The sequence below is a fragment of the Bradyrhizobium nanningense genome, from assembly GCF_004114535.1.
In the GTDB taxonomy this organism is placed as follows: Bacteria; Pseudomonadota; Alphaproteobacteria; order Rhizobiales; family Xanthobacteraceae; genus Bradyrhizobium; species Bradyrhizobium nanningense.
This window is the reverse complement of the sequence record NZ_LBJC01000018.1, coordinates 1-57,671: the sequence shown is the minus strand read 5'-3', so window position 1 is coordinate 57,671 and position 57,671 is coordinate 1. Positions and strand designations below refer to the sequence as shown.

The following is a 57,671-nucleotide window of genomic DNA, read 5'->3' as shown; positions in this document are numbered from 1 at the left end:
CCCGACCATCTGCCGCAGCGAAGATCGCGCGCCGTCGCAGGCGATGACGTATTGCGCGTGCAGGCGGTAGGCGCCCTCCGGCGTCTCGATCGTCAGCGCCACGCCGTCGTTGCGCTGCTCCAGCGCCGTCACCTTGTTGCGCCAGCGCAGGTCGACCTCGGGCAGATCCTGGATGCGATCGACCAGATAGGCCTCGGCGTAATATTGCTGCAGGTTGATGAAGGCCGGCCGCTTGTGGCCGTCTTCAGGCAAGAGATTGAACTGATAGAGCTGCGAGTCGCCGTGGAAGATGCGACCGACGCTCCACACCACACCCTTGGCGACCATGCGGTCACCGACGCCGAGCCGGTCCCAATATTCCAGCGAGCGCTTCGAGAAGCAGATCGCGCGGGAGCCCTCGCCGATGCGGTCGGCGTCATCCAGAAGGACGACGCGCTGGCCGCGTTGGGCGAGATCGATCGCAAGCGACAGCCCGACCGGGCCGGCCCCGACAACCACGACCGGATGCTCGGCCGGGCTTTGGCCGGCGCGATCCTGATCGGGATGGCGGCGATAGCCGAACTGGGTCTTGGCCTGATGCGTCTTGACCTGAAGTGTGGTGGCCTGCGCCATACTCGAACCTCGGCTCTGGTCAGGAGAGCACTGATCTGCTAGATAGTCTCACGTGCAACTATTTTGGACCGGAGCCGGCCGGCCGTCAACTGGAATTCGGAGCGCTCCCCGTGGCAAGGACATCCAGCGACATCGCACTGAAGACGCGCGAGGCCGATGAGGCCTCAGTGCGGCGAAAGGCCAGGCTCGATCTGTTCAAGTTCGTGCCGTTTCGCCTCAACCGGCTCGCAGCCGAAGTCAGTTCGGCGCTCTCGATCGAATATCAGGACCGGCACGGTCTCGACATCCCGGCTTGGCGCGTGATCGCCACGCTCGGGTTCCGCAACGATGCCTGCAGTGCGCAATACATCGCGCAATGCACCCGCACGCACAAATCCACCATCAGCCGCGCAGTGACCACGCTGCTCAACGAGGATCTGATCGAGCGGGTCGAGAACCAGGCCGACCGCCGCGAATTCCGCCTGCAACTGACGACGAAGGGCCGCGCGCTCTACGAGAAGCTGTTTCCGCAATTGCTACGGCGCGAGGACGAGATCCTCGCCTGTCTCTCCGCGCAGGAGCGCAAGCAGCTGTCCACCCTGCTCGGCAAGATCGAGCAGAGCCTCGACCTGATCCAGACCAGCAAAGAGGCCGACGCGAAGCAGGCGTATTAGGGCGCGCACCTCTAAAGCGGACATCGACGAAGCACAGGCCAAGCTCCGCGAAGGGCCAATAGGAGACATACTCCTTGAAGTTTCCACCCAATTTGATCTCTACTTACGGGAATCTTTGGGGGGACGTCGTGTCGGCGCCGCAATATTCCCGTCGCAAGGCTGTGTCATCGCTGGCTGCTACAGTCGCTTGTGCGTTTGCCGGTCCCATTCCCGCAACCGCAGAACCAGTTTCCCCCGGCGAGACGCAAGACTGCGCCGGTCCGATTTTCTCAACAACAGGTCCAAACGCCGAGCTTTACGGCGCCAAAGATGGTTATCCTCTTCCCGACATTGCGGAGGCGCGGAGGCAAGGCGACCCTTGGGAGCCAAAATATCGTGTCGGCGCATTCACTCATATCGATCACATCTATCCAACGCGGCTCGTCAGGCAAGCTGTGACGCCCTGGAAGTTCAAGTGCTCGAGGGCAGACGTTTACTACAATTTTCAGGGAAGCAAGTTTTCGCCCCTCGACTACATGTCGCGCAATCCAGCCACTGGCCTGCTGATCGCCAAGGACGACCAGATTATCTTCGAGGGCTATCAGTACGCGCGAACTGATCAAGATCGGTTCGTATCCCAGTCGATGGTCAAGACGATAACCGGACTGTTGATCGGGATCGCCATCTCGGAGGGGGCGATTAAGTCGGTCGATGATATCCCCGAAAGTTATGTACCGGGTTTTATGGGTAGCGAGTACGGCAGGACGCCAATTCGCGATCTGCTGCACATGTCCTCAGGCGTCGATTTCGGTGAAACAAGAGACGGAGGGCGTGACCTCAATCGCCTGTGGAACGGCATGGGGATCGCGTTCCCGGACTCAAAGTTGGGCACGGTCAAGAGCATTGTGCAATTCAATCAGCGTGTCGCCCCGGCGGGAACGAGATTTTACTACGCGAGCATAGAAGCCGACGTGCTCGCCATGGTGCTTCACGGTGCTGTCAACAAGTCGGCGTCTGACTATCTGCGCGAGAAAGTGTGGGAACCGATCGGCGCGGAAGCGGATGCCAATTGGCTGGTAGACGCAGAGGGATTCGAACTGGGGCACTTTGGCTTCAATGCCGTTCTGCGCGATTACGCCCGGCTAGGGCGTTTGCTGGCGCATGATGGCGCATGGGATGGCAAGCAGATCGTTCCGACGCAATGGATGATCGATGCGACCACCGTTCGAGCTTCGGATGACTATCTGCGACCGGTCGTGGCGACGAAGAGATTTGGCTACGGTTATCTCTTGTGGCTGTTTCCCGGTGAGAGGCGGCAGTTCGCGTTGTTAGGATTCAAGGGCCAGTATATTTGCGTTGATCCGACCTCTAAGATCGTCATGGTGCACACTGCAATTGAGGACCCGGTACATCGAGGCGAACCATGGGCTCTATGGTCTGCACTGGTCGATCAGCTAGGCTGATAATAGCTCGGGACAAGCTCGACATCGACCACTTTGGGTCAAAAGCTGCCGTCAGGCAGGCTGCCGCGGTTGGTCCGCTATGGGCCACATGCGGGCGCCGCGGCCACGTTGGTCCGTTCGCACCCCGCAAGCCGACGTCAGGGTGTAGAAACAGAGAAGCAGCTAACGGCCATTCGCGACATTCTAGCGGTGCGCCGACGAGTTCCGGTCTACCCCGATAGGCAAGACATAACTCATTCGTGAACCGCCACAGGGCGACCGCTGTCCTTGCGAGTGAACACAAGGGACGGCAAGGGCGACCAACCCTACAGCGGGAAGACTTGCCACAGCGCCTGCCTCCGGCTGCATGTCAGGACGTTCGAGGCAGCATTCCCGTTCCGGGAGGCGCGATATGCTGCAGTTGAAAGACAAGGTCGGACGGTTCGCGACGACAGGGCGCAGCTGCCAGAACTGGAAAAAGGATCAGGAGCTGGTCATTTCGCTGCTCAACAAGATCGCCATTTCCGACGGCGGCGCCGAGAACACGCTCAAACCACAGATGGTCGTGACCGGTCATGCCAGCGACGGCCTTTACAACTCGATTCTGTACTTCCAAAAGAAGAACTTTCCCGGCACGCCCGACGGCTATGTTCGGCCTGCCGGCCCGACATTCAATCGGCTCGTTGAACTGTCGACGAAGGCGGCGGCCAAGCCCGCCCCGCCAAAGGGCCAGTGGGACGCAATCGCGACTCCTTCGGTCGATGCTGCACTTCGCAAAGGCCTCATCGACGATTCAAAGCTGGACTACGCAGAAGTCGTTGACATCATCCGGGCTACCGTCGCAGACGGCATGGTCACCGCATTCGAGCTGGACGACCTGACCACCATTGCGAACACCTCCAGAACGCTCTCCCCCACCTCGAAAAAGCTCATCACGCTCTTCATCGGAGAAGAATACAAGGAGAAGCGGGGAATCGGACCGTACGATCTCAATTCCGACCAGAAAAAACTAGCCGCGGAAATGGTCTGCGATTTCCTGAAAAATACGAGGACGACGTTCTTTCCGAAGCTCGACCCACACCGGGTCGGCATAGGTATTCTCAGGCGCATTGCGAAGCCGAGCCTCATCAATCAAGATCAGGGAAGTCTGTGCGGGCCATCCGCCCTGATGTTCGGCTACGCGTCCGACAAGCCAGGGTCTTACGCGCGCTTCGCGATCGATCTCTATCAGAAGGGGCAGGCGAACCTTGGCCGCCTGCTGATCAAGCCGGGAAAGGATGTGAGGAACTTCACGCCACCCTGGTCGCTGGACCACGTCGACTGGCTGACATGCGCCTCCATACGCGATTCGGAGAATTGGTTCCTCGATTTCGACGACACAGGCAAGATCAGCGATCTTGCGGGTGTCACCCTGCCGAGCGAAATGGAGCAATGGTTTCGCAAGGCAGGATACCGGGACGTGCGCGAGAATACCAACATTTCGCGATTCAACAAAGACATCGACGATGTAAACGAAGCCAACCGGCTGCTCGACAGCGGATATCGCGTATGTCTTTTCATAAGCGCCAATATGATCGACTATGACGACCAGTCCGATAAAGGCTCCGCACTTACGATGCACTGGGTCGTGCTGCGCGAGAAGATACAAGTGATGAACGGGTACGTGAAGGCGAAGGTCTTCTCGTATGGCGATGGAGACTATTTAATACCGCATCCGCAGGAAAAGACCGGTGCCGTCAAGCCCCTCGCCGTTGGGGACTTTCTTATGAATTTCTATGGGTACGTTGCTGCCAAGGGGTGACCGGGGCCAGAAGCGCCGGAGGCATGACGATGCTGGTCACGCACGAGATGGCCTCCTCCGCCGATGTCTCGACCCGCGTCGGCTTCATGAATGCCGGCATCATGGCCGAGGATCGGCACGCCCGGGGAAACCATCCGCCAGCCGCGCAGCGACCGCCTGAAGGTTCAAAATTTCGCGTTGACGGTCCGAACTGGAACAGGAGAACCGGACATGGCCGCTTTCCAAGAGGTTTTCCGCCGCTCCGGGATCGATGAGCGCCGCAGCCCGCCAGGCATGGTGGTGCCGTTCGGCGGCTCCAACATCGTGGCGCTGATCGATCCCGGAAGAAAACTCAAAGTCGATCCCAGCGCCCATGCCCTCGGGATCAAGGAGATCGATGGCGCCGATACTCTTAGACGCGTCATGCAGGCCAGAGACACCTTCTCCGCACCCGACATCGATCCGCAGCTCAGGGCGGCGTCACTTCCCGCCACCTTCAATGGCGATGCACGGTTTTTCGAAATCAATGGCCGGATCAAGCCGATTGGCTTTCCCGGTCTGGAGGTGGTGGCCCGGTCGGCCGGCCGGAAGATCGAAGCCAAGCTCCATGTCGTCGTGCTGCCGGAGATCAAGATCAAGGTGGCGTTCCGCAACGTCATGATTCCGGGGAGTGGCGGCGCTCCGACGTTTCACGCCAAGAAACCCTGCAGCGAGCAAGATGAACTGCTGACGATGAACAATATATGGAAGCCGCAGGCCAACATCCGCTTCGAGCGGGTGCCAAGCGACTGGCTCTTCATCGACGACACACAGGCCGCCGTCAAACAGGAGCTCGCCAGCGCGACCGGCATGAAGGATGCGAGTCTTGCGACCTTTCCCGATGTGGTCGATGTCGAAAAACTGAAGAGCTTCTTCGCCAAACACAAAGTTCAGGGCGCCCACCTAACCATTTTCTGTGTCGATAAGCTTCGGTCCAATGGCTCCTTCCCCAATGGCTCGTTTGCTCGATCGCTGGACCTTGCCTTTATCAGCTCGCAACGCGGGCCTAACACGTCTGCCCATGAAGCCGGGCATTTTCTCGGCTCCTACTCGAAGAGCGCGACCAAACCTTGGGACAGCAACGGCCACACACTGGAGACCGATCCGAAGACCGGAAAGGAAAACAGGGCGGAAGACATCAAGATGCTGATGCGCGACGGAGGCGCCGGGTGGAAAATTCCGTTTAATCTCGTCAAGGAGTTCCGCGACTTCCCCGGCTAGCATCCGAAGATCGGACAGAGGCTGGAAATCACTCCAGACGTTGAATGCACCTTGGGTCTAAAGCAGCGGCTGGGGCGAGTAAGTCAGGTCTACTGCCAATGGTAGACATCCAAATCGGCCCAACTTTATTCAGCTAAGGGCCAGATTCGGACTAGACTTATTGATCACTTCGTCAGCGCGCGGCAGCAACGATTCACGGCGCGTCTGCTGTTCCGACAAGACGAGCCTCAAACGCCCTTAGCGTGATGCTCAGTCCATTTGCGCCAATGGGTCGGCTGAATGTCGATGCGCGTTCTGTTGGAAACATCGACCAAGTCGGCCCCGAGTCTGCGGCACGGGTACGGTAGCGGAACAATGATTTCATCGTAGTCTATCACACAGACTTCGAGGTCTTGTCCGTCAGGTGGCGGCATTGAGACAGGCAACCATGCAGAATCTGAAGGAATATGAGTCACGATTGGCACTCCCATACAAGCAACGCGACAACCCGTGACGTATCACCCAGACAGTGAAATTGCTTTGACGCTAGACGCTCTTTGGCTGGCGATCTCGGTGCTCAGGGCTTCGCGGCGGTGTTGACCGATGCGTTCGAAGTTCCGGTTGTTACAGGTGGCGAATTCATCATTTCAAGGCTTGTTTTCACAAGACTTGTTCTCATCACTGCCCACGCCAAGCACATCGATGCGAACAGGCATATGATGGCGAATAAACCCGTGTAGCCTGGATCTTTGCGACGGATCCCAGTCGTCGTTTCATACATATGCATAATCCTCACTCCCTGAAGAGTTTTGAGGATTCAGCCGAATATCATCGCGCGCTGCCGCTGATGTAGTGCTCCAACTGCTCGATCACGAATTCCCGATCACTGATGATGCTCTTGACCAGGTCACCAATCGAAACGATGCCGAGCAGCGCGCCATTTTCGGTCACCGGCAGATGACGCAGGCGCTTCGTGGTCATGAGCGCCATGCATTCCTCGATTGATTGGTCGGGCCCAACGCATACGACGGTGCGTTCCATGATGTCGTCGACTCGCGTCTGTGGCGACGCACGCCCCTTCAAGAACACGTTGCGAGCGTAGTGGCGTTCCGTGACGATGCCGACTATTTTGCTGCCGTCCAGCACGACCAACGAGCCGACGTCTTTGTCGGCCATCATCCTAATTGCGTCGTAGACTTTGTCGCCGGGACGGACAGACCATACCCGATGGCCCTTATCTCCTAGGATATCACGGACAGTCGTCATAGTCGCACCCGAGATGGCGTAAAACATCGCATGAAATCCGCTCGCAATTATTGACAGAGATCAAAGCGATCTCATCATGGGACGCCTCTTTGGGAAGCTAACCTTACCTCTGCCGCCGACGATCGGGATGTTGTGCACCGCAGTGATTCTGGTAGCCCGACTTCCGCAAGGGGTCGAAAGCGGCGGTCGGGGCGACGACGGTCCCCCGTCGGCTCGCCCTTCGAAAGCCGGCATCTGGGATTTATAAGCACGCGCCCGAGTTGACCGGAGAGGTGCGCAGGCGCCGTCTTGCAGTCGAAGCTTCGCGTCTCCGCAAGAACCATGAAGGCCCTGGTGCGACATCCCGGCCTTCATCCTTCGAGACGCGCGCAAGAGCGCGCTCCTCAGCATGAGGGTCCGCTTACGCTATTTCGCGAACGACCGTGATGGCGGCAGATGCAGCGCGAAGGCGTCGACCTTGTCGCTGGCACGCGGATAGATCTCCGTCACGATCGGATCGTGGCCGGGGATGAATCGGTCAGGATGACCGGCGAGGCGCTCGATCGTCTCCCAACCTGCCGCCATGTCGCCGATATTGTAGACGATCGGGAACGGGCTCCGGCGCTGCAGATTGGCGTAGTAATGCGCGGCATCGGACGCCAGCACCACCGGGCCACGCGCGGTTTCGACCTTGACCACCTGCAAGCCGTCGGAATGGCCGCCGACACGGTGCACGGTGACGCCGGGCGCGATCTCGCCGTCGCCCGAATAGAAATTGACGCGCTCGCCATAGACATGGCGCACCATCTGCGTGACGTGTTCGACCGAGAACGGATGACGCAACAGGCCGTTGCACATGCAGCGCCCCGTGGCGTAGGCCATCTCGCGCTCCTGGAGATGGAAGCGCGCATTCGGGAAACGATCGAGATTGCCGGCATGGTCGTAATGCAGATGCGTCACGACGACGTCGCGAATGGCGGGCGCCGCGACGCCAAAACGCTCCAGCGCATCGACCGGATTGAGCGTCAGCTTGCGTGCCCGCGCGCTGGCCTCCTCGGCATTGAAGCCGGTGTCGACCAGAATGTCGCGGCCGCCCCCGCGAATCAGCCAGACGAAATAGTCGAGGTCCTGCGCCGCGCTGTCATGCGGATCGGGAGCCAGGAAGTTCATGCTGGGAGTGCGCGGCGACATCGTCGCATAGCGCAGGGCGTAGATCTCGTAGGCGTTTCCCATGGTTTTTGCTTTGCTTTTCTAAGTAGACCTTCCGGGACGATCCTATGCAACAAGCCATTGTCCGCCGCAAAGGTCAAACAGCGCGCGGCGCGGCAGAGGCGGCGCTTCAATGTGAGACTCATCACATTTTCGTCGCCGTATTTGCCCTAACGTACCGCGGATAGGATCGAGCCGGATCGCGTCGAGCACAGCCATGACAACCTGCTTATTCCCCTTGCGGCGCGTCCAGGCGTTGCGGTCAATCGTCGCGATAACGCCGTATCTCCAAGCGGTTGACGCCCCCCGTCCCCGGTTTGATAATGCGGGACGCGTAAGTTAAGGTCGCCGCGGCGCAAGCTGGAACGGCGCCTTTTTGGCTGGACCGCGCTGATTATGAAAATTCGCTTCTTTCTTCTTCTGCCCTTGCTCGTCTCGCTCGTCCCGACTGCCCCCTCGCTTGCGGCCGGTGACCGGTTTGCGCTGGTCATCGGCAATGCCAAATATCCGGATGCGGATGCCCCGCTGAAGGAACCGATCAACGATGCGCGTGACGTTGCCGACGAGCTCAAGCGCGACGGCTTTGCGGTCGAGATCGGCGAGAACCTGACCGGCGACGGCATGCGCCGCGCCTTCGACAAGCTCTACGGCAAGATCAAGCCGGGATCGGTGGCGCTGGTGTTCTTCAGCGGCTTCGGCATCCAGTCGGCGCGCCAGAGCTACATGCTGCCGATCGATGCGCAGATCTGGACGGAATCCGACGTGCGCCGCGACGGTTTCAGCCTCGAGACCGTCCTCGGCGAGCTCAACACCCGCGGCGCCGGCGTCAAGATCGCACTGATCGACGCGAGCAGGCGCAATCCGTTCGAGCGCCGGTTCCGCAGCTTCTCGGCCGGCCTGACTCCGGTCATCGCGCCGAACGGCACCTTGGTGATGTATTCAGCGGCGCTGGCCTCGGTGGTCTCGGACGCCGGCGGCGATCATAGCCTGTTCGTCCAGGAGCTTCTGAAGGAAATCCGCGTCCCCGACCTGATGGCCGAGGAGACGCTGAACCGCACCAAGATGGGCGTGACAAGGGCTTCGCGCGGCGAGCAGGTGCCGTGGATATCCTCTTCATTGGCCGAAGATTTCTCGTTCAGCCCGGGAGCCGGCGGATCGCGTCCGGCACCGGCGACGTCGCCTGCGCCTCCCGCGCCGCCGCCGGTCGTCGCCAACAACCCGCCGCCGGCACCGCCCGCGCCACCGACACCGCCTCCGCCGCCGAAGCCGGCCGACACCGCCGCGGCACCCGCGCCTGCGCCTCCGCCCGCACCCGCGCCGGCCCCCACGCCGAAGCCGCAGGTCGAGGCTGCATTGCCGCCACCGCCCGCGCCGGTGAAACCGATCGATACCGCGCCGGCGCCGAGCACGGACAGCGGGCCGAGTGCAGCGGCCCTGGCCGACGATCCCACGATCAAGAGCCTGACCTCCAAGATTGCGGCCAATCCGGATGACGTGAATGCGCTGTACCGGCGCGGCCAGGTCTATGCCAGCAAGGGCGCCTACAACCTCGCCATCAAGGATTTCGACGACACGCTCCGGATCAACGCCAAGGATGTCGAGGCGCTGAACAACCGTTGCTGGACCCGCACCGTGGTCGGCGACCTCCAGGGCGCATTGAAGGATTGCAACGAGGCGCTGCGGCTGCGGCCGAACTTCGTCGACGCGCTGGACAGCCGCGGGCTCGTCAACCTCAAGTCGGGCGCGGTCAAGAACGCCATCGCCGATTTCGATGCGGCCCTGAAGATCAACCCGCGCCTGACCTCCTCGCTCTACGGACGCGGCCTCGCCAAGCAGCGCAACGGCTCCACCCAGGAAGGCGCGCTCGATATCGCCAACGCCAAGGCGATGGATCCGAACATCGTTCAGGAATTCGCAAGCTACGGAGTGCGCTAGTATTTTTTGGGTTGAGGCGGTCGAAGCCTCGAACCTTGAACAGCCCAAGGAAGACTAATGGGCGGATGCCGCAACAGGTCTTTTCCGAGGCCCGTTGCTGGAATTTGGAAGCGCGCGAGCTGACTGCGCAGGAGGGACTGGCTATGAGATTGGCTGCAAAGGGACTGACCGCGATCCTGTCCATCATCACTCTTGGCGCCGTCCTGTCGCTGCCGGCCTCGCCCGCATTCGCCGGCGACGACGGCAACAGCAAGAACGTCACCGAGGACGACATCGTCCGCGCACTGGCACCGGCGCCGAAGAAGCCTCTGACCCGCGGCCTCTCGATCGCCCCGCAGGCCGATCCCGCGCCGAACGCGACGGAGACCAAGCTGATCCAGTCGGTGCGCGGCCGCTCGACGCGTTCGCTGTCGTCGACCGAGCGCGAGGAGATCGCGTCAGTCGCCAAGGACAAGCCGAACATCGATCTCGAAATCACGTTCGACTACAATTCCGCCAATATCAGCGCCAGGTCGATGCCATCCGTGCAGGCGCTCGGTCGGGCGCTGACCAGCCCCGACCTGAAGGGCTCCACCTTCGTGGTTGCCGGTCATACCGACGCCGCCGGCGGCGAAGCCTACAATCAGGACCTGTCGGAACGTCGCGCGGACGCGATCAAGCGCTACCTCGTCGACAAGTACAGCATCTCCGCGACCGACCTCGTCACCGTCGGTTACGGCAAGAGCAAGCTGAAGAATCCGAGCCAGCCGATGGCGGAGGTCAACCGCCGCGTGCAGGTCGTCAATATGGAAAACAAGACCACCGCAGCGAAGTGAGCACGACGTAATCCTTTGAAATGACCAGTCGTGATGTGGTGTAAAGTCTCGCTCCTAAAGCGCGTCCCGCAGCCTTGCGGGACGCCGCTTTGTTTCAGGGAAACGCGTTTCATGGGCCTCGCGCGGATGGCCGTGAGCCAGGCCAGGATGATCCGGCGATGAATCTCTCCGAATATCTCAAGCCTGCCGGAACCGTGCTGTTCGTGGTCGCACTTGGCGTCGGCTATTATCTGTTCGAGCATCGCAAGCGCCCCGAGCCGAAGGAGACGCAAAGCGAGGCGCTCGTCATCGTGACGAAGTCGACCAATGCCTGCTTCTCCGACCTCGTGCGCGTGACGGGCTTCTTCGTGCCGCGTCGCGAGGCCGTGGTCATCGCCGACCAGGAAGGCTCCAAGGTCACCGACCTCCTGGTCGCCGAGGGCGCGGTCGTCGCCGACAACCAGGAGCTGGCGCGCCTGACCGCGCCGCCGCAGATCCCGGGCCAGCCGCAGCGACCGGGCCCGCAAGGTCCGATTTCGCTGAAGGCACCTGCGCCGGGCCTCGTCACCGAAGTCCGCACCATCGTCGGCGCGCCGGCCTCGCCGCAGGCCGGTCCGATGTTCCGCATCGCGGTCAACAACGAGATCGAGCTCGATGCTCAGGTCCCGGCGGTGCACATGCCCAAGCTCAATTCCGGCGCCACCGTGCGCATCAGCCGCGATGACGCGCCCGATTTGATCGGCCGGGTCCGGCTGGTTGCGCCCGAGATCGACCGCGCCACGCAGCTCGGCCGCGTCCGCATCAGCGTCACCAACAATCCCTCGCTGAAGGTCGGCGTGTTCGCGCGCGCCTCGATCGACGCCAAGCGAAGCTGCGGCGTCTCGATCCCCAAGACCGCGATCGACCATCTCACCATTCAGGTCGTCAAGGGCAACACGATCGAGACGCGTAAGGTGCGGGTCGGACTGTCGTCCGACAGCGCGACGGAAATCCTGGAAGGGCTCGAGGTCGGCGAAATCGTCGTCGCCGATGCCGGCTCTTCGCTCCATGACGGCGACCAGATCAAGACCATGTTCGCCGATGAACTCGATCGCACGCGGGTACGCTGATGGCTCTCAATATCTCTGCTTGGTCGATCCGTCATCCGCTGCCGTCGGTCGTCTTCTCGATCATTCTGCTGATCCTCGGCTGGGTCTCCTTCACCAAGCTCGCAGTGACCCGGCTGCCGTCGGCCGACATTCCCGTGATCTCGGTCGTGGTCTCGCAATTCGGCGCGGCACCCGCCGAGCTCGAATCCCAGGTCACCAAGACGGTCGAGGACGCCGTCTCCGGCGTCGAGGGCGTGCGGCACATCACCTCCTCAATCACCGACGGCGTGTCGGTCACCACGATCCAGTTTGCGCTGGAGACCAACACCGACCGCGCCCTGAACGACGTCAAGGACGCGGTGACGCGCGTGCGCTCCAACCTGCCGCAGAACGTCACCGAGCCGCTGATCCAGCGCGTCGACGTGATCGGCCTGCCGATCGTCACCTATGCCGCGATCTCGCCCGGCAAGACGCCGGAGCAGCTCTCCTATTTCGTCGACGACGTGGTCAAGCGCGCGCTGCAAGGCGTGCGCGGCGTTGCCCAGGTCGAACGCATCGGCGGTGTCGAGCGCGAGATCCTGGTCTCGCTCGACCCGGACCGTTTGCAGGCCATGGGCCTGACCGCCGTCAATGTCAGCCAGAGCCTGCGCGGCACCAATGTCGACGTCGCCGGCGGCCGCGCCGAGATCGGCAAGAACGACCAGGCGATCCGCACGCTCGCGGGCGCCAAGACGCTGGGCGACCTTGCCGGCACCATGATCCCGCTGTTCGGCGGCGGCGAGGTCCGGCTCGACGATCTCGGCACCGTCACCGACACCATCGCCGACCGCCGCACCTTCGCCCGTTTCAACGGCGAGCCGATCGTCGCGCTCGGCATCAAGCGCTCCAAGGGCGCCAGCGACGTGAAGGTGGCCGAGGCCGTCCAGAAGCGCATCGACGCGCTCAAGGCCGCCTATCCCGACGTCGACCTGAAGGTGATCGACACCTCGGTCGAATACACCAACGGCAATTACCACGCGGCGATCTCGACCCTGTTCGAGGGCGCCATCCTCGCCGTCGTCATCGTGCTGCTGTTCCTGCGGGACCTGCGCGCCACCATCATTGCCGCGATCTCACTGCCGCTGTCGATTTTCCCGGCGTTCTGGGCGATGGATCTGCTCGGCTTCTCGCTCAACCTCGTCAGCTTCCTCGCCATCACGCTGTCGACGGGTATCTTGGTCGACGACGCCATCGTCGAGATCGAGAACATCGTTCGGCACATGAACATGGGCAAATCGCCCTATCGCGCCGCGCTCGAGGCCGCCGACGAGATCGGCCTCGCGGTGATCGCGATCTCGCTGACCATCATCGCGATCTTCGCACCCGCGAGCTTCATGTCGGGCATCGCCGGACAGTTCTTCAAGCAATTCGGCATCACCGTTTCGGTGCAGGTGTTCTTCTCGCTGCTCGCCGCACGCTTCGTCACGCCGGTGCTCGCCGCCTACTTCCTCAAGCACGGCCATCACGAGGAGCCGCCGCCCGGACGCATCTTGCGGTCCTATCACGGCATCGTAGCCTGGTCGGTGAAGCACTATTTCATCACGGTGCTGATCGGCTTCGGCATCTTCGCCGCCTCGATCTGGAGCATCACGCTGCTGCCGCAGGGATTCCTGCCGGCGCAGGACAGCGCGCGCTCGCTGCTCGCCCTCGAGCTGCCGCCGGGCACCCAGCTCGCCTACACTGAAAAGGTCACCGAGGACATCGTTGCGCGCCTGCGCAAACGACCCGAGGTGAAGAGCATCTTCGTCGACGGCGGGCGCGTCCCGCCGGGCACGCAGGAAGTGCGGCGCGCGTCCCTGATCATCAATTACACGCCCAAGAATGCCCGCGACATCACCCAGCGCGAGCTCGAGTTCTCGATCAGCCAGGAACTGGAGAACATTCCCGACATTCGCTTCTGGTTCCTCGACGAGAACGGCCTGCGCGCGATCTCGCTGGTCGTGACCGGCGTCGACGCCAACATCGTCAACAATTTCGCGAGTGAGCTCGCGACGCAGATGAAGCGGATTCCGACCATCTCCAACGTGATCTCGGAAACCACGCTGGAGCGGCCCGAGCTGCGCGTCGAACCGCGCGCGGATCTCGCCGCGCGGCTCGGCGTCTCGACCGAAAGCCTGTCGCAGACCATCCGCGTCGCCACCATCGGCGATGTCGGACCCGCGCTCGCCAAATTCGACGTCGGCGACCGATTGGTGCCGATCCGCGTGCAGCTCGAGGATGCCGCCCGCGGCAATCTGAAGACGCTGGAACAATTGCGCGTGCCGCTCGGCGAGCACGGCGAGAAGGGCGGCGTGCCGCTCTCGGTCATCGCCGACGTCAAGCTCGACCAGGGTCCGACCAGCATCAACCGCTACGACCGCGAGCGGCAGGCGACCGTCGCCGCCGACCTCGTCGGTTCGGCCGCGCTGGGCGATGCCACCAAGAAGATCTACGACCTGCCGGTGATGAAGAGCCGGCCGAAGGGCGTGAAGGTGTCGCCCTCCGGCGACGCCGAGAGCTTGAACGAACTGTCCGACGGCTTCGCCACCGCGATCACGGCCGGCCTGATGATGGTCTACGCCGTGCTGGTGCTGCTGTTCGGCACCTTCCTGCAGCCGATCACCATCCTGTTCTCGCTGCCGCTCTCGATCGGCGGCGCCATCGCGGCCCTGCTCCTCACCGGCAAGCAGCTCACCACACCGGTGTGGATCGGCATCTTGATGCTGATGGGCATCGTCACCAAGAACGCGATCATGCTGGTGGAGTTCGCGATCGAAGCCATTCACGCCGGCAAGCCGCGCGACGAGGCCATGATCGACGCCGGCATGAAGCGCGCCCGCCCGATCGTGATGACCACGATCGCGATGGCCGCGGGCATGATGCCGAGCGCGCTCGCGGTCGGCGCCGGCGGCGAGTTCCGCTCGCCGATGGCGCTCGCGGTGATCGGCGGCCTGATCTTCTCGACCATCCTGTCGCTGGTGTTCGTGCCCGCGATGTTCATGGTGATGGACGATTTCGGCGCCCTGATCTGGCGCTTCGCCAAGCGACTGATCGTGCACAGCGAGGACGCCGAGGTCGCCCGCCATCGTGGAGCTGCGCCGGCGGAAGCGGGACCAGCGCCGAAGACCATCGTGCATCCGGCGGCGGAGTAATCGCGATGCCAGAAGCGCCGGACGTGCCTGCACGATACGCCGCCCATGAGCCTGACATCGCGGAAGACGTTCTTCGCTACGAGGTACGGAGCTAGCGACTTCACTCGTTCCGCGCGATCGCCGTCAGCCTGGTCATGTTCCGCAGCAGGATGCGGCCGCGCTGCAGATCGAGGATCGCCTCCTTGCGCCAGGCCTGGAGCTGACGGTTGACGCTTTCGCGGGCGGCGCCGACGAACACGCCGAGCTGCTCTTGCGAGATATGCACCTCGGAGCCGAAATCGGCGGCGAGTGCGCAGAGCCGCCGCGCCAGCCGCACCGGCAGCGGCTGCAGCACGGATTCTTCCATCCGCTCGCTCTGCCAGCGGATGCGCTGGCACAGCAGCGCGATGATCTTGATCGCGACCTTCGGCTCGCGTTCGAGGAAGCTGAGAAAATCTTCGCGCCGCAGCACGAACAATTCGCTGGCCTCGCCCGCGGTCGCATCCGCGGTGCGATTCTGGCCGTCCAGCACCGCGACCTCGCCGAACAGGTCGCCCGGGCCCATGAAGTTCAGCGTCAGCCGGCTGCCGTCGGAGGCGCCGGTCTCGATGCGGACCTGGCCGCGGCGCACGCCGAACAGCGCGTCCCCGGGATCACCTTTTTGGAACAGCAACTCGCCATTCCCCAGATGTTGGGTGTGACAGAGATTGGACAGTCGCTGGAGCTCGTCTGCACCGAGATCCGCGAACATTGCGTTCATCTTCAGAATGACCGCAAATTCGGCCTGCTTGCTCATTTCAATGTCCTTGTGAACATCCTGGTCGTCGTCTTGTCAGTTGTCTCGGCAAATCGCTTGGAACCATCACCGTCAGGATCGCGTAAAACCGCGTCGGAGAAGTGTGTCATAAGTCACATAACTTTGCAGCACCCCCTGACTATTTTTACCCGCTTGGAGCCGCTTCCTGTCCGGGGATAAACTCGGGCGTGAAGGGCGGGCAGCCGGCGGGATGCGACGCCGATTGTCCGCCGTTGGAAAGTCGACATGAGAGCAGTGAAATTCGCCGGCGTGGCTTTGGCCGCCGTCATCATCCTGATCGCAACCCTGCTGGTGGTCGGGATCCCATCCGGTTTCCTGACCACGACGATCGCCTCGCGCGTCGAGAGCGCGACCGGCTACCGGCTGTCGATCGACGGCACCACGAAGATCAGCCTGTGGCCGACGCTGAACGTCACCCTGAACGATCTCACGCTCGCCGACCCCCGAGATCGCAGCGGCATCACGCGCCTGACGGTCGACAGCGTGCAAGCCGACATGTCGCTCTCCAGCCTGTGGTCGGGCCGCCCCGAGATCAGCGAGCTCATCGTCACCCACCCCGTGCTCTACCAGCCGCTGCTGCGCGAGCGCCTGCCGAATGCGGGAGCCTCGAAGCCGCTCCCGCTCGATACGGGCGGCGCGTCCATCGACCGCGTCAAGGTCACCGACGGCGAAGTCGCATTCTCCCGCATGCGTGATCGTGTCGAGGGCCGCATCAGCGCCATCAACGCCGACGCGATGGTTGGCCGCGACCGCAAGGTCGATGTCACCGGCACCGCGCGCGTCGGCGACCACCCGACCAAGTTCGACATCAAGGCGACCGCGCCGGCGCCGCCGGCCGACCGGCCGACGATCCCGGTGGATTTCGCCATCGACATGCCCGACGTCCTCAAGTCGCAACTCACCGGTCATGCCGAGATGCGGCTGAGCGGCGACGTCGTGATGATCAACGGCGTCAACGGCAAGCTCGGCGACGGCGCGTTCAACGGCTGGGCCTCGGTCGACATCGCGAGCAAGCCACTGGTCAAGGTCGATCTCGACTTCCAGCGACTGGCGATCCCGCTGGCGAAATCGCCGCAGGATGCACCCGGGCAGCCCTGGAGCAATGCGCCGATCGACGTCTCCGGGCTCAATTATGTCGATGCGCAGTTGCGGATCTCCGCGAACGAGGCGGTGATCGGCGATGCGCGCATCACGCCGCTGGCGCTCGATGCAAAGCTCGCGGGCGGCGTGCTGAAGGCCGGCACCGCCAATCTCGGTGCCTATGGCGGCCAGGTCTCGGGCGAGGTGATCCTGGATGCGACCACCGGCGCACCGAGCTTTGCCATGCACTCCGATCTCGTCGGCGTGCGGGCGCTGCCGATGCTTCAGAGCCTTGCCGAATTCGACCGCATCGACGGCAGGCTGCAGGCCAAGCTCGCTCTGCGCAGCGCCGGCACCAGCCAGCGCGCACTGATGGCGAACATGCAGGGCACGGCCTTCGTCAATTTCCAGGACGGCGCCATCCGCGGCATCAACGTCGCGCAGATGATCCGCTCGCTGACGACGGGCACGCTGTCCGGCTGGCAGGACAACCAGAGTGCCGGTCAGGAGCAAAGCACGGACCTGTCGCAGCTCTCGGCCTCGTTCCGCATCGACAAGGGTCAGGCCGTGACGACCGATCTCAATCTGATCGGGCCGCTGGTGCGCGTCACCGGCGCCGGCACCATCGCGCTCGACACCAAGATGATGGGTTTTCGCGTCGAGCCGAAGCTGGTGATGACGACCGAAGGTCAGGGCCGCGCCAATGAACCGGTCGGCTTCGGCATTCCCGTGATGATCCAGGGCTCCTGGTCGCAGCCGCGGATCTACCCTGATATGGCCGGCATGCTGGACAATCCGGACGCCGCCTATGCCAGGCTGCGCGAGATGGGCAAGGGCCTGTTCGGTCCTGACGGCGCCGGGCTCGGCAATATTCTGGGCAGCCTTGGCAGTAATCTTGGTCTCGGCGGAGCCAATGCGCCGGGCAGCGGCAATGCGGCCGGCAACGCCAATCCGCAAGCCCCGCAGCCGGGCCAGAACAATCTGCTCGGCGGCCCGCTGGGGGAGGCGATCGGCAATTTGATTCAGCAGGGCTTGTCCAGTGGCGCGGGAAGCAGCACTGGCACCGCGCCAGGCAGTGGCCGCAGCCGCAGCCTGCCGGCACCATCCTCCACACCGGCACCGCAGGCTTCGCCCGCGGCCCCGGCTCTGGACGACCCGCCGGCCGCCCAGCAGGACAGTCAGCCCATGAACGACGTGCTGCGGCAACTGTTTAACCGGTGATTGGCGGGCTGGACTCCACGGCAATCCCTTAACCCAGCCTCCCTGCCCCCGGCTTCCTCCGAACGGATGAGGCCTGCGGCAATTCACCATGCTTCGATCCGCCCCGGCATCCACAGGGGGTAACCACGCCGGCCGGTCCCTGGCCGCGCGGCGATCCTTTGGCCCAAATTGTGATAGAACGGCCCCGCATGGGCTGACGGCCCGTAGCGCCGGCGTCGATGGCGGCGCGAGAGGATCGGGATGGCAGGAGCGGACGACAAGACACGGTTTCTGCGCGAGGGCCTGTTCGCCAAATACGTCGTCTCCCTCGTCGGCCTCGTCGTGTTCGTGCTCGCCGTCAACGGCGCGATGGAGACCTGGATCTCCTACCGCGCCACAAGGACGCAGCTGACCGACGGCCTGGAGGACAAGGCGCAAAGCGCCGCCCGACACATCGAGCAGTCGATCTCGGAGCTCGATCGCCAGATCAGCTGGGTGACGCGGGCGAGCCAGGACACTCTCGAGAAGCGCCGTGCCGATTATGCGTCGCTGCTGCACCAGGTCGCGGTCGTCAACCAGCTGTTCCAGCTCAACGGCGACGGCCGCGAGGTGCTGCGGGTCTCGCGCCAGTCGACCACGACCGGCAGCAATGCCGACCTCTCCCGCGACGCACGCTTCACCGAGACCGTCGCCCGCGGCATCAGCTATGCGCCGGCCTGGTTCGCCGACGGCACGCCCTTGATGTCGATCTCGGTGGCGCATTCCGGCTTCAATGCCGGCGTCACCGTGGCCGAGATCGATCTCAGCTTTCTCTCCGACTTCCTGTCCGACACCCAGGTCGGCAAAGCGGCGTTTGCCTATGTGGTCGATCCGCGCGGCCGCGTGCTGGCGACGTCGTCGAAGGGGCCCGAGGTCGGCAAGGATTTGTCGAAGCTGCCGCAGGTTGCGGCCGCGATCGCGCCCGGCCACGAGACCGATAGTTCGGGCACCGACTTCAACGGCCATTCGGTGATGAGCGCCGCGAGCACGGTGCCGAAGCTCGGCTGGAGCGTGCTGTTCGAACAGCCGGCCGCGCAGGCCCTGATGCCGATCCGCGACCAGCTGGTGCGTATCGCGCTGCTGATCGGCATGGGCCTGATGGTCGCGATCCTCGCCGGCACGCTGCTCGCCCGCCGCATGATCATCCCGATCACGGCGCTGCGCGACGGCGCGCACAAGCTCGGCGAGGGCGATTTCAGCCATCGCATCGACGTCCACACCTCGGACGAGCTGGAAGACCTCGCCAGTCAGTTCAACCGCATGGCCGATCAGATCCAGGAGACCTATTCGAATCTGGAGACCAAAGTCGAGGAGCGCACCCGCGATCTGGCGCAGTCGATCAACGAGCTGAAGGTGCTGGAGGAAGTCGGCCGCGCGCTCGCCGCCTCGCTCGATCTCAACGCCGTGCTGCCGACCATCGCCGCGCGCGCGATCGAGATCACCCATGCCGATGCGGTGCTGATCTACGGCTTCGACGCCGGACGGCGCCGCTTCAACCTGGTCGAGGCCGGCGGCATCGGCAAATCCGCCGACGGCGCCCATGTCACCATCGACGAAGGCGAGAACATCCTGAGCGATGCCGCCAAGAGCTGCGAGCCGATCGCGTTTGCCGATCTCGATCAGGCCGCCGAGCAGCCGCTGCGCGAGGCCGCCCTCGCGGCCGGCTTCCACTCGGTGCTGGTGGTGCCGCTGGTCGATCAGCAGGGCACGCTCGGCTCGCTGGTGGTGCTGCGCCGCGCCGGTGGCGAGTTCGCTCCCAGCATCATCGGCCTGATGCGCACCTTCGCCAACCAGGCGGTGCTGGCGATGCGCAATGCGCGCCTGTTCACCGAGGTCGATCACAAGGGCCGCGAGCTGGAGGCCGCGAACGAGACCGTGCGCGCCCAGGCCGACAAGCTGCGGATGCAGACCGAGCAGCTCAAGGACTGGAACAAGTCGCTGGAGGAGCGGGTCAAGACCCAGCTCGGCGAGATCGAGCGCATCCGCAAGCTCGAGCGCTTCCTGGCACCGCAGGTCGCACAGCTGATCGCCTCCTCCGACAGCTCCGAAGGACTGCTCACCAGCCAGCGCCGCGAGGTGACGGTGGTGTTCTGCGACCTGCGCGGCTTCACCGCGTTCACGGAAGCGACCGAGCCGGAAGAAGCGATGAACGTGCTGCGCGAATATCACAAAGCGCTCGGCGAGCTGATCTTCAAATACGAGGGCACGCTCGACAAATATGCCGGCGACGGCGTGATGATCCTGTTCAACGCGCCGATCCAGTTCGAGGACCACACCAGGCGCGCCGTGAAGATGGCGGTGGAGATGCGCGACACCATCGGCCCCTTGACCGAGCGCTGGCGCAACCGCGGGCATAGTCTGGGGTTCGGCATCGGCATCGCGCTCGGCTATGCCACGCTCGGCCAGGTCGGCTTCGAGCAGCGGCTGGAATATGCCGCGATCGGCAGCGTCACCAATCTCGCCTCGCGCCTGTGCGGCGAGGCCAAGCCCAACCAGATCGTGGTCAGCCGCCGCGTCTATGGCATGGTCGAGCCATGGGTGGAAGCGCAGCCGCTCGACGATCTCCAGCTCAAGGGTTTCAATCATCCCGTGCTGGCGATGGAGATCTTGAGCTGGCGCGAGGAGGTGGAGAACGTGGTGGATGCCACGGCGGTGCGGATGCGCAGGTGAGCGGCCCAGCAAAAAACTGAAAAACAACCCCATGCACAGTAGACGGGGTCTGCAGGATCAATGAGTTGCAAGGGGGAGCGTCCGGTCCACCATGCCCGCGACCACGGTTGTGTCAAGGAGATGAAGTAAGACTGGGCGTGCGGGTGATCACGCCCCCCGCTTCGGCCCGATCGCCTCGAACCCCGCCTTCTGCTCGTCGCTCAAGTCCGCCTCGAAATCGTCGAGCGCGTCAGCGACGCCGTTCACGGCGGCAAGCATCGTCTGCAGCCGCGCCTTTGCGGCGGTGAGGCGCGCTTGTGGCGTCGCGGCGGCCTCTGCGGGGCAGGCGCTGAGCGTCTGCATGGTGCGCAAGGTGGTGTCCTCAAGCACTTCGAAGCGGGCGCGGGCGACCTCGTCGAGGCGGAGCGTCGTGGCGATGTCGCCCGCGGGCCATTGCTGCTGCACCAGCTGCTCGTATTGACGCTGCAGCTTTTCGTCATAGCGGGGATCGCTGTCGGCGCTGCAGGCGGCGGCCGCCTGCGCGTCCTTGCTCGAATCCTTGCGCTGCATCGAGGCGAGCGCGGCGCGGCGCTCATTGGCGAGGGCATTGAGCCGGGCCTTCTGATCGTCGTCGAGCAGGCTCGTGAACTTCGAAAGCGGCGGCGCGACCGCGTCGATGGCCTTGATCATGGCCTCAACGCGCTCGCGCATCAGGCCGAGGCGCTCGGCGGCCGTGGTGGGCGCCTGCGCCGGGCAGACCGCGCGAATGGTGTCGCGCGCACTGGTCCAGGCGGATGCGAGCTCGTCGAGCGCTGCACGCTGCAATCCGTTGGGTGCGACGGCCGCGTTGATGCGGTCGACGGGCAGGCCGCCGGTGTCGCTGGCCTCGCAGAGGCTCTCCGCGGTCGGGACGCGTCGTCCGCGGCGGCCTTGCGTTGCCGTGTAGGCCGCGAGCTCGGTCGCCGCATAGGGCGCGAAGATCGCGGCATAGATATCGCCATAACCATAGAGCGAGAGGCTGGTCGCATCGCCGAAGATCACGGCATTGGTGAGATCGTCATGCGCGAACGGCCAGAACACCGGGCCGACCCAGCCATAGCTGCCGTCGGGATGACGCCACCAGCCTTGCGGACGGCGGCCGCCCTGCCAGCCCGAAAGCGCAGCTTGCGCCGTGAGCGCCGCGCGTAGGACGTAAGGATTGGCAGGCTGGCCGCGCTCGGCGCCGCGCGGGTCTTGACGAGGATCTTGCGACCTCAAGGCAGCGGAGCGGTAGTGGCCGCCCCGCACCGCCATGCGGGAATGGCGCAGGCGCGACATGCCGATCACGTGGCCGACGGCGAAACGCGCAACGCCAAGCGGACCGCCGCGCAATCCGAATTGGGCCTCGGCTCTCCCAGGCAGCAGCACGGCCGCAATCAGCAGGGTCGCGCCGGTCAGCGCCAGTCCCATGCGTCCCGACATGACCGCCGACTTGACCAATTCGGCCTCCTCCCAAGCGCGCACTGCGTCGCAGGAACATGACGCGCGAGGGAACCAATTGTTCCCGGGGGACACAGGGCAAAGCGTCGCGGACGAACTCGTAAGAGATCGTCCTGCGCAGGCGGGGAAAGGGAGCGGAAAGACCGCCCCCTCACTCCGCTTTTTGCGGCATCACAAAAGTCTGGCCGGGATAGATCAGATTGGGATTGTGGATCTTGTTGCGGTTGGCGTTGAAGATGACGGCGTAGCGGGCGCCGTCGCCGTAGGCGAGCCGGCTGAGCGCCCACAGGCTGTCGCCGCGGGAGATCACCCGGCTGCCGCCGGCTTCCGCCGGTGCGGCGTGAAGCGCGTCGGCCGGCGAGGCCGATGCAATGGTCGTGGCGGCGGGTGCCCGCGCCATGACCTTGGGTTTCCGGGCGGCTTGCCTGTCGGGCACCGACGCCAGACGCGGCGAGGCCGACGGCAGGGCGGCCACGACGTCCGATTTGACATCGACCTTCTCGGCCTGCTTCGGCTCCGGCCTGGTCTCCTGCTTTGCGACCGGGGCCGGGCGCGCGGGCGGCGGCGGCGTCTCGGCGATGGTCACCGGCATGGTCCGGTTGGACTGAGTGACCGTGCCGTCCGGCGCCTTCGCCCGCAGCGTCAATTCATAGGAGCCGGCGGGAAGCTGCGGCGGGGTCATCACGAACTGGCCCGAGGCGTCCGCAATCACCGTATCGAGCGGCTTGCCGTCGCGCAGCAGCTCGACCTTGGCACCCGGCGCGGCCTGGCCCGCGATCACCGCCGCCTCGCCGTGATCGCCGACGCGGGCCACGTCGAAACGGGGGCCGGTGTCCGCGACTGCCGGCGGCGGCTTGACCGGCGCGAGCTCGGGCAGCGCCGCGGCCTGCTTCTGGGTCTCGGCCAGCGTGGCTGCCTTGGGCTCGGGCTTGGGCTCGGGCGCCGGGACCACCGCCGGCGCCGGTTCAGGCGCAGGCGTCGGCGGCGCGCCGGCGGCCAGCTTTGGCTGGTCCGGTTTCGGCTCTTCGGGTTTCGGCTCGGGCTTGAGGTCGGCCTTGAGGTCGGCCTTGGCCTCGACTTTGGCCTCCGGCTTGGCGGCGATTGCGGTCTTGGTTCCGTCCGGCAGCAGGCGGCGCAGCTCGGTCGGGCCGATCACCAGCGCCGTACCGACCAGCGCCAGCAGGCAAAGAGCAATGAAGGCCTTGGATGCGGTGATCATCGGAAAAAACCTTGGATGGCAAATCAACCGAGGCCGGCAAGGTGCGCCGATTTGGCTGCGGCAGCAAGTCGGTCGAAGGGATGATCGCCGATCGTTCCAAGGCACCGCGGATGAACCGGCGCCGCCCCTTCGGCGTCAAATCAGCGAGGCCGCGCCGCGGCGATATTTTTGGATTTCCGATGACCCCATCTTTTCGCACTGCCCAATGGCTGGCGCTTGCCCTGACGCTCGCCGCTTCCCCCGCACTGGCGGCCTCCGGCCCGCCGCCGGGCTTCGTCCTCACCGACAACGCCGACCTCGCCTTCACCTCGCCCGACGGCGCCACCAAGCTCGAGCAGTACATGAAGGACAGCGAAGATCTTTTCGGCGTCAAATGGCAGGTCTGGGCGCGACGCGGCGACCAGATGACGGAGCTGAAGCCGGAACAAGGCTATGGCGCCGGCTTCCGCTTCACCAGCGACTCGCAATGGCTGGTGCGGATGCAGAAGACCGGCTCGGGCGAGCAGGATCTGTTTCTCTATCATTTCGAGAACGGCGCCTTCGTGAACGCGACGAAGAAGTCGCTCAGCGACCTCGCCTGGGCCTATTTCCACAGCCGCCCCGACACTGGGAACATGAAGCTCGACTACCACATCTCGGCCAATCTGATGCAAGGCACCGAGGATGCCTATCGCTGGCTCGGCGTCGACTGGCCCGACAACCGCTATCTCCTGATCTCGCTGTCGGGCGAAATGGACAAGCATCCGAAGAATGTCGCGGCGAAGGGTCTCGCCAACTGGCAGTGCCGCTACGACCTCAAGACCGGGACCTTCGACGTGCCCAAGATGTTCGCCAAGGGCAACGCGGAAGCGCTAAAATGGGAGATCAGGCGGTGAGATTTCACTGCCTGCACGAGATCGTCATGCCCGGGCTTGTCCCGGGCATCCACGTTCTTTGCAGCGCGGAGAGAGACGTGGTTGGCCGGGACAAGCCCGGCCATGACGTTGAGGAAGCGTCAGTCCGCCTAACGACTTCGGTTGGGAAACCAATCTCCTTATTCCGTTCCGATTCATCTTTCCCTAACCTTCACTGGTAACCGGGTCTTGTCGGTTTTGCCGCATCTTGCATCCCAGGGAGGGCTGGATGGGCGCATCGATCCGATGGACCGCGCGACACCGCGCGTTGCTCCGCCGTTGGCGCGGGGCGCCGTTGACGTGGCTGATCGTCGGCGGCTTCGTGCTGATGGCCGCGACGGCCGTCGGCACCGCGCTCACCGTCGACCGCTTCCGGCAGAATGCGATCGAGAGCGGCCGCGACAGCCTTGAAAACTCCGTGCGCCTGCTGGCCCGGCATTTCGACCGCGAGTTCGAGGATTTTGCGGTGCTCCAGAAGAGCATCATCGCCGAGCTCGAGAGCCGCGGCATCGAATCCGCCGAGATGTTCCGCAGTGAGATGGGCACGCTGGCCGAGCACGAGGTGCTGCGCGCGAAAGCCAGCGGCTGGACCGACGTCGCCGGCGCCAATGTGTTCGATTCCAGGGGCATGCTGATCAACTCGTCGCGGCAATGGCCGGTCGCCGACATCTCGATCGCCGACCGCGGCTATTTCAACCGCCTCGAGAACGATCCGGCCGCGCAGGAGGAGGTGGAGGTCGTGCCCGGCCGGCTCGGCAACGGACCGGCGATCGTGTTCGCGCGGCGCGTCTCCGGCCCGCACGGCGAATTCCTCGGGCTGGTCTCGCGCGCGATCGCGCCCGAGCAGCTCGAATCCTTCTTCGCCTCGAGCGGGCTCGGCGAGGAATCCTCGATCGCCATGCACCACCAGAACGGACAATTGCTCGCGCGCATTCCGCGTGTCGATGCGATGATCGGGCAGAACTTTCGCAAGGGCACGCCGGAGCAGATGGCGGTGTTCGAGCGCAGCTTCGTCTCCACGCAGCTCGCAAGCCCGATCGACGGCAAGGACCGCATCGTGGCCTCGCGCCTGCTCGCCGGCGAGCCGCTGGTCGTGGTCGCGACCAAGTCGCTGGACGCGACGCTCGCGACCTGGCGCACGCAAACGAAATTCTTCGTCACCATCGCCGTGCTGTCGATCAGCCTCCTGGTGCTCACGCTGTTCCTGATCTTCCGCCAGGTGACGCACCGGCTCTCGCTCGAGAAGCAGCGGCTCGACACCGCGATGAACACGATGACGCAAGGGCTCTTGATGTTCGACCAGGACGAGCGGCTGATCGTCTGCAACCGGCGCTACATCGAGATGTACGGCCTGTCCGCTGATGTGGTGAAGCCCGGCGCCTCGTTCCGCGACGTGATCCAGCATCGCCATGATACCGGCTCGTTCCATGGCGACGTGGCATCCTATTGCGAGGACATCCTGAGCAATGTCGGGCGTACCCAGACCGCCATCGTGGAGACCGCGGACGGCCGTCTGATCGAGGTCAAGAACCAGCCAGCCGCCGCCGGTGGCTGGCTCGCGACCCACGAGGATGTCACTGCCCGCATCCGCGCCGACGAGCGCATCGCCCATATGGCGCATTACGACGCCTTGACCGACCTGCCCAACCGCGTCTTGATGCGCGGGCATCTGGAGCGGCGCATTGCCGCGCTCAGCGAGGACAAGCCGTTCGCCATCCTTTATATCGACGTCGACGAGTTCAAGGGCGTCAACGATTCACACGGACACGAGGTCGGCGACGAGCTGCTCCGCCAGGTCGCCAACCGCCTGCGCGCCTGCGTCAGCGGCAACGACATGGTCGCACGGCTGGGCGGCGACGAATTCGCCATCATCAAGGCCGGCACCAGCGACCAAGCCGAGCTGACGGCGCTGGCAGAGAACATCCTCAAGGCGTTGCGCGCGCCGGTGGATTGCAAGGGCCAGGAGATCCCGACCGACGCCAGCATCGGCATCGCGATCGCGCCCGACCACGGCGACAATCTCGACGACCTGCTCAAGCGCGCCGATCTTGCGATGTATGCAGCGAAGTCGGAGGGACGCCGCACCTGGCGTGTTTTCGCGCCCGAATACGACGCCAAGGCGAAGCAGCGCCGGCAGCTCGAGCTCGATCTGCGCCAGGCGCTCTTCCGCGGCGAGTTCGAGGTGCACTACCAGCCGCTGGTCGATCTCGCCGCCAATGTCGTGACCGGCTGCGAGGCGCTGTTGCGCTGGCGCCATCCGGAGCGCGGCATGATTTCGCCGGCGGACTTCATTCCGGTGGCGGAAGACACCGGGCTGATCGGCGAGATCGGTGAATGGGTCTTGAGGCAGGCCTGCGTTGAGGCCGCCTCCTGGCCCGGCCAGATTCACATCGCAGTCAACGTCTCGCCGGTGCAGTTCCGCTCGCGGACGCTGGCGCTGAAGGTCGCCGCGGCCCTCGCCGAATCAGGCCTCGCGCCCGGACGGCTCGAGCTCGAGATCACCGAGACCGTCCTGATCCGGGACGACGAGGAGGCGCTGACGATCCTGCAGCAGCTGCGCGAGCTCGGGGTGCGCATCGCCCTCGACGATTTCGGCACCGGCTATTCGTCGCTGAGCTATCTGCACCGCTTCCCATTCGACAAGATCAAGATCGACCGCAGCTTCATCAGCGACATCGGCGAACCCGAGGATTCCTCGCCGATCGTGCAGGCCGTGGTGCACATGGCCGCCGCCCGCCACATGGCGACGACCGCCGAAGGCGTCGAGACCGAGGCTCAGCGCGAAGTGTTGCGCCAGCTCGGCTGCAGCCAGATGCAGGGCTGGCTGTTCAGCCCGGCGGTACCGGCGGCGAAGCTGAAGCAGCTCTTGGCGGCGCAGGCGGCGGCTTGACGCGCTGGTCGGCAGGACTTGCGTCAGCGAGGTCCGAACGTCCCTCGCGAGCAGCGCTCTTCTGCCCGGCCGCGATGCAGTGATCCGGAGCGGCGGGCAGGACGAGGCCCGGAAACGGAGGCGAATCCAGACCGGACCTCGGACCGCGAACTTCACCGGTGAGGCGAAGCCGCGATCGGGCAGACAACGCTCCGACAGATGTGGCGGTTCACATCGACCGTCTGGCGGCCTGCACTTCGACGAACTCCGCATCGGGGTGGCTGACAATGGTGGCGACCCAGATGCCGCTGATGATCAGCGACCAGGCGGTGTCCCAATAGATCCAAAACACGAGCCAGCCTCCAATTGCGGCGCGACCTGCGAACTATTTTAATTTGGTCGGCGGCGGCGCATGATCGGTTTGGCCGGTGTGGCGCTTTGCCACGACGTCCTCATCGCGCTCGCCGTCGCGCGGACGCGGCGGCGACTTGGGGAGGCCGGCCTGACCGCCATGCTTGCCCCCCATGTCGGGCTTGCCTTCGAGATCGTTTTCGCGGGGCATGCCGGTTCAATGCGCTGGCGCGGCTTTGGTTCGCATCGCGCCGGCCAATTTCGGGCTGTGAACGAGTTCATAGGATTGCCGCGGTTTGCAGCGCACGATCGGGAGTGCCCGAACTTTCATCACGCAGGCGGATTCGACCAGATGCGGAAACGGCTCATTGCCTGGACCATCCTGACATCCGCGCTGGTTGCAGTCGGCGTCTGGACCGTGCTCGGACCGCCGGCGCATCCGTCCGGCACGCATCTGCCCTCGCGCACGGCGGCGGTGCGGTAGCCGTCTGCGGCGACCGATACGATTTCGGCATCGATCAATCTCAATTCGAATTTGGTGCGGCGATGCGCGGCCCGCTATCCTCATGGGCAAAACGACAATGCCGCGACGCGGCCTTCAGGAGGAGCCCATGTTGAGTTCGACCCGGTGCATCGCATCCAGGACGCCACGCGCTGCGATCGTCACCACCCTGTTCGCTGTCCTCACTCTCGTTTCTGGAGTCCAAGCCGGCATGGCCGAAACCTTCGCCTATGTCGGCAACGCCGACAGCAACGACATCAGCGTGTTCAAGATGACCGAGAGCGGCGAGATGATTCCGGTGCAGACGGCCGCCTTCAAGGGCGTCGACAAGCCCGGCTCCTCGACGCCGCTCGCGATCACGCCCGACCATCGCGTGCTGATCGCCGGTGTCCGCTCGCAGCCATACCTCGCCGTAAGCTTTGCGATCGATCCCCGGAACGGTCAGCTCAGCCCGATCGGCAACGGACCGCTGGCCGACAGCATGGCCAACATCGCCGTCGACCGCAGCGGCAAGTTCCTGTTCAGCGCCTCCTATGGCGGCAACAAGGTCGCGCTGAATCCATTGAACGCCAACGGCGTCGCCGGCGAACCGAAGCAAGTGATCCCGACCGGGCTGAACGCGCACGCTTTCCTGCCCTCGCCCGACAACCGCTTCGTGTTCGCGACCAATCTCGGCTCCGACCAGGTGCTGGCCTTCGCGTTCGATGCCACGACCGGCACGTTGACGCCGAGCGATCTGCCGGCCCACAAGGTGCCGGAGAAATCGGGGCCGCGGCACTTCGTGTTCCACCCGGGCGGCAAGTTCGTCTATCTCCTGCACGAGCTGAATGGCGACGTCGCGGCATTCACCTTTGAAGCCAAGAGCGGCGCATGGGACGAGATCCAGCGCACCACCGCGCTGCCCGAGGGCTTTTCCGGCAAACCGTGGGCCGCCGACATCCACATCACCCCGGACGGCCGCTTCCTCTACGCCTCCGAGCGCACCACCAGCACGCTCACCGCCTACAAGATCGACGGATCAAGCGGCAAGCTGACCACGATCGGCAGCGTGCCGACCGAGAAGCAGCCGCGCGGCTTCCACATCGATCTCTCCGGCCGCTACCTCGCCGCGGTCGGCGAGCTCTCCGACAGCATGACGATCTATGCGATCGACCAGAGCAGCGGCGCGCTGGCCAAGCTGAAATCCTACCCCACCGGCAAGAAGCCGAACTGGGTGGAGTTCCTGACCCTGCCGTGAGGAGGCGCCCCCAACGACCTACGTAAACATCCGTAATTTCGGAAGGCGCACCTTGTCGTCATATGATCGGTCATGGACCGCCAGATCGTCTTCAAATGCCCGCAGACCGGCATGAACGTGCAGCATCGGCTCGGCGACGAGCCGACCGACCGCACGCATGAGTCGGTGTCCTGTCCGGCCTGCACGCGGCTGCATTTGATCGACCGGGCCAGCGGCAAGCTGCTGGGCGAGCGTCGCGGCTGACGGGTCGTTTACGCCCGCACCGCGACCTGAGCCGTAACGTCCTCGACGTGGTGCAGCAGGTAAACCAGATGGCCCGCCGCGTCGTGGATCGGCGAGTTGATCGGCTGCCAATGGCGCTCGACGAAGACCCCGCCGGGATCCCGGATGTCGTAGCGCTGGATCGCCATGGCGTGCGCCTGCCCCGTTTCGCTGACGATCCTCAGGCTGCCGTAGAGATTGCTGACGCCATCGGCGAGCGGATCGTTGGGATTGTCAGGGAATATCTCGAACAGCGACCGGCCGACGATGTCGGCCCGGCCGGTCAAGGTCGCCGCGGCATAGGCGTCGTTGATGTCGACGATGACGAGGCCCGGCCCCGGGTCCAGCAGCATATAAGGATGCGGCGAGGCATCGAATTCGCCCTGGAATTGCCGCCGGATCGTGCCGGCGTCACCGTGCTGCCGCCGGCGCTGTTCAAACGGCGTCGTGTCGGCGCCTGAGGCCGCGGAGTTCAGCAGCGCCAATTCGCGCTTCGCCGATGCCAATAGTCCCCGCACGGTGTTCTGGACCGTCGGATCGGTCGCTTCCTGGAGCAGCCGCTCGAAATGAACGATATTTTGCTCGCAAACGAACCGTTGCATCCCACCTCTCGACCATGCGTCGTGCGGCGGCAAGACCGCGTCACCCTATCCTAGTTCCTTACAGGCGGCCCTGTCCTGTGAGAAGACCGTGAGTGTGGCACTTTGGGAGTAGCCCCGGCCGCGGGGGCACCGCCCATAAGAGGCGAACCTGTTCTCCAATCCCGCGACTAATCAAAGACTTGCCGCGGCGGCCCGCGGCGGCATGGCCTGCTTTTTTGAGCCATGCTGCCGTAGTCCGCACAGCTGCCATCTGCTATCGATTGGAAGCATAGAATCCGTGGAATTTCCGATGCGTCGTTTGCCCCGTACCGTTGTTCGAAACCTGTGTCCCGCAGCCGTCGCCGGCGCGCTGGTCCTCGGTCAATATCCGGCCAGGGCCGCCGATGACGGGGCGCCCAAGGGGCCGGCGGTCACGGTGCTGAAAGTCGCAAAATCCTGCTTCTCCAACATCGTCGAGGCCACCGGCACGATCGTCGCGCGGGAGGAAACCTCGGTGCGGCCCGAGCGTCCGGGCCTGAAGGTCACGGACGTGCTGGCGGAAGCCGGCGACACCACCACCGCCGGCCAGGTGCTGGCGCGGCTGGCGCTGCCCGAGAGCGGCACGCTGCAGGTCACCGCGCCCGTGGCGGGCGTGATCGCGACGTCGACCGCCCAGATCGGCAATTTCGCCTCGGCCAAGGGCGAGGCGCTGTTCACGATCGTGGCGCGCAGCGAATACGATCTCGTTGGCCTCGTGGCGACCACCGATGTGCGCAAGCTCGCCGTCAATCAGCCGGCGATGGTGCGGATCGCAGGTAGCGGCGACATCGACGGCAAGGTGCGCCGCATCGGCCCGACCGTCGAGCCCAACATCCAGCAGGGCATGGTCTATATCGGCATCTCCTCGCAGAAGCGGCTGCTGCTGAAGGCGAGCGGGCGTGCGTTGATCAAGACCGGGCAGAGCTGCAACGTCGCGGTGCCGCTAACGGCCGTGCAATATTCCTCGGCCGGCACCGTGGTGCAGGTGATCCGCCGCAACCGCGTCGAGACCAAGCGTGTCGAAGTCGGCTTGATGTCGGGCGGCAATATCGAGGTCCGTGAGGGCCTCAACGAAGGCGATGTCGTCGTCGCCCGCGCCGGCGCGCTGTTGCGTGAAGGCGACCCGGTGCGCCCGGTGATGGCCGCGGAAGCGGCGAAGTAAGCAGCACGATCGTGCGTCACGCACGCATGCCGTAGGGTGGATTAGCCGAAGGCGTAATCCACCGCTTTGCTTTCCGCGATAAGAATAGAAGATGAGAATAGAAGTGGTGGATTACGCCGAGCGATTGCGCTCCGCGCAATCGCAGGGCTAATCCACCCTACGACAGCGAAAAATCTAGCCGCCGGCTTCGCCGAAATGAACGTCTTCGAGCAGCGAGGAGGAGACCGTCGGGACCTGGTCGCCTTCGCTGGCGCGGGAGATGGCCAGGCGGGTCTTGTTGAAAGCGCTTTCGGCGCTGCTCTGCCCATTGAGGTTGTTCAGCAACTCGCCGACCAGCACGCTGTGCTCGCCCTTGCCGTCATCGACGACCTTGCCGGGCGAGGCCGAGGTCAGGATCAGCGCGTTGTCCGACGCGCTGATCGGCGCGAGACCGTGGCTGTAGGAGCGGAAGCGGCGCTCGTAGGGGTTCCGACGGGAGGCGTCGACGACGACGAGCTTGGCCTTGGCGCCCTGCTCCTTCATCATGTCGAGCACGCCCTCGATCGACACGCCTTGGCGGCGGACGTCCTTTTCCTTCCAGATCACGGCATCGACCGGCAGCATGTAGCTCTCGCGGCCGGCCTGCACGCCGTAGCCGCCGAAGAACAGCATGACGACGGTGTCGCGCTTGATCCGGGACTTCAGGCGATTCACGGCGCGGACCATGTCGTCGCGGGTCGCGTCTTCCACCATGTCGACGTCAAAGCCGTTCTTGCGCAGGGACGAGGACAGCGCGCGGGCGTCGTTGATCGACTGCGTCAGCGGCGCGCTGGCGTCGGGATAATGTCCATTGCCGATAACGAGCGCGAGGCGCGAGGACTGGCCGATCGAGCCGGTGATCTGGTCGGTCGAGACGGCCTTGGCGGCATCGATCGCACGCATGTTGAGAGCAGCATGGGCGCCGATCACCAGCGAGACCGTGCCGATTAAGGCCGCGGCCACCGCGATGGTGCGTCGGGAAAGGTCGAGCTGCTTTACATTCATCTCGGTTCGTTTCCTGTGCCAAAGACCAGCCAAGCGCGCACACACTGTTTGAGTAGCGCGATAGCGTCTTTAGGTTTGAGGGATTGGCCGGGGATGTGCCCCCGAATTGCGCGCAATTTGCGGCGCCGCACCAAACAAACCTTTAAACCGGATATAGGGTGCCCGGCAATAGATTGCCCAAAATTTGAGCTAAGTATCTGACGATGTTCGTTAATTCTCCCGCCTCGATTTGTGCGTTTTTAGCTCCCCGGGCCGTCTGCAAGCCTCAATCATGCAGCCTTCGTGCCGGCTTTTTCCGTGACCTCCATCACATTTGTATTTCCTGCGAATCCGGGTAGCTTTTTCAACGACTTGCAGGGGGTGGCGCGTGGCTGGGAGCGCGCTGGCCGGCCCCCGGCCAAACCCCGCCAAAGTCCCCGCGACCAGGTATTTCATGAGCATTCAATATTTTGCCGGCGCCGCCTGCCGGGCGCTGCTGGCGCCGAAGGACGGCCCCTCGCTTTACGATGTGTGCGATCCCGTATTGTCCGGCCGGGCCAGCGGCGATCCGCATCTGGCCAAGTTCTACAAGACCGCGCTCGGCAATCCCGCGCTGCGGGTGCTGCTGCGGCGGGCCGGGCTGCCCGAGCTGCGCGACGAGGCCAGGCTGACGGCGCTGCGCGAGGCGCTGGTTCGCGCCCGCGACGAGGCCGAACCCGACTGGACGGCGGTCGGCCAGCCGGTCGCCGATCTCGTCGACAGCATCGCGCTCGACCACCCCAAGCCGCCCCCGGCGATGTTCACCCGCTCGGCGCCGCCGCAGGCGCAGATCGACGGCGCAATCCGCGACTGCGCGCAGCATCTGCTCGGGTCCTACCGCAAGAACGGCTTTCTGCCGACCTATGCCGCCTTCAACTTGATCGGCGATCCCGATTTCCGCGGCCGCGAGCTGATCATGGCGCTCACGGGCCTCAACGCCCGCGGCTACAAGAATTCCTCGCTGCTGTTCAACCTCGCCCGCGTCTTCATCGCGCGCTCGCCAGCCCGGGCCGTCGTCAATCCGCCCTGGCGAGGGATCGCCGAGCCGATGTGGGAGCCGGTGCAGATCCGGCACCGCTCGGCCTATTACGACGCGTTCTTCATCGAAGCGCTGCTGAGCTACGGCGAGACCGGCCTCGCATCGCAGGCCGACAAGGTCGCCGCAGAGCGTGCCATCGCCGACATGGTGAATTTCTGCGTCAACATCAGCCGCGAAGAGGTCGAGGGGATCGACGGCGCGCGCTTCAACGTCGTCACTGCGCTGGCGCCCGCGCCGCATCCGCGCTTCTCGCGCTACTTCGCGCAGATCAAGCAGGATCTCGGCTTTGGAATCTACGTGCCGGATTGCGACACCACGGCCTGCTCGATCTCGGCAGCGACGCAGGCCGGCTGCCTCGATCCGATCATCGACCAGCCGCTGCTCGACTTCTATTCAGGCTACCAGGTGCGCGCCGGAATCAACGCGCCGCGCGTGACCGTGCCGCTCAACGACAATATCGACTACGAGGGCGGGGTCGCGACCTGGATCGACAACCTCAAAGGCGAGCGTCCCTACGGCAACGATCTCGATCCGACGCTCAATCTCGACATTCTCGAGGTGAGCTTTCGCAACCTCGCGCGCTGGAAAATCTTGGAGACACCGTCGCGGCTCGCCACGGTGCATCGCATCATCGGCTTCCAGAAGCGGCTGGCCGCGAGCGGCGCCTTCGCCAATCCGCGCTCGCACATCTATTACCTGCCGGAACTCTACAGCGCCTATTTTGGCCGCTGCTATGCGGCCTTCCTGGCGCTGCCGCTGGCGGCGCAGGCCGCGATCGATCCCGCTGGCGATTTCGACTTCATCCGCCATCGCGTGCTGTCCTACGTCAAGGGCGAGCTGATGGCCGCGGAGATGAACGTGTTCGACGCGGCGCTGGCGCTGATCGCGCTCGGCCATCTCGGTGCCGACCCGCGCGCCTTCACACCGGCACTGAACGTGATCCTCAGTGCCGTCGGCGAAGGCGGCCGCCGCGGCCCGTTCCGCGCCTATGAGTGGAACAAGATGAAGACGCCGACGCGGATTTTGGTGGGCGGGCCGGAGGTGACCTCGGCGTTCGTGCTGATGGGACTTGCGGTGGCGAAGCGGGTGATGGCGCGGGGGTGAGATGGTCTCGGTGCTCCGGACGCAGCGCAGCGGCCCCGGCGATGCGAAGCATCGTCCGGTGCGGTGCGCTGCAGAGCCGGGGCCCATGCCTCCCCGAAATGTGTCTGTCAATTTCTGGGTCCCGGCTCTGCGGAGCGGCGTTGCACGCCGCACCGCGTCCGGGACACGAGGCGAGAGACCGTCGACCGATGACAGGAAGTTGAAAGCCCATCCGTCAGGCACAAGCTGGCCGACAGGCCAAAACCCGACCACAATTGCAGCGTCTATCGAGATTCAACACACGCGGACCGGCATGTTGCGAAAGATCCTCATTGCGCTGTCTCTCCTTGCATTGCCTTCGCTGGCCCAGGCCGCCGACATCACCGGCACGGCGAAGGTCCGCGCCGGCGATACCGTCGTGATCGGCAATACGCGGATCCGGCTCGGTGGCATCGACGCGCCTGCGATCGACCAGCTCTGCCTCAATACCAAGACCGAGCGCTGGACCTGCGGCGTCGCGGCGCGCGACGAGCTCGCCAAATACGCTGACGGCAAGAATTGGGTCTGCCATACGAGATCGATCGACCGGCGCGGCCGCACCGTGGCGCGCTGCGAGGTCGGCGGCGAGGACATCCAGAAATGGCTGGTGCGCAGCGGCTGGGCGCTGGCCTACACCCGCATGTCCCACGATTACGAAGCCGACGAAAAGGCCGCGCGTGAGGCAAAAGCCGGGATGTGGCAGGGGGCCTTCATCGCGCCCTGGGACTGGCGCGTCCGCAACAAGAAGACCGCCATCCTGGGCGCGACCAAGCCACCCGACGGGGCGCATGCAGTGCTGCTCGCCTCGGCCTCGGGACCGGTCGCCCCCTCCCCGGATTGCACCATCAAGGGCAACGTCAACAGCGCCGGCGAGTGCATCTTTCACCAGCCGACCAGCCGCTGGTACACCCAGATCAAGATGAAGATCAGCAAGGGCACCCGCTGGTTCTGCTCGGTCGAGGAGGCGGAAGCCGCCGGCTGCCGCGAGACGAAGCGATAACCAGACCTGCGTTTTACGTCCTTTTCTCAAACCCAAGCCGCGCGTAAAACGTGATTCAGCGACCCACCATCCTGTTCTCAAGCAACAAGGACTGACAGCAATGACCGTTCGCGCGGGCCGGGAGTTTCTGGCCATCCCCGGGCCCACCACGATGCCCGACGAGGTGCTGCGGGCGATGCATCGTCCGGCGATCGACATCTACTCCAAAGAGATGCTCGATCTGACCGAGAGCCTGCTCGGCGACATCTCGAAGCTGTTTGCGACCAAGGGCAAGTCCTACATCTACATCGCCAACGGTCACGGCGCCTGGGAAGCGGCGCTCAGCAACGTATTGTCGCGCGGCGACAAGGTGCTGGTGCTGGAGAGCGGCCGTTTCGCGATCGGCTGGGGCAATGCGGCAGCGCTGATGGGCGCCGAGGTCGAGGTGCTCAAGGGCGACTGGCGCCGCGCGGTGCGGCCGCACGAGGTCGAGGAACGCCTGCGCCGCGACAAGGAGCACACCATCAAGGCGGTCGTCGTGGTCCAGGTCGACACGGCCTCAGGCGTGCAGAACGACATCGAGGCGATTGGCAAGGCGATCAAGGCGAGCGGCCATCCGGCGCTGTACATGGTCGACACCGTGGCCTCGCTCGGCTGCATGCCGTTCGAGATGGACAAATGGGGCATCGATGTTGCGATGTCCGGCTCACAAAAGGGCCTGATGACGCCGCCGGGCCTCGGCTTCGTCGCCGCCAATGCGCGCGCGCTCGAGGTGCACAAGAAGGCCAATATGTCGACGCCCTATTGGAGCTGGAGCGAGCGCGAGGGCACCGAGAATTATCGCAAATATGCCGGCACCGCCCCGGTGCATCTGTTGTTCGCTTTGCGCAAGGCGATCGACATGCTGCACGAGGAAGGGCTGGAGAACGCCTTCCGCCGTCACAGCCTGCTCGGCGAAGCCGCGCGCCGCGCGGTTGCCGCATGGTCGGAAGGCCAGGTGCTCGGCTTCAACGTGGCGGAGGCCAGCGAGCGCTCCAACACCGTGACCACGGTGACCATGAACAACGGGCATGATCCGGCCGTGCTGCAACGCTATTGCAAGGACAAGTGCGGCGTGGTGCTCGGCACCGGCATCGGCGACCTCTCCGGCCAGGCTTTCCGCATCGCCCATATGGGCCACGTCAACGCGCCGATGCTGCTCGGCACACTAGGCGTGATCGAGATCGGTCTGAACGCGCTGAGGATTCCGCACGGCAAGGGCGGGCTGGAAGCGGCGGTCGCGTATCTCGGCGACGAGGTGGCCGCGTAGCGCAAGCCACAAACTCCGCTGTCGTCCCTGCGAACGCAGGGACCCATACCGCGTGATTTATCGATGGGGCGTGGTCGTAGTACCGCGCCAACAGCTCTTCACTGCGAGTCTTCGCCAAACTGCTCCCTGGGGTTATGGGTCCCTGCGTTCGCAGGGACGACGGCGGTGTGTTGGGCTACGGCTGCGGCACACGATACGCTTCGACCTGCGCCTTCAGCTCATTCAGCGACTTGAGCGGCGCTTTCGGATCAACCCGATACTCCCCGCTCGCCAGCCATCTCAGCACCATCGCGTCCACCAGCGGCGAATGGTGGATGACGTCACCGTAATTGTTGAGATCGTGCGTCACCGCTTTGATCGCGCGGAAATCGTGCAGGCGCACATTGGGCAGCTGGGTCAGGCGCTGCGCAATGCGTGCGGTGAGATCCGTGACGATCTTCAGCGTCTCGGGTGAGGCATCGCGCATCGCGACGAATTGCAGGATCGAATAGGGCGGGAGGTAGACGTCGAAGGTGACGCCGGGATGTCGCGCGATCAGGCCGATGGCATCCTGCTCGAAATGCCGGACCATGGCCTCATAGTCGTAGCCTTCGCCGAGGAAACGGCTGCGCGCGGGATGAGTGATATAACTGAAGGCGGCAAGCGTCTTCTTCGCATTGTAGTCGCGCGCGACGTCGAAATCCCGCGGCAGCGCGTAGATGTCGTCAACGTCGGGCATCGCGAATTTGACGGGCAGGAACGGCGCCGCCCGAGCCAGCGGCTGCCGCAATGGCGGAACCGAGCGCAGCAGCGCGAACAGGGATTCCTTCGCCATCGTGGCGCTGAACAGATAGGACGCAATGCCCTTCACCGTCCCGCGATAGAGGTCGACGGGCAGATAGGGATCGGCCTCGATGTCGGCGGCATCGACGAAGATGAAATCGTCCATCGCCCAGATCACGCGCCTGGCGCCGCGGTCGATGGCCTGCTCAAGCACGAAAGCCTGCTGGCGCGAGTTGGAGCCGGTCATCGCCAGCTTGAGCGAATGCACACTGAGCGCACGGTCGATGTCGCTCTGGCGGAAATGGATCGCGAGCGAGGTGCCCATGAAGACGGTGTCGAACGACTGGCTGCGGATCAACCCGGCATTCTGCACCCGCGTGTCGTCGGAATAGAGAGCGAGGCGCGAGGACCGAAACAGTTGCAGCGGATCGACGACGAAGGTGAGCGCCGCCGCCGCCAGCATGCACAGGATGCTGGCGAACAGAAGACGTCGCAATTGTGTGAACGCCCCGCGCATCAGAACCGGAAATAGATGAATTCGCTGTGGCTCCGGATGCCCATGAGCCCGAACGCGAGCACCAGCGACGCCGCATAGAGGAACAGCGGCCGCATCCGCCCTGCCTGCAAGGCTTCGCCGACCCTGCGGCCCGCGTGGTCGTATCCCATGATGCCTTGCGTGTTCGGCGCCAGCCACACCAGCGCGGCGTAGGTGGCGATCATCACCAGCGCCGCGATCTCCTCTCGGCCGAAAACGATATTCGAGGGATCGGCCATGGCCTGGAGCACGCGCAGCGCCCATTCGACGCTCTCGGCGCGGAAGAACACCCAGGCGACGACAACCGCAAGGAACGTCAGCACGGCGCCTGCAATGCGGACAGGGCGCGCGAGGGACGATGGAATGGTCGGCACGAGCGCATTGAAGGCATGATTGACGCCGAGATACGCGCCGTGCAACGCGCCCCAAATGACAAAAGTCCAGGCCGCGCCGTGCCAGAGCCCGCCGAGCAGCATCGTGATCATCAGATTGACGTACCGCAGCACGCGCCCATGGCGATTGCCGCCGAGCGGGATATAGAGGTAGTCGCGCAAAAATTGCGACAGCGTCATGTGCCAGCGGCGCCAGAACTCGACGATGCTGGTGGCCTTGTAGGGCGAATTGAAGTTCACGGGCAGGAAGATGCCGAACATCAGCGATATCCCGATCGCCATGTCGGAATAGCCGGAGAAATCGAAATAGAGCTGGAAGGTGTAGGCGAGCGCACCGCACCAGGCCTGGTCGAAGCTGGGCGAGCGCGCCTCGAAGGCGAGCGCGACCAGCGGCTGGATGCCGTCGGCAAGGCAGGTCTTCTTGAACAGGCCGACGGCGAAGATGATCACGCCGCACAGGATCAGATGCGCATCCGGATACTTGGCCTCCTTCCGCTCGAATTGCGGGATCATGTCCTTGTGGTGGAGAATGGGCCCGGCGATCAGATGCGGGAAATAGGTCACGAACAGCGCGTAATGCGGCAGCGCATAAGCCGCGACCCGGCCGCGATACGCATCGACCAGGAACGCGATCTGCGTGAACGTGTAGAAGGAGATGCCGACCGGCAGCAGGATGTGGACTGCGATATGCGTGCCGAACAGCGCGTTGACGTTCTCGGTGAGGAAACCGGCATATTTGAAGAGGCCGAGCACGACGAGATCGCCGGTGACGCCAAGCGCGAGCACCGCCTTTCGCCGTGACGGCCCGAGCTTCGACGCGATCAGGAGATGGCCGACACCGTAGTTGAACGCGATCGACAGCAGCAACAGGGCCACGAACTGCCAGTTGCCGATGGCGTAGAAGGCGAGCGAGGCCAGTGCCAGCCAGACCACCGGCGCGAGATTGCTGCGCCGCCCGAGCCAGAAATAGCCTGCTAGCACCAGGGGCAGGAACAGCAGGATGAACGGGTAGGAATTGAACAGCATCAGGCTGGACCGGCGGCGGGGATATGGTCCGTAAAGCATACACGGGGCCGATCAACAACCCGGCGATCTGGCGCGACATGCTGGCAATTCGTGGAATCGGGACGATATAAGAGCGACGTCTCTTCTCCCTCTCCCCGTTCTCACACGGAGAGGATTGGGGTGAGGGGTCTCTCTCCGCTGATGAGATCGTAGAGAGCCCTGTACCCCCTCACCCGGATCGCTTCGGACGATGCTTCGCATCGCCGAAAGCGAACCGACCTCTCCCGCAGGCGGGGAGAGGTGAAGAAAGGACGCCGCACGAATGAGATACAACGAGGATCGAGTGACACAGGCCAAAACACCTTCGAAGCCCCCCGTCGCCCCGCGCCGGCCGCATTCCTTCACGCGGCACGGGATCACCGTGACCGACGACTATGCCTGGTTGAAGGACGCGAAATGGCAGGAGGTGCTGCGCGATCCCAAAGTGCTGGATCCTGATATCCGCAAATATCTGGATGAAGAGAACAGCTACACCGAGAGCCTGCTCGGCCATACTGCACCGCTGCAGAAGACGCTGGTGCGCGAGATGCGCGGGCGGATCAAGGAGGACGATTCCAGCGTGCCCTCGCCCGATGGTCCCTTCGCCTATTTCCGCCGGTTTCGCGAGGGCGGACAGCACGAGCTGTTCGGCCGCATGCCGCGCGAGGGCGGCGACGGCGATATCGTGCTCGACGGCGACGCGCTCGCCAAGGACCACAAATACTTCAAGTTCGGCGGCAGCCGGCACTCTTATGACCACAAGCTGCAGGCCTGGAGCGCGGACACCAAGGGCTCCGAATATTTTTCGATCCGCGTCCGCGATTGGACGACCGGCAAGGATTTCGACGATCTCGTCGAGGAGACTGACGGCGGCGTGGTCTGGGCCAAGGATTGCAAGAGCTTCTTCTATGTGCGGCTCGACGACAACCACCGGCCGATGCAGGTGTGGCGCCACAGGCTCGGCACCAGGCAGGCCGACGACACGCTGGTCTATGAAGAACGGGATGCCGGCTGGTTCACCCATCTGCACGAGAGCACCAGCGGCCGCTTCTGCGTGATCGCGGGCGGCGACCACGAGACCTCGGAGCAGCGGCTGATCGATCTCGCCAACCCCGAGGCGCCGCCGCGCCTGGTCGCGGCGCGTGAGGAAGGCGTGCAATATTCGCTGGCCGATCGCGGTGACGAGCTGTTCATCCTCACCAATGCGGATGATGCCATCGACTTCAAGATCGTCACCGCGCCGCTTCTCTCGCCCGAACGCAAGAACTGGCGCGACCTGATCCCGTATCGTCCCGGTATCTACATCATCGACCTCGATCTCTATGCCGGCCATCTGGTGCGGCTGGAGCGCGCCAATGCGCTGCCGTCGGTCGTGATCCGCGATCTCGCCTCGAACGAGGAGCACGCCATCGCCTTCGACGAGGCCGCGTATTCGCTGGATACGATGGGCTCCTACGAATTCGAGACGACGAATTTGCGCTTTTCCTATTCGTCGATGACGACGCCGTCGGAAGTCTATGATTACGACATGGTCAAGCGCACACGCGTCTTGCGCAAGCGCCAGGAGATTCCCTCGGGCCACAATGCGGCCGATTACGTCACCACCCGCATCATGGCGAAGGCGCATGACGGCGCCGAGGTGCCGGTATCGATCCTCCATCGCCGCGGGTTGAATCTCGACGGCTCGGCGCCGCTGCTGCTCTACGGCTACGGCTCCTATGGCATGGCGATGCCGGCTTCGTTCAGTGCCAACCGCCTGTCGCTGGTCGATCGCGGCTTCGTCTACGCCATCGCCCATATCCGCGGCGGCGCCGACAAGGGCTGGGGCTGGTATCTCGACGGCAAGCGCGAGAAGAAGACGAATTCGTTCGACGATTTCGCGGCCAGCGCCCGCGCGCTGATCGCTGCGAAATACACCAGCGCCAAGCGCATCGTCGGCCACGGCGGCTCGGCCGGCGGCATGCTGATGGGCGCGGTCGCCAACCGGGCCGGCGAATTGTTCGCCGGCATCGTCGCCGAAGTGCCGTTCGTCGACGTGCTCAACACCATGCTCGACGACACGCTGCCGCTGACGCCGCCGGAATGGCCGGAATGGGGCAACCCGATCGAGAGCGAGAAGGATTTTCGGACGATCCTCTCCTATTCGCCCTACGACAACGTCGCCGCGAAAGACTATCCGGCGATCCTGGCGATGGGCGGCTTGACCGATCCGCGCGTCACCTATTGGGAGCCCGCCAAATGGATCGCGCGCCTGCGCGCCACCATGACCGGCGGCGGTCCGGTCCTGTTGCGCACCAACATGGGCGCCGGCCACGGCGGCGCCTCGGGCCGGTTCGACCGGCTCGATGAAGTCGCGATCGTCTATGCCTTCGCGCTGTGGGCGGCGGGGATGGCGGAGGCGGGGGTGTAGCGATAGCCGCAGCTGTAGTGACATGCTCCGCTGTCGTCCCTGCGAACGCAGGGACGACAGCTGAGTTGTGGGACGAGTTACCGCCCCACACCCACCTCACACCGCCCCGTGCGCCTCGACATACAGCGCATACACCGAATGGCTGCTCGCCATGTAGAGGCGGTTGTTCTTGGGACCGCCGAAGCAGAGATTGGCGCAACGCTCGGGCAGCTTGATGAAGGCGAGCGGCTTGCCGTCCGCGTTGAACACCATCACGCCGTCGAGATCCTCCGGCTTGGCCTTGAGCTGAAACACCTTGCGGCCGCCGATCTCGGTCGGCTCGGATTGCAGCGCGCCGTTGGAGCCCCAGCCGCACCAGAGATTGCCGTCGCGATCGACGCGAAAACCGTCGAGCGAGCCCTGGTCGGCGGCGTCGATCAGCTTGGTCTTGCCGCTGAGCGCGCCGTCGTCGCCGACATTGTAGCTCCAGATGCTGCGGTTGGGTGTGCCCTTCCATTCGACGACGTAGAGCTTCTTCTCGTCAGGCGAGAAGGCAAGGCCATTGGGATTGACGAGATCGGTGAGGACGGCGCTGATCTTGCCGTCCTTGGCGATGCGATAGACGTTGGTGGTGGCCTGCTCGGGCTTCTCCTTCTTGCCTTCCCACTCGCCATTGATGCCGAACAGCGGATCGGTGAACCAGATGCTGTCGTCCGACTTCACCACGATGTCGTTCGGCGCGTTCAGCCTCTTGCCTTCGAACTTGTCGGCGAGCACGGTGATCTTGCCGTCCTTCTCGGTGCGGGTGATGCGGCGGGTGACGGAGTGCTCGCAGGTGACGAGACGGCCCTGGCGGTCGCGCGCATTGCCGTTGGCATAGTTGGCATTGGCGCGGAACACGCTGGACTGCCCGCTCTTCTCGTCAAACTTCATGATCCGGTTGTTGGGAATGTCCGAGAACAGCAGATAGCCGCCTTCGGGAAAATAAGCGGGGCCTTCGGCCCAGCGCATTCCTGTCGCAACCTGTTCGACCGTCGAGGAATAGAGCCGGTATTTTGCGAAGCTCGGATCGAGGATCTGGACGGCCGGATCGGGATAGCGCTGGTTCGGCGTGAACGGAAACGACTGGGCGCAGGCGGCGCGGGCCAGAAGCGTGGACGCCGCGGCTGCGCCAGCGCCGGCTAGGAGATTGCGTCGCGTGAGATTCATTGGAGTCCTCCCTTTGCAATGTAAGGCCGGCGCTTGCTGCGCCGGCTCGTTTGTCGTCTTGGAGCCGTGCTGGCGTTAGCGACCGTTCTTCTTCCGCCATTCCGCGAAGTCGATGAGCGTCTGCGGATCGGTCGCGGGATAGAGGCCGAAGATGCCGCGGCCCTTGCCGACCTCCTCCGTGACGAAGTCCTCGAACGCGGTCATCTCGAAGGTCTCGTTGGCGATCTCATCCGCAAGATGCGCGGGGATCACGATGACACCGTCGGCATCGCCCAAGATGACGTCGCCGGGAAACACCGGCGCGTCGCCGCAGCCGATCGGGACGTTGATCTCGATGGCCTGGTGCAGCGTCAGATTGGTCGGTGCGCTGGGACGGTGGTGGTAGGCGGGGATGCCGAGCTTGGCGATCTCGGCCGAGTCGCGAAAGCCGCCATCAGTGACGACACCGGCGACGCCGCGCTTCATCAAGCGCGTCACCAGGATCGCGCCGGCGGAGGCCGCGCGGGCGTCCCTGCGACTGTCCATCACCAGCACGGCGCCCGGCGGGCAATCTTCCACCGCCTTGCGCTGCGGATGTGAGCGGTCTTTGAAGACCTCGATGGTGTTGAGATCCTCACGCGCCGGCATGTAGCGCAAGGTGAAGGCCTCGCCGACCATGGTCGGCTGGTCGGGGCCGACGGGATGCACGTCCTGGATCATCTGGATGCGCAGGCCTCGCTTGAACAAGGCGGTGGCGACCGTGGCCGTGGAGACGGATTTGAGCTTGGTGCGGGTGGCTTCGGAAAGTTTGGACATTCTCTCACTCTCTCCTTCGTCATTCCGGGATGGGCCGAAGGCGCAGGCCCGGAATCCATACTCACGATCGCGGTTATGGATTCCGGGCTCATCGCTTCGCGATGCCCCGGAATGACAGGTGGGGTTAATAAATCGACGGCTCGCCGATCGGCACGCCGAAATCTGTCTCGAGGAAGTCGAAGTCGCAGCCGTCATTGGCCTGCTTGATGTGTTTTGTGAACATCCAGCCATAGCCGCGCTCGAAGCGGCGCTCGGGCTGCTTCCAGGCAGCGCGGCGCTTGTCGAGCTCGGCCTCGGGAACGTCGAGATTGATGGTGCGCGCGGCGACGTCGAGCGTGATGCGGTCGCCGTTCTGCACCAGCGCCAGCGGGCCGCCGACATAGGATTCCGGCGAAACGTGCAGGATGCATGCGCCGTAGCTGGTGCCGCTCATGCGCGCATCCGAGATGCGCACCATGTCGCGCACGCCCTGCTTCACGAGCTTGGTCGGGATCGGCAGCATCCCCCATTCCGGCATGCCCGGGCCGCCTTGCGGTCCCGCATTGCGCAGGATCAGAATGTGATCCTCGGTAACATCCAGGTTGGGATCATCGACAGCCTTCTTCATCGACGGATAATCGTCGAACACCAGCGCCGGGCCGGTGTGCTTGAGGAAGCGCGGCGCGCAGGCGCTCGGCTTGATGACGCAGCCGTCGGGCGCGAGATTGCCCTTGAGCACGGCGAGCGCACCTTCCTTGTAGATGGGATTGTCGATGCCGCGGATGACGTCGGCATTGTGCACTTCGGCGCCCTCGATGTTCTCAGCCATCGTCTTGCCGGTCACCGTGATGCAATCGAGATGCAGATGCGGCTTGATCTGGCTCATCAGCGCCGGCAGACCACCGGCGTAGAAGAAGTCCTCCATCAGATAGGTGTCGCCGCTCGGCCGCACGTTGGCGATGACGGGCACTTTGCGGCTGGCCTTCTCGAAATCGTCGAGCCCGATGTCCTGGCCGGCGCGGCGGGCCTGCGCGATCAGGTGGATGATGGCATTGGTCGAGCAGCCCATCGCCATCGCGACCGCGATCGCATTCTCGAAGGCTTGCCGGGTCTGGATCGTCTTCGGCGTCAAATCCTCCCATACCATTTCGACGATGCGGCGGCCGCATTCAGAGGCCATGCGGATGTGGTTGGCATCGGCGGCCGGGATCGAGGAGGCGCCGGGCAGCGTCATGCCGATCGCTTCGGCAATCGCGGTCATGGTCGAGGCCGTGCCCATGGTCATGCAGGTGCCGTAGCTGCGGGCGATGCCGGCTTCGATGTCGAGCCAGTCCTTGTCGGAGATCTTTCCGGCCCGGCGCTCGTCCCAATACTTCCAGCCGTCCGAGCCGGAGCCGAGCGTCTTGCCCTTCCAATTGCCGCGCAGCATCGGGCCTGCCGGCAGATAGATCGCCGGGATGTTCATCGAGGTGGCGCCGAGCAGCAGCGCCGGCGTGGTCTTGTCGCAGCCGCCCATCAGCACCACGCCGTCGACGGGATGGCTGCGCAGCAATTCCTCCGCGTCCATCGCCAGCAGGTTGCGATAGAGCATCGTGGTTGGCTTCAGCAGCGATTCCGACAGCGACAGCGCCGGCAGCTCCAGCGGCAGGCCGCCGGCCATCAGGATGCCGCGCTTGACGTCGTCGACACGCGACTTGAAGTGCATGTGGCAGGGCTGCGCATCCGACCAGGTGTTGAGGATCGCGATGATCGGCCGGTCCTTCCACTCCTCCGGCGCGTAGCCCATCTGCATGGTGCGGGAGCGGTGGCCGAACGAGCGGAGATCGTCGGGCGCGAACCAGCGCGCGCTGCGGAGCTGATCGGGTGTTTTCTTCTTGGTCATGATTGGGTGCCCCATTTCTGGACCGTGTTCCGCTCGATGGCGCGGAAGATCAGGTTCTCGACAAAGAGCCCGATGATGATCACGGTCAAGAGGCCGGCGAACACGGCGGGTATGTCGAGCAGATTGCGGTTCTCGAAGATGAACCAGCCGAGCCCGCCCTGGCCCGAGGACACGCCGAACACCAGCTCGGCCGCGATCAGCGTGCGCCAGGCAAAGGCCCAGCCGATCTTCAGGCCGGTGAGGATCGACCCGAAGGCGGCGGGGATCAGAATCTCGGCGACATAGGGCAATCCGCGCAGGCCGTAATTGCGGCCGACCATGCGCAGCGTGTTGGACACACTCTTGAAGCCGGAATGGGTGTTGAGCGCCACCGGCCACAGCACGGAGTGAATCAGCACGAAGACGAGACTGCCATTGCCGAGCCCGAACCAGATCAGCGCGAGCGGCAACAACGCGATCGCCGGCAGCGGATTGAACATCGCCGTGACCGTCTCGAGAAAATCGGTGCCGATCCGGGTGGAGATGGCCAGCACCGTGAAGATCGCCGCCAGCACGATGCCGGCCGAATAGCCCATGAACAGCACTCTCAGGGACGTCCAGGCCCGCATCGGAATGGTGCCGTCCTTGACACGGTCAAACAGCGTGATCGCCGTGTCGTGCAGCGTCGGAAACAGCAGAGGATTGTCGAGAGTGACGCCGTAAGCTTCCCAGACCGCTGCCAGGAACAGGATGATCACGCTCTTGCGAACGAAGCCGTCGTTCCACAACAGCTCGGCGACGCTGAGCTTGCGCTCGACCTCACCCATGCCAGTGGCGGCGACCGACGCGTCACGCAGCAGAATCCTTGCCTCGCCCATGAACTGCTCCTCAATGCCCGGTGGCTTCGCCGGCGAACAGGAGATCGTGGATCTCCTTCTCCAGCCGGCCGGCGCTGCCGTCTTCGTTCGAGACCTTGTCGACGTCGATTACCTCGGCCTTGACCCGGCCGGGATGCGGCGACAACAGCAGGATGCGGTTGCCGATGCGGATCGCTTCCGCGATCGAATGAGTCACGAACAGCACGGTGAATTTGGTCTCGCTCCAGAGCTGGAGCAGCTCGTCCTGGCAGGTCCGCCGCGTCAGCGCGTCGAGCGCGGCGAACGGCTCGTCCATCAAGAGGATGTCCGGCTCCATCGCCATGCCGCGCGCGATCGCGACGCGCTGCTTCATGCCGCCCGACAGCGTGTGCGGATAAGCGTCGACGACGCGGGTGAGGCCGACCTTCTCGATATAGGCGCGCGCCTTCGCCTCCGCGTCCCTGCGCGACAGCTTCCGCGCGGTCAGCAGCGGGAACATGACGTTGGCGAGCACGCTCTTCCAGGGCAGCAGCTGGTCGAACTCCTGGAAGATCATCATGCGGTCGGCGCCGGGACCGTGGATCTCACGGTCGCCGATCGTCATGCGTCCCTCGCTCGGCCTCATATAGCCGCCGACGGCCTTGAGCAGGGTCGACTTGCCGCAGCCGGAGGGACCGAGCAGCACGAAGCGGTCGGACTTGTCGACCGTAAAACTCACCCTCTCCGTGGCGGTGACGACGGCGCTGGAGGTCTTGTAGCGCAGTGTCACCCCACTGACGTCGAGCAGCGCCATCAATTGCCCTTCAGATCGTGCGCGACGGGCAGATAATAGTCCGTCCACGCCTTGGGCTGGCTCTTCAGCGTGCCGGTCTTGAACAGATGGGCGGCGAATTTCATCGTGCCCTGCGGCTCGAGATTCCACTCCATCATGCCGGGCTCCTTGAGGAGAGCGAGCAGCTCCTCCACCGAGGTCTTGTCGCCGGTGATCTCCTTGTAGATCTCGACCGCCTGCTTGGTATCGCTGCGGATCAGATCCTGCGCCTCTTTGGTCGCATCGCGCACGGCCTGGATGATCTTTGGATTGGCGTCCGCGAACTTCGTCGTGGTGAAGAACTGCGCCTGGCTGAGCGGCCCGCCCATCACATCCGGCGATGACAGCACGATATGCGCGCCCGGCACGTTCTTCAGCTCCAGGAAGGTGAACGGCGGAATCGAGAAATGGTTGTGCACCTCGTGCTTGGGATTGGACAGCGCCGCATAGGCGTCGGGATGGCCGAGCTGCACGGTGTTGGCATCGAGCTTCGACCATTGATCGGCGCCGAACGCCTCGGCGGCCGCGATCTGCAGCACGATCGCCTGGGTCGAGACCTTGACGGTCGGCACCGCGATCTTGTCGTTGGGCCCGAAATCCCTGATCGACTTGATGTTGGCGTCGCGGCTGATCAGCGTCATCGGCTGCGCCGAAGTGGCGACGATGCCCTTCACGCCGCCGCGGGTGCGGTCCCACAACAGCAGAAGATTGCCGGTGCCGGTGTTGAGGACGTCGACCCCGCCCGCGAGCAGCGCATCGGTCTGCGCGCCGCCGCCGGAGAAAGTGATCCATTTGGTGGTGACGCCTGCGACGCCCAGCGAAGCTGCGTGCTTCTCGATCAGCTTCAGCTTCTCCATGATGTGGCTCGGCATGTAGAAGATGCCGGGCTGGCGTGACAGCGCGATCTCGGACTTCTGCTGTGCACGCGCCGGCGAAGCCGCCAGCACGGTTGCAGCGATCAGGGCAATGGCGGCAACGCCACGCTGAAATGGCTTGATCATAATTGTTCGTTTCCTCCGGCCGCCATTGACGAGCGATCCTGCTGATGCACTAATGCATTAGTGCATCAAAGGCAAGCCCGCCGGAGCTCTTCGCATGGAAACCGCCCATCCCGCGCCCCGCGCGACCGCCCGCCGAGGGCCGCGGCTGGACCGGGCCCGGCAGGCCGCGCCGCAGGTGTTCGAGCGGCTTCGCAACGCCATTCTCGCGCTCGAACTGCCCCCGGGCTCGCCGCTGTCGCGCACCGAGCTTGCGGCGCAATTCGGCGTCAGCTCGACGCCGATCCGCGACGCCCTGATGCGGCTGGAGGAAGAGGGACTGGTCGACGTATTTCCGCAGCACGCGACCGTGGTCAGCCGGGTCGATGTCGGCCGCGCCGAGCAGGCGCATTTCCTGCGCCAGGCGCTCGAGCTCGAAATCGTCCGGCTGCTCGCGGAGCAGCACGACCAGGCCCTGGTCCTCCGCCTCGACCACGCCATCGCGCTTCAGCAGCAATTCGCCAAAGTCGGCGATTTCGCGAGCTTTATCGCCGCCGACAATGATTTTCACGCACAACTTTATGCCGCGGCCGGCAAGCAGGAGCTGTGGGCGCTGGTGCGCAGAAGCAGCGGACATATCGACCGGCTACGCCGGCTGCATCTGCCCTCGCCCGGCAAGGCCCAGAACATCCTCCGTCACCACAGACTGATCGCTCGCGCGATCGAGGCCGGCGACGCCGATGCCGCGCAGCAGCATTTGCGCAAGCACTTGTCGGGCACGCTGAGCGAGCTCGACAAGATCCGAAGCCACTACCCGGAATATCTGACCGACTAGGCGGGCTTATGCACGCAACCGTGCATAAGCTTGCCGGATCTTCGGCTTAGGCGAGCGTTCACCGGACATTCGCGAAGTGCTTGCAGGCCGGGCGGAATCCGCGCAACAATTTCATCTTTGATGGTTTGATGTGCGACCGGGGTGGGAATGCCCGATCCGGCGCGGAGGAATCCAGACGTGGCCAACATCCTGATCGTGGATGACGACCCGGCCGTTCAAATCACGATCCGGCTGCTCCTGGAGCGGGCCGGTCACCACGTCACCGTCGCCGGCGATGGCAGCAAGGGACTTGCGCTGTTCGAGGCCAGCCGGTTCGATTTGCTGTTTCTGGACATCTTCATGCCTGGCATGGATGGGCTGGAGACGATGCGTCACGTCCGGGCGTTAGCCCCGGCCATTCCGATCATCGTCATTTCCGGCCGCTCAGTCACGCCGGATGCCTATGCGGAGCCCGATTTTCTGAAGATGGCGACCAAGCTCGGCGCGGTGGCAAGCCTGCAGAAGCCATTCCGGCCCGGCGCACTGCTCGCCGCGGTCGATGGCTGCCTGAAGGCGGGCGAGCCGGAGGGGTCCGATGTCAGCTCCGGCCGCCGATAACGAGGGCTACTCTGCTTCAGGCCAGATCGGCCGCGATCATCCGGGAAGTTCTGCGAGCATCCGCATGACGCTCGCCACGCGGCTGGCGATCGCGATGATCCTGCTGGTGGCGGTCACCGTGGCCGCGGTCGGCTGGCTGGGCTATCGCAACACCACGCAAGCGGTCATTCCGCGCGTGTTGGAGCGGGTCGAGGCCCAGTCACGCCTGCTCGCGACCAGTCTGGAATCCTATGTTGCCGGAGCCCGCGGCGATCTGATCGGCTATCGCTCCGCCGCAGCCATCAACGGTCTGATCCGCGCTCACATCGGCGGAGGAATTGACCCTTCCGACGGCGTCTCGGAGCAAACCTGGCGCGAGCGCATCGCCACGCGGCTCGCGGCCGAGATCGAGGCCAAACCGATCTACGGGCAGTTTCGAATCATCGGCCTTGACGACGACCAGCGCGAGCTGGTCCGCGTCGACCGCTCTGGCCCGAACGGCGCGGCGCGCGTCGTCCCCGACAGCGAGCTGGAACGCAAGGGCGACCGAACCTATTTTCAGGACACGATACGGCTGGCGCCGGGCGATATCTACGTTTCGCCCGTCGAGCTCGCGACCCGCCAGGGCGGCACCACGGCCTTGCACATTCCGACGCTGCGAGTCGCGACGCCGCTGTTCGCGCCGGATGGCAAGCCGTTCGGTATCATCATCGCCAATATCGACATGCGTCCGGCCCTCGAGCACATCCGCGGAACGGCGACCTCAGGTGGAGGGATTTTCGTCGTGAATTCGCGCGGCGACTATCTCGTTCATCCGGATCGCGCGCGCGAATTTCGCGCATTGCATGACCGTCCCAACGACTGGCGCAAGGATTTTCCTTATTTCGCAGCTTTGGCCGGCACGCTGGAAGTTTCCACACGGCTCATGACCGACGGGTCTGGCCGGCCGAGCGGGGCGGCGATTGCGCCGGCGCTGCTCGCGGGCAAGGAATGGATCGCCATCATCGAGACGATTCCCGCGCCCGTGTTCGGCCTCGTACCGGCAGCGATCCAAAGGACGTCCCTGCTGGTTGGCATATTGGCCGTTCTCGCCGCAGCCGCGCTTGCGGTGCTGCTGGCGCGCTCGCTGACGCGTCCGATCGGCCGCTTGACCGCGGCGGTCCAGGCGATCGGCAGCGGCCGTCCGGCGGATATACCCGTCGATGCCAGCGGTGAGACGGGCGTGTTGGCGCGGGCCTTCGCGCAGATGGTCGAGGAAACCCGGGCGAAAACCGCGGCGCTCGAACGCGAGATCGAGGAGCATCGCCGCACCGAGGCCGCGCGCAGCCATCACGCGGCGCGCGAGCAATTGTTCAGTGCTGCCGTCGAATCATCCGACGACGCAATCGTGACGCAGTCGCTCGATGCCATCATCACGGGCTGGAATCCGGCCGCCGAGCGTCTTTATGGCTATTCGGCGGATGAGGCGATCGGCAAGCCCACGTCAATCATCGTTCCGCCCGACCGCAGCGCGCATCGCAAGGACTATCTGGCGCGGATCGCCCGGGGCGAGCCGATCGAACGGTTCGAGACGGTGCGCCTGCGCAAGGACGGCACGGCGGTCGAAATCTCACTGAGCCTGTCGCCGATCAAGGGGCCGTCGGGCGAGATCATCGGTGTCTCCGGGAGCGCGCGCAGCCTCACCGACGCTCGCCTGGCCGAGCGGCAGCTGCAGCAGCAGCTCGAAGAGCGCCGGCAGATCTTCGACACCTCGCAAGACCTTATCATGGTCATGGATGCGCGGGGCCATATCGCGCAGATCAGCCCGAGCAGCGAGACCATCCTCGGCTACCGCCCGGACGAGATGATCGGCCGCAGCGGCGCCGACTTCATTCATCACGATCATCTGGAGCACGCCCGCGCCGAGATGCGCGCGCTGCGCCACGGCGAGCGCGTCAAGCTCGCCGACACGCGCTGTTTGCACCGGAACGGACATGAGGTCTGGCTGTCGTGGATGGGCAGCTGGTCCGAGCAGGCGCATCGCTTCTTCTTCGTCGGGCGCGACATGACGGAAGCACGGCTCGCGCAGGAATCGCTGCGCGAGAGCGAACGGCTCGCCCGCAATATCGTCGAAACCTCGCTCGACGCCTTCATCCAGACCGACGAAACCGGCAGCATCCTCAACTGGAACTCGCAGGCCGAGCAGCTGTTCGGCTGGCGCCGCGAGGAGGTGCTCGGCAAGAGCACGATCGACCTCATCGTCGCCGAGAGCGAACGCGAGAGAGTAAGGGCAGGTCTGAAGCAGTTCCTGAAGGACGAGGGCGGCAGGACGCTGAACCGCCGCCGCGAGCTCATCTGCCGCCGCCGCGACGGCAAGGAATTCAAGGCCGAGCTGAGCGTCACCGCGCTGAAGCGCCGCGAAGGCCTGTTGTTCAACGTCTTCTACCGCGACCTCACCGACAAGATCGCCGCCGAGGAACGCATCCGTCATGCCGAGAAGATGGAGGCGGTCGGCCAGCTCACCGGCGGCGTGGCGCACGATTTCAACAACATCCTCACCGTCATCACCGGGACGATCGAAATCCTTGCGGAGGCCGTCGAGAAGGAGCCGCAGCTTGCGGCCATCACGAAGATGATCGACGAGGCGGCCGCGCGCGGCGCCGATCTGACCCAGCACCTGCTCGCCTTCGCGCGCAAGCAGCCGCTCCAGCCGCGCGAGATCGACATCAACTCGCTGGTCGTCGACACCGCGAAGCTGTTGCGGCCGACGCTGGGCGAACAGATCCAGATCGAATCGGTGTTCGAGGACGAGAATTGCGTCGCGATCGTCGATCCCAACCAGCTTACCACCGCGATCCTCAACCTCGCGCTCAACGCGCGCGATGCCATGCCCGGCGGCGGCAAGCTGATCCTGGAGACCGGCGCCGCCTATCTCGACGAGGTCTACGCCAGTGCGAACGATGTGCCGCCGGGGCACTACGTGTTGATCGCCGTGAGCGACACCGGCACCGGAATCCCCGCGAACATACTGACCAGGGTGTTCGATCCCTTCTTCACCTCGAAGGGACCGGGCAAGGGCACCGGACTCGGGCTGTCGATGGTCTACGGCTTCATCAAGCAGTCCGCGGGCCACATCAAGATCTACAGCGAGGAAGGCCACGGCACCACGATCAAGATGTATCTGCCGCCCGGCAAGACGCCGGCGCCGGCCGGTGAGGGCGTGACGCCGGCCACGATCGAGGGCGGGCACGAGACGATCCTGGTGGTCGAGGACGACAGGCTGGTGCGCGACTACGTGCTGGCGCAGCTGCATTCGCTGGGTTACGTCACCTTGCAGGCCGCGAACGCCGCGGAGGCGCTCGCGATCGTCGCCGCAGGAAAGCCGTTCGACCTTCTGTTCACCGACGTCATCATGCCCGGCAAGATGAACGGACGGCAGCTCGCCGACGAGCTGATGAAGACGCGGCCCGATCTCAAAGTGGTCTACACATCAGGCTATACCGAGAATGCGATCATCCATCACGGGCGGCTGGATTCCGGCGTGATGCTGCTGGCCAAGCCCTATCGGAAATCGGATCTGGCGCGGATCATCCGCAAGGCGCTGAGCGGGTGAGACGCGCTTTCGTGTCCCAGACGCACTGCAGCGCGTAAGCGCTGCAGTGCAAAGCCGGGACCCAGAACTTTGATGCCGTGAAGTTGGAGAGATAGGCCCCGGCTCAGCGGCGCATTATTTCATGATGCACCGCGTCCGGGGCACGAGAACATTTTACGACGCGCGCTGGGCCGCGGTCATCACGATGCGGATCAGATCGGCGGCGTTGCGCGCGCCGAGCTTCTTCATGATGTTGGCGCGGTGATCTTCGATCGTGCGCGGGCTGATGCCGAGCGTGCGGCCGGCTTCCTTGTTGGACGCACCGGAAGCAAACTGCTCGAGCACCTCGCGCTCCCTGCGTGTCAGCGGCTCGCGTCCGGGGAAATGCAGCGAGCCGAATTTCGGCGAGGCGTTCTCCGCCTGCCTACGCGCATAGGCGCCGATCGCCTCGTCGAGCCGGCCGACGATCTCGCTGCCGCGGAACGGCTTTTCGATGAAGTCGAGCGCGCCGCTCTTGATCGCGCCCACCGCCATTGCGATGTCGCCCTGTCCGGAGATCATGAAGATCGGCGCCGGGTAGTCCTCGCCCTGCAGCTCCTTCAGAATGTCGAGGCCCGACTTCCCGGGAATGTGCACGTCGAGCAGGATCGCAGCAGGCGTGCGGTTTCGTGCCACGGAGAGCAGCGCTGCGCCGTCCGCAAAACAGATCACCTCATAACCCGCCGCCTTCAACACCATCGACAGAGTGTCGCGAACGGCAGGGTCGTCGTCGACCACGAAGATTTCACCGCGAGAGCTTTGTTCGGCCATGTGCCACATCCGGTTGGCATGAAGGACTCGCGTCCGCGCCCCGTTTATGGCGTTCGGCGCGGATTCGGCCCACCCGTATTTGTACGGGACATGGACTTAACGCACAAGTAGCGACAGGGTGCCTAATTGCGGGGTACGGAGAATATCCATGCTAAATTTCGCTGGCACATCCCCGCTCGTCGCGATGCCTGAAACTGACTGCCGTCAGTTGATCGCCGCCGATCTTCGCGCTCTGATCACACGGATCGAGAGCAGCATGCGCCTGATCGACGCGGCTATGATGGAAGCCGGCGTGTCGGAAACCGGCCCGGCGCGCGGAGATCCGGCCGGTTCCGCCGATATTTTCGTGCTCGACGACGTCACGCCGCGCTATGCGACGGCGAGCGCCGCCCTCAACGCCTGTCGGGCGGGCCTTGGCCACGCCCTGCGATGTCTGTCGGAATCCGGCGACCCGGCATAGAGCGATCAGCGCGGCGCGCCGGCCGCGTCCCATCGCATGGCGGTTCCGCAAGCCTGAAGCGCGATGAGATTTGGATGAATCGTTATCGCGCCTTAGGTTATTGTTTGCGCATGATCTTTCCGGAAAACTGCTTCGCACTTTTCCGGATCATGCTTTAGGCGCGGTGCCGTTCCACGATCGCGTCGGTGGCGACACCGCCCCAGGTGTGGATCGCGGGAAGGCCCATCGCGGTCTTGCCGAGATTGGCAAGACTGATGCGCAGGGCCGCGAGGTCGAGCGGTTTCGGCAGGCTCTGGAGCTCGATCCCGACGGACCTGGCGAAGCTGCGAGCGGCGCTGCGGCGCTTGCCGTCCATGCCGCTGATCACGATCACGGCACCGCCGAACTTCGCCGCCGCCATCTCGCGCAGCACGTCGATGCCGTCGCCGTCCTCCAGCACGAGATCCAGCGTCACGCAATCGAAGCGGGCGGCGCGCAGCTTCTCGATCGCGTCCGCCACGGACGGTGCCACGGTGACTTCGTGGCCGGCCTGCTTGGCAGCGACCGTGATCAGGCTGCGCTGCGTGGCGTCGTCATCGACTACCAGAAGCTGAAGCGCACGCCGTTCGGCGCCGTCGGGCAGGTTTGACGTCATGGGCGAAAGAGGACTTCTGGGCATTTCCGTATCCTGAGATTGAGACCGTCAATGGATACACGGGTCGCGCTTCGGCCACGTAAAGCCGCTGACGCGAATTCGCTTTGATATCTTCAGAAAGTGTGAAGCAAGAGATCGGAAAGGACGGCGACGGACGCGGGCAGATCACGCCGCGGCATCATGGCCGCCGGCCGCACCGCGCTTCTTCCTGTTCTTGCCGCGCAGGAACTGGATGTCCATTTCGGCGCCGTTGACGCGGACCAGCTCGCAGCGACGATAGGCGAGGCCCGTGGACGACAACAGCAGGAAGAACTCTTTCAGGTTCAACCCCTGAATCGAGCCTTCCACCGTGAGAATGGCGTCGGTGTCGGAGATAGCGTTGAGCTTGCAGTCGCGGCGCCAGGTGCCGTCGATGGCCATGATGCAGACATCATAGCCCCGACTGAAAGTCACGCGTTCAGTACCCTTGCCATCCTCGGCCATGTCTACCGTCCTGCCATGACCGCGAGGCGCGGCGCCACGCCGGCGAGAACCGGCTTGGCGACGGCGGCACGCGGATCGTTCGGCTTGTAGAGGCCGCGCCGCTCCGCAATCGGGCGGAACGTATCGGTCAGGCCGACCACGGTTTCGGCCGCGCCCAGCACCAGGAAGCCGTCTGGCTCGATCTGGCGCGCCAGCCGGTTGAAGATGTTGATCTTGGTATCCTGGTCGAAATAGATCAGCACGTTGCGGCAGAAGATCACGTCGAAGGTGCCGAGCTGGGAAAAGTCGTGCAGCAGGTTGAGCTGGCGATGCTGGATCATCGCCCGCAATTCGGGATTGACCTGCCAAGTCTCGCCGGTCTGCTTGAAATACTTGACCAGCATCTGAATCGGCAGGCCGCGCTGCACCTCGAACTGGCTGTAGACGCCGGCCTTGGCCTTCTCCAGCACCTCCTGCGACAGATCGGTCGCGATGATCTCGATGCGCCAGCCGGTGAGGGCCGCGCCCATCTCCTTCAGACACATCGCCAGCGAATACGGCTCCTGCCCGGTCGAGCCGGCGGCGCACCAGATGCGCACGCTGCGTTTGCCGGCACGCGCCTTGATGATCTCGGGCATGATGGTGTCGCGAAAATGATCGAACGGAACCTTGTCGCGGAAGAAGAAGGTCTCATTGGTGGTCATGGCTTCGACCACGTCGGTGATCAGCTGACGCGAGCCGCCTTGCAGCTTCTGCACGAGCTCGGCGATGCCGGAGAGGCCGGCCTTGCGGGCGAGCGGCAGCAGGCGGCTTTCGATCAGATATTGCTTGTCTGCGGACAGGTCGAGGCCGGAATTGTCCTTCAGGAACTTACGCAGGTACTCATACTCGGTCGGGGTCACTGACGCCTCTTCGAAGCTGTACTGGAACACTCTGGCCAAAATGCGCGGGCCAGACTCACTCAGACCATGGTTTGTCCGACCGGGATCAAGCCGACTTCAGCAAACTTGTCGGCGATAATGTCTTTGTCGAAGGGCTTCATGATGTACTCGTTGGCGCCGCCGCTGAGCGCCTGGGCTATATGCGCGACGTTGTTCTCGGTGGTGCAGAACACCACCTTGGGCTGGTCACCGCCGGGCAGGCGGCGCATGTGGCCCATGAATTCGAAACCATCCATCACGGGCATGTTCCAGTCGAGCAGCACCGCATCGGGCAGCTGCCGCTGGCAGATCTCGAGCGCCTTCGAGCCGTCCTCGGCCTCGGTCACTTCGAATTCCAGGCCCTCCAGGATCCGACGCGCGATCTTGCGCACCACGCTGGAATCATCGACCACCAAGCAGGTTTTCATTTCGGTTCTCCGGCTCCGATGTTTCGTTGGCTCACGCGGCCATCTGCACTTTGGTTTCGAGTTCGAGGACACGATCGACGTCGAGGACGACCATGAGCTGACCGTCGAGGCGGTGGACGCCGCCGGCGAGCTTGGCCATGCGGGGGTCGAGGTTGACGGGATTCTCTTCCATGCCGGCCTCGGGCAGACGCAGCACCTCGCCGATCTGGTCGATCAGGAGGCCGTAGGATTCGCCGCGCAAATCGACGCCGACCGCCATCGGCACCTTGCCGTCCTCAGGCTGCGGCAGGCCGAGACGGGCGCGCATGTCGACCACGGTGACGATGCGGCCGCGCAGATTGAGCACGCCGGCGATCTCGCGCGAGGACAGC

49 protein-coding genes (1 of these 49 running past the window's edge) are annotated in these 57,671 nt (G+C 64.3%); 25 read left to right on the top strand and 24 right to left on the bottom strand.

The features are described from left to right. Positions 1-612, bottom strand: partial view of an FAD-dependent oxidoreductase gene (locus XH84_RS11445; protein WP_128917923.1) — the 5' end (the start) only. 1,020 nt of this gene lie to the left of the window's left edge; only the first 612 of its 1,632 coding nucleotides appear in the window; the start codon lies at positions 610-612; the stop codon falls past the left edge of the window. Positions 613-722: 110 nt separating this feature from the next. Between XH84_RS11445 and XH84_RS11440 the strand changes: the two genes are divergently transcribed. The 5 genes from XH84_RS11440 to XH84_RS11415 all read left to right on the top strand — a co-directional run bounded on the left by XH84_RS11440 (position 723) and on the right by XH84_RS11415 (position 6,445). Further along, positions 723-1,265, top strand: a complete 543-nt coding sequence (locus tag XH84_RS11440) for a MarR family winged helix-turn-helix transcriptional regulator (protein ID WP_128917924.1) — start codon at positions 723-725, stop codon at positions 1,263-1,265. Positions 1,266-1,339: 74 nt separating this feature from the next. Beyond that, positions 1,340-2,707 carry a serine hydrolase domain-containing protein gene (locus XH84_RS11435; RefSeq protein ID WP_128917925.1) on the top strand — a complete coding sequence of 456 codons (1,368 nt, stop codon included), beginning with the start codon at positions 1,340-1,342 and terminating at the stop codon, positions 2,705-2,707. A 391-nt stretch (positions 2,708-3,098) separates the two neighbouring features. Further along, complete coding sequence (locus XH84_RS40715) at positions 3,099-4,487, top strand: hypothetical protein (RefSeq protein ID WP_210246774.1); 1,389 nt, start codon at positions 3,099-3,101, stop codon at positions 4,485-4,487. 210 nt (positions 4,488-4,697) lie between these two features. Continuing rightward, positions 4,698-5,726, top strand: a complete 1,029-nt coding sequence (locus tag XH84_RS11425; RefSeq protein ID WP_128917929.1) for a hypothetical protein — start codon at positions 4,698-4,700, stop codon at positions 5,724-5,726. A 536-nt stretch (positions 5,727-6,262) separates the two neighbouring features. Next, positions 6,263-6,445, top strand: coding sequence for a hypothetical protein (locus XH84_RS11415; protein WP_128917927.1), 183 nt, complete (start codon positions 6,263-6,265; stop codon positions 6,443-6,445). 88 nt (positions 6,446-6,533) lie between these two features. Here the strand turns inward: XH84_RS11415 and XH84_RS11410 are convergent, their stop codons facing one another. Together XH84_RS11410 and XH84_RS11405 are read right to left on the bottom strand one after the other, a co-directional pair. After that, a complete protein-coding gene (locus XH84_RS11410) occupies positions 6,534-6,971 on the bottom strand; it encodes a CBS domain-containing protein (RefSeq protein WP_128917930.1) in 438 nt (145 codons plus the stop codon). A 405-nt stretch (positions 6,972-7,376) separates the two neighbouring features. Then, complete coding sequence (locus XH84_RS11405; RefSeq protein ID WP_128917928.1) at positions 7,377-8,183, bottom strand: N-acyl homoserine lactonase family protein; 807 nt, start codon at positions 8,181-8,183, stop codon at positions 7,377-7,379. A 372-nt stretch (positions 8,184-8,555) separates the two neighbouring features. On the opposite strand from XH84_RS11405, the gene XH84_RS11400 reads away from it, so the two are divergent. The 4 genes from XH84_RS11400 to XH84_RS11385 all read left to right on the top strand — a co-directional run bounded on the left by XH84_RS11400 (position 8,556) and on the right by XH84_RS11385 (position 15,146). Beyond that, a complete protein-coding gene (locus tag XH84_RS11400; RefSeq protein WP_128948304.1) occupies positions 8,556-10,094 on the top strand; it encodes a caspase family protein in 1,539 nt (512 codons plus the stop codon). 143 nt (positions 10,095-10,237) lie between these two features. Next, a complete protein-coding gene (locus XH84_RS11395) occupies positions 10,238-10,909 on the top strand; it encodes an OmpA family protein (RefSeq protein WP_128919884.1) in 672 nt (223 codons plus the stop codon). 158 nt (positions 10,910-11,067) lie between these two features. Next, positions 11,068-11,997 carry an efflux RND transporter periplasmic adaptor subunit gene (locus XH84_RS11390; RefSeq protein ID WP_128919885.1) on the top strand — a complete coding sequence of 310 codons (930 nt, stop codon included), beginning with the start codon at positions 11,068-11,070 and terminating at the stop codon, positions 11,995-11,997. Further along, positions 11,997-15,146: an efflux RND transporter permease subunit gene (locus XH84_RS11385; protein WP_128919886.1), complete on the top strand. Its 3,150-nt coding sequence runs from the start codon at positions 11,997-11,999 to the stop codon at positions 15,144-15,146. The genes XH84_RS11390 and XH84_RS11385 overlap by 1 nt, the downstream gene beginning before the upstream one ends. A gap of 100 nt (positions 15,147-15,246) precedes the next feature. Here the strand turns inward: XH84_RS11385 and XH84_RS11380 are convergent, their stop codons facing one another. Further along, positions 15,247-15,921 (bottom strand): Crp/Fnr family transcriptional regulator, encoded by a 675-nt coding sequence (locus XH84_RS11380; RefSeq protein ID WP_128919887.1) that lies wholly within the window; start codon positions 15,919-15,921, stop codon positions 15,247-15,249. Between the two features lie 246 nt (positions 15,922-16,167). Here XH84_RS11380 and XH84_RS11375 point away from each other — a divergent pair, with 246 nt between their 5' ends. After that, positions 16,168-18,243, top strand: a complete 2,076-nt coding sequence (locus XH84_RS11375) for an AsmA family protein (protein WP_128919888.1) — start codon at positions 16,168-16,170, stop codon at positions 18,241-18,243. A gap of 240 nt (positions 18,244-18,483) precedes the next feature. Then, positions 18,484-20,931, top strand: coding sequence for an adenylate/guanylate cyclase domain-containing protein (locus XH84_RS11370; RefSeq protein WP_128919889.1), 2,448 nt, complete (start codon positions 18,484-18,486; stop codon positions 20,929-20,931). A gap of 147 nt (positions 20,932-21,078) precedes the next feature. Here the strand turns inward: XH84_RS11370 and XH84_RS11365 are convergent, their stop codons facing one another. Together XH84_RS11365 and XH84_RS11360 are read right to left on the bottom strand one after the other, a co-directional pair. Further along, positions 21,079-22,371: a Spy/CpxP family protein refolding chaperone gene (locus XH84_RS11365; protein WP_128920059.1), complete on the bottom strand. Its 1,293-nt coding sequence runs from the start codon at positions 22,369-22,371 to the stop codon at positions 21,079-21,081. Between the two features lie 169 nt (positions 22,372-22,540). After that, complete coding sequence (locus XH84_RS11360; RefSeq protein WP_128919890.1) at positions 22,541-23,608, bottom strand: LysM peptidoglycan-binding domain-containing protein; 1,068 nt, start codon at positions 23,606-23,608, stop codon at positions 22,541-22,543. Between the two features lie 179 nt (positions 23,609-23,787). Here XH84_RS11360 and XH84_RS39655 point away from each other — a divergent pair, with 179 nt between their 5' ends. Both XH84_RS39655 and XH84_RS11345 read left to right on the top strand, forming a co-directional pair. Beyond that, positions 23,788-24,483 carry a hypothetical protein gene (locus tag XH84_RS39655; protein WP_164936331.1) on the top strand — a complete coding sequence of 232 codons (696 nt, stop codon included), beginning with the start codon at positions 23,788-23,790 and terminating at the stop codon, positions 24,481-24,483. A gap of 247 nt (positions 24,484-24,730) precedes the next feature. Next, positions 24,731-27,391 carry a bifunctional diguanylate cyclase/phosphodiesterase gene (locus tag XH84_RS11345; RefSeq protein WP_128919891.1) on the top strand — a complete coding sequence of 887 codons (2,661 nt, stop codon included), beginning with the start codon at positions 24,731-24,733 and terminating at the stop codon, positions 27,389-27,391. Between the two features lie 208 nt (positions 27,392-27,599). On the opposite strand, the gene XH84_RS41385 is transcribed toward XH84_RS11345, so the two are convergent. Both XH84_RS41385 and XH84_RS39650 read right to left on the bottom strand, forming a co-directional pair. Further along, positions 27,600-27,722, bottom strand: a complete 123-nt coding sequence (locus XH84_RS41385) for a hypothetical protein (RefSeq protein WP_283810289.1) — start codon at positions 27,720-27,722, stop codon at positions 27,600-27,602. 33 nt (positions 27,723-27,755) lie between these two features. Further along, positions 27,756-27,932, bottom strand: coding sequence for a hypothetical protein (locus XH84_RS39650; RefSeq protein WP_164936308.1), 177 nt, complete (start codon positions 27,930-27,932; stop codon positions 27,756-27,758). Positions 27,933-28,073: 141 nt separating this feature from the next. Here XH84_RS39650 and XH84_RS41380 point away from each other — a divergent pair, with 141 nt between their 5' ends. The 3 genes from XH84_RS41380 (at position 28,074) to XH84_RS39645 (ending at position 29,703) form a co-directional block, all read left to right on the top strand. Beyond that, entirely contained in the window at positions 28,074-28,205 is a 132-nt protein-coding gene (locus tag XH84_RS41380; RefSeq protein ID WP_283810290.1) for a hypothetical protein, read from the top strand. A gap of 127 nt (positions 28,206-28,332) precedes the next feature. Next, positions 28,333-29,460 carry a lactonase family protein gene (locus XH84_RS11335; RefSeq protein ID WP_128919892.1) on the top strand — a complete coding sequence of 376 codons (1,128 nt, stop codon included), beginning with the start codon at positions 28,333-28,335 and terminating at the stop codon, positions 29,458-29,460. A gap of 72 nt (positions 29,461-29,532) precedes the next feature. Then, positions 29,533-29,703 carry a hypothetical protein gene (locus XH84_RS39645; RefSeq protein WP_164936310.1) on the top strand — a complete coding sequence of 57 codons (171 nt, stop codon included), beginning with the start codon at positions 29,533-29,535 and terminating at the stop codon, positions 29,701-29,703. An 8-nt stretch (positions 29,704-29,711) separates the two neighbouring features. On the opposite strand, the gene XH84_RS11330 is transcribed toward XH84_RS39645, so the two are convergent. Continuing rightward, entirely contained in the window at positions 29,712-30,323 is a 612-nt protein-coding gene (locus tag XH84_RS11330) for a PAS domain-containing protein (protein ID WP_128919893.1), read from the bottom strand. 289 nt (positions 30,324-30,612) lie between these two features. On the opposite strand from XH84_RS11330, the gene XH84_RS11325 reads away from it, so the two are divergent. Then, positions 30,613-31,503 carry an efflux RND transporter periplasmic adaptor subunit gene (locus XH84_RS11325; protein WP_164936311.1) on the top strand — a complete coding sequence of 297 codons (891 nt, stop codon included), beginning with the start codon at positions 30,613-30,615 and terminating at the stop codon, positions 31,501-31,503. Positions 31,504-31,677: 174 nt separating this feature from the next. Here XH84_RS11325 and XH84_RS11320 read toward each other — a convergent pair whose 3' ends face one another. Then, entirely contained in the window at positions 31,678-32,526 is an 849-nt protein-coding gene (locus XH84_RS11320) for a caspase family protein (RefSeq protein WP_128919895.1), read from the bottom strand. A gap of 433 nt (positions 32,527-32,959) precedes the next feature. On the opposite strand from XH84_RS11320, the gene XH84_RS11315 reads away from it, so the two are divergent. From XH84_RS11315 to XH84_RS11305, 3 genes are all read left to right on the top strand, one after another. Beyond that, complete coding sequence (locus XH84_RS11315; protein WP_128919896.1) at positions 32,960-34,687, top strand: hypothetical protein; 1,728 nt, start codon at positions 32,960-32,962, stop codon at positions 34,685-34,687. Between the two features lie 292 nt (positions 34,688-34,979). Next, positions 34,980-35,705 carry a thermonuclease family protein gene (locus XH84_RS11310; RefSeq protein WP_128919897.1) on the top strand — a complete coding sequence of 242 codons (726 nt, stop codon included), beginning with the start codon at positions 34,980-34,982 and terminating at the stop codon, positions 35,703-35,705. Positions 35,706-35,805: 100 nt separating this feature from the next. Then, positions 35,806-36,993 carry a pyridoxal-phosphate-dependent aminotransferase family protein gene (locus XH84_RS11305; RefSeq protein ID WP_128919898.1) on the top strand — a complete coding sequence of 396 codons (1,188 nt, stop codon included), beginning with the start codon at positions 35,806-35,808 and terminating at the stop codon, positions 36,991-36,993. Between the two features lie 175 nt (positions 36,994-37,168). Here XH84_RS11305 and XH84_RS11300 read toward each other — a convergent pair whose 3' ends face one another. Beyond that, positions 37,169-38,272, bottom strand: a complete 1,104-nt coding sequence (locus XH84_RS11300) for a hypothetical protein (protein WP_128919899.1) — start codon at positions 38,270-38,272, stop codon at positions 37,169-37,171. Then, positions 38,272-39,708: an MBOAT family O-acyltransferase gene (locus XH84_RS11295; protein WP_128919900.1), complete on the bottom strand. Its 1,437-nt coding sequence runs from the start codon at positions 39,706-39,708 to the stop codon at positions 38,272-38,274. Before XH84_RS11295 ends, XH84_RS11300 begins: the two co-directional genes overlap by 1 nt. 322 nt (positions 39,709-40,030) lie before the next feature. Between XH84_RS11295 and XH84_RS11290 the strand changes: the two genes are divergently transcribed. Further along, complete coding sequence (locus XH84_RS11290; RefSeq protein WP_128919901.1) at positions 40,031-42,136, top strand: S9 family peptidase; 2,106 nt, start codon at positions 40,031-40,033, stop codon at positions 42,134-42,136. Positions 42,137-42,232: 96 nt separating this feature from the next. Here the strand turns inward: XH84_RS11290 and XH84_RS11285 are convergent, their stop codons facing one another. The 6 genes from XH84_RS11285 to XH84_RS11260 all read right to left on the bottom strand — a co-directional run bounded on the left by XH84_RS11285 (position 42,233) and on the right by XH84_RS11260 (position 48,628). Beyond that, a complete protein-coding gene (locus tag XH84_RS11285; protein WP_128919902.1) occupies positions 42,233-43,324 on the bottom strand; it encodes an SMP-30/gluconolactonase/LRE family protein in 1,092 nt (363 codons plus the stop codon). Positions 43,325-43,399: 75 nt separating this feature from the next. Continuing rightward, positions 43,400-44,119: a ribonuclease activity regulator RraA gene (locus XH84_RS11280; RefSeq protein WP_128919903.1), complete on the bottom strand. Its 720-nt coding sequence runs from the start codon at positions 44,117-44,119 to the stop codon at positions 43,400-43,402. A 124-nt stretch (positions 44,120-44,243) separates the two neighbouring features. Then, a complete protein-coding gene (gene araD / locus XH84_RS11275) occupies positions 44,244-45,980 on the bottom strand; it encodes an L-arabinonate dehydratase (RefSeq protein WP_164936312.1) in 1,737 nt (578 codons plus the stop codon). Beyond that, positions 45,977-46,837: an ABC transporter permease gene (locus tag XH84_RS11270; RefSeq protein WP_128919904.1), complete on the bottom strand. Its 861-nt coding sequence runs from the start codon at positions 46,835-46,837 to the stop codon at positions 45,977-45,979. The genes araD and XH84_RS11270 overlap by 4 nt, the downstream gene beginning before the upstream one ends. Positions 46,838-46,847: 10 nt before the next feature. Further along, positions 46,848-47,609 carry an ABC transporter ATP-binding protein gene (locus XH84_RS11265; protein WP_128919905.1) on the bottom strand — a complete coding sequence of 254 codons (762 nt, stop codon included), beginning with the start codon at positions 47,607-47,609 and terminating at the stop codon, positions 46,848-46,850. Further along, a complete protein-coding gene (locus XH84_RS11260) occupies positions 47,609-48,628 on the bottom strand; it encodes an ABC transporter substrate-binding protein (RefSeq protein WP_128919906.1) in 1,020 nt (339 codons plus the stop codon). Before XH84_RS11260 ends, XH84_RS11265 begins: the two co-directional genes overlap by 1 nt. A gap of 94 nt (positions 48,629-48,722) precedes the next feature. On the opposite strand from XH84_RS11260, the gene XH84_RS11255 reads away from it, so the two are divergent. The 3 genes from XH84_RS11255 (at position 48,723) to XH84_RS11245 (ending at position 53,607) form a co-directional block, all read left to right on the top strand. Continuing rightward, positions 48,723-49,439, top strand: coding sequence for a GntR family transcriptional regulator (locus XH84_RS11255; RefSeq protein ID WP_128919907.1), 717 nt, complete (start codon positions 48,723-48,725; stop codon positions 49,437-49,439). A 177-nt stretch (positions 49,440-49,616) separates the two neighbouring features. After that, positions 49,617-50,036 carry a response regulator gene (locus XH84_RS11250; RefSeq protein WP_128919908.1) on the top strand — a complete coding sequence of 140 codons (420 nt, stop codon included), beginning with the start codon at positions 49,617-49,619 and terminating at the stop codon, positions 50,034-50,036. Further along, positions 50,014-53,607, top strand: a complete 3,594-nt coding sequence (locus tag XH84_RS11245; RefSeq protein WP_128919909.1) for a PAS domain S-box protein — start codon at positions 50,014-50,016, stop codon at positions 53,605-53,607. Before XH84_RS11250 ends, XH84_RS11245 begins: the two co-directional genes overlap by 23 nt. A 153-nt stretch (positions 53,608-53,760) precedes the next feature. Here the strand turns inward: XH84_RS11245 and XH84_RS11240 are convergent, their stop codons facing one another. Further along, complete coding sequence (locus XH84_RS11240; RefSeq protein WP_027577504.1) at positions 53,761-54,396, bottom strand: response regulator transcription factor; 636 nt, start codon at positions 54,394-54,396, stop codon at positions 53,761-53,763. 148 nt (positions 54,397-54,544) lie between these two features. Here XH84_RS11240 and XH84_RS11235 point away from each other — a divergent pair, with 148 nt between their 5' ends. Further along, the gene (locus XH84_RS11235) at positions 54,545-54,856 is read left to right on the top strand and encodes a hypothetical protein (protein WP_128919910.1); all 312 of its coding nucleotides are present in this window, start codon (positions 54,545-54,547) and stop codon (positions 54,854-54,856) included. 154 nt (positions 54,857-55,010) lie between these two features. Here XH84_RS11235 and XH84_RS11230 read toward each other — a convergent pair whose 3' ends face one another. The 5 genes from XH84_RS11230 to XH84_RS11210 form a co-directional block, all read right to left on the bottom strand. Beyond that, a complete protein-coding gene (locus XH84_RS11230) occupies positions 55,011-55,514 on the bottom strand; it encodes a response regulator (protein ID WP_128919911.1) in 504 nt (167 codons plus the stop codon). A 141-nt stretch (positions 55,515-55,655) separates the two neighbouring features. Then, positions 55,656-55,973, bottom strand: coding sequence for a hypothetical protein (locus tag XH84_RS11225; RefSeq protein WP_027563592.1), 318 nt, complete (start codon positions 55,971-55,973; stop codon positions 55,656-55,658). A gap of 2 nt (positions 55,974-55,975) precedes the next feature. Beyond that, positions 55,976-56,854 carry a CheR family methyltransferase gene (locus XH84_RS11220; RefSeq protein ID WP_128919912.1) on the bottom strand — a complete coding sequence of 293 codons (879 nt, stop codon included), beginning with the start codon at positions 56,852-56,854 and terminating at the stop codon, positions 55,976-55,978. Positions 56,855-56,913: 59 nt separating this feature from the next. Continuing rightward, a complete protein-coding gene (locus XH84_RS11215) occupies positions 56,914-57,300 on the bottom strand; it encodes a response regulator (protein WP_128919913.1) in 387 nt (128 codons plus the stop codon). Positions 57,301-57,331: 31 nt separating this feature from the next. Further along, positions 57,332-57,671 (bottom strand): chemotaxis protein CheW (locus XH84_RS11210; protein ID WP_128948302.1); only part of this gene is annotated, 340 nt, incomplete at its 5' end.

Bases quoted from the DNA above. Each gene is read 5' to 3' on its own strand.
- XH84_RS11375 (WP_128919888.1), top strand. From the start codon at position 16,168: ATGAGAGCAGTGAAATTCGCCGGCGTGGCTTTGGCCGCCGTCATCATC.
- XH84_RS11425 (WP_128917929.1), top strand. From the start codon at position 4,698: ATGGCCGCTTTCCAAGAGGTTTTCCGCCGCTCCGGGATCGATGAGCGC.
- XH84_RS11370 (WP_128919889.1), top strand. From the start codon at position 18,484: ATGGCAGGAGCGGACGACAAGACACGGTTTCTGCGCGAGGGCCTGTTC.
- XH84_RS39645 (WP_164936310.1), top strand. From the start codon at position 29,533: ATGGACCGCCAGATCGTCTTCAAATGCCCGCAGACCGGCATGAACGTG.
- XH84_RS39650 (WP_164936308.1), bottom strand. From the start codon at position 27,932: ATGCCCCGCGAAAACGATCTCGAAGGCAAGCCCGACATGGGGGGCAAG.
- XH84_RS11345 (WP_128919891.1), top strand. From the start codon at position 24,731: ATGGGCGCATCGATCCGATGGACCGCGCGACACCGCGCGTTGCTCCGC.
- XH84_RS11240 (WP_027577504.1), bottom strand. From the start codon at position 54,396: ATGGCCGAACAAAGCTCTCGCGGTGAAATCTTCGTGGTCGACGACGAC.
- XH84_RS11260 (WP_128919906.1), bottom strand. From the start codon at position 48,628: ATGATCAAGCCATTTCAGCGTGGCGTTGCCGCCATTGCCCTGATCGCT.
- XH84_RS11365 (WP_128920059.1), bottom strand. From the start codon at position 22,371: ATGTCGGGACGCATGGGACTGGCGCTGACCGGCGCGACCCTGCTGATT.
- XH84_RS11295 (WP_128919900.1), bottom strand. From the start codon at position 39,708: ATGCTGTTCAATTCCTACCCGTTCATCCTGCTGTTCCTGCCCCTGGTG.
- XH84_RS11320 (WP_128919895.1), bottom strand. From the start codon at position 32,526: ATGAATGTAAAGCAGCTCGACCTTTCCCGACGCACCATCGCGGTGGCC.
- XH84_RS11315 (WP_128919896.1), top strand. From the start codon at position 32,960: ATGAGCATTCAATATTTTGCCGGCGCCGCCTGCCGGGCGCTGCTGGCG.
- XH84_RS11310 (WP_128919897.1), top strand. From the start codon at position 34,980: ATGTTGCGAAAGATCCTCATTGCGCTGTCTCTCCTTGCATTGCCTTCG.
- XH84_RS39655 (WP_164936331.1), top strand. From the start codon at position 23,788: ATGACCCCATCTTTTCGCACTGCCCAATGGCTGGCGCTTGCCCTGACG.
- XH84_RS11360 (WP_128919890.1), bottom strand. From the start codon at position 23,608: ATGATCACCGCATCCAAGGCCTTCATTGCTCTTTGCCTGCTGGCGCTG.
- XH84_RS11405 (WP_128917928.1), bottom strand. From the start codon at position 8,183: ATGGGAAACGCCTACGAGATCTACGCCCTGCGCTATGCGACGATGTCG.
- XH84_RS11395 (WP_128919884.1), top strand. From the start codon at position 10,238: ATGAGATTGGCTGCAAAGGGACTGACCGCGATCCTGTCCATCATCACT.
- XH84_RS11390 (WP_128919885.1), top strand. From the start codon at position 11,068: ATGAATCTCTCCGAATATCTCAAGCCTGCCGGAACCGTGCTGTTCGTG.
- XH84_RS41380 (WP_283810290.1), top strand. From the start codon at position 28,074: ATGCGGAAACGGCTCATTGCCTGGACCATCCTGACATCCGCGCTGGTT.
- XH84_RS11265 (WP_128919905.1), bottom strand. From the start codon at position 47,609: ATGGCGCTGCTCGACGTCAGTGGGGTGACACTGCGCTACAAGACCTCC.
- XH84_RS11335 (WP_128919892.1), top strand. From the start codon at position 28,333: ATGTTGAGTTCGACCCGGTGCATCGCATCCAGGACGCCACGCGCTGCG.
- araD (WP_164936312.1), bottom strand. From the start codon at position 45,980: ATGACCAAGAAGAAAACACCCGATCAGCTCCGCAGCGCGCGCTGGTTC.
- XH84_RS11280 (WP_128919903.1), bottom strand. From the start codon at position 44,119: ATGTCCAAACTTTCCGAAGCCACCCGCACCAAGCTCAAATCCGTCTCC.
- XH84_RS11305 (WP_128919898.1), top strand. From the start codon at position 35,806: ATGACCGTTCGCGCGGGCCGGGAGTTTCTGGCCATCCCCGGGCCCACC.
- XH84_RS11270 (WP_128919904.1), bottom strand. From the start codon at position 46,837: ATGGGCGAGGCAAGGATTCTGCTGCGTGACGCGTCGGTCGCCGCCACT.
- XH84_RS11215 (WP_128919913.1), bottom strand. From the start codon at position 57,300: ATGAAAACCTGCTTGGTGGTCGATGATTCCAGCGTGGTGCGCAAGATC.
- XH84_RS11325 (WP_164936311.1), top strand. From the start codon at position 30,613: ATGCGTCGTTTGCCCCGTACCGTTGTTCGAAACCTGTGTCCCGCAGCC.
- XH84_RS40715 (WP_210246774.1), top strand. From the start codon at position 3,099: ATGCTGCAGTTGAAAGACAAGGTCGGACGGTTCGCGACGACAGGGCGC.
- XH84_RS11380 (WP_128919887.1), bottom strand. From the start codon at position 15,921: ATGAGCAAGCAGGCCGAATTTGCGGTCATTCTGAAGATGAACGCAATG.
- XH84_RS11255 (WP_128919907.1), top strand. From the start codon at position 48,723: ATGGAAACCGCCCATCCCGCGCCCCGCGCGACCGCCCGCCGAGGGCCG.
- XH84_RS11385 (WP_128919886.1), top strand. From the start codon at position 11,997: ATGGCTCTCAATATCTCTGCTTGGTCGATCCGTCATCCGCTGCCGTCG.
- XH84_RS11245 (WP_128919909.1), top strand. From the start codon at position 50,014: ATGTCAGCTCCGGCCGCCGATAACGAGGGCTACTCTGCTTCAGGCCAG.
- XH84_RS11230 (WP_128919911.1), bottom strand. From the start codon at position 55,514: ATGCCCAGAAGTCCTCTTTCGCCCATGACGTCAAACCTGCCCGACGGC.
- XH84_RS11400 (WP_128948304.1), top strand. From the start codon at position 8,556: ATGAAAATTCGCTTCTTTCTTCTTCTGCCCTTGCTCGTCTCGCTCGTC.
- XH84_RS11235 (WP_128919910.1), top strand. From the start codon at position 54,545: ATGCTAAATTTCGCTGGCACATCCCCGCTCGTCGCGATGCCTGAAACT.
- XH84_RS11330 (WP_128919893.1), bottom strand. From the start codon at position 30,323: ATGCAACGGTTCGTTTGCGAGCAAAATATCGTTCATTTCGAGCGGCTG.
- XH84_RS11225 (WP_027563592.1), bottom strand. From the start codon at position 55,973: ATGGCCGAGGATGGCAAGGGTACTGAACGCGTGACTTTCAGTCGGGGC.
- XH84_RS11410 (WP_128917930.1), bottom strand. From the start codon at position 6,971: ATGACGACTGTCCGTGATATCCTAGGAGATAAGGGCCATCGGGTATGG.
- XH84_RS11285 (WP_128919902.1), bottom strand. From the start codon at position 43,324: ATGAATCTCACGCGACGCAATCTCCTAGCCGGCGCTGGCGCAGCCGCG.
- XH84_RS11300 (WP_128919899.1), bottom strand. From the start codon at position 38,272: ATGCGCGGGGCGTTCACACAATTGCGACGTCTTCTGTTCGCCAGCATC.